Origin of the sequence: Rhizobium sp. GR12 (assembly GCF_036596185.1) — a bacterium.
Taxonomy (GTDB): domain Bacteria; phylum Pseudomonadota; class Alphaproteobacteria; order Rhizobiales; family Rhizobiaceae; genus Agrobacterium; species Agrobacterium nepotum.
Genome location: NZ_JASXTH010000019.1, coordinates 1 through 55,326, shown reverse-complemented (window position 1 = coordinate 55,326; position 55,326 = coordinate 1). Strand labels below are relative to the sequence as shown.

Annotated in this window: 57 protein-coding genes (1 of these 57 only partly in view); 30 read left to right on the top strand and 27 right to left on the bottom strand. The window is 60.3% G+C overall.

The window, feature by feature from the left end:
* Positions 1-97, bottom strand: partial view of a DUF1499 domain-containing protein gene (locus tag QSK43_RS24890; protein ID WP_332305714.1) — the 5' end (the start) only. 824 nt of this gene lie to the left of the window's left edge; the window shows 97 of its 921 coding nt (coding positions 1-97); the start codon lies at positions 95-97; its stop codon lies off the left edge, out of view.
* Between the two features lie 545 nt (positions 98-642).
* On the opposite strand from QSK43_RS24890, the gene QSK43_RS24885 reads away from it, so the two are divergent.
* The 3 genes from QSK43_RS24885 (at position 643) to QSK43_RS24875 (ending at position 3,231) form a co-directional block, all read left to right on the top strand.
* The gene (locus tag QSK43_RS24885) at positions 643-2,007 is read left to right on the top strand and encodes a dicarboxylate/amino acid:cation symporter (RefSeq protein ID WP_332305713.1); all 1,365 of its coding nucleotides are present in this window, start codon (positions 643-645) and stop codon (positions 2,005-2,007) included.
* Positions 2,008-2,257: 250 nt separating this feature from the next.
* On the top strand, positions 2,258-2,842 hold the full coding sequence (locus tag QSK43_RS24880; protein ID WP_045021123.1) for a demethoxyubiquinone hydroxylase family protein: 585 nt from the start codon (positions 2,258-2,260) through the stop codon (positions 2,840-2,842).
* Between the two features lie 116 nt (positions 2,843-2,958).
* Entirely contained in the window at positions 2,959-3,231 is a 273-nt protein-coding gene (locus tag QSK43_RS24875) for a hypothetical protein (RefSeq protein WP_332305712.1), read from the top strand.
* Here the strand turns inward: QSK43_RS24875 and ppdK are convergent.
* Positions 3,209-5,935: a pyruvate, phosphate dikinase gene (gene ppdK, locus QSK43_RS24870; RefSeq protein ID WP_332305711.1), complete on the bottom strand. Its 2,727-nt coding sequence runs from the start codon at positions 5,933-5,935 to the stop codon at positions 3,209-3,211. The two genes, QSK43_RS24875 and ppdK, sit on opposite strands and share 23 nt — an antisense overlap.
* Positions 5,936-6,163: 228 nt before the next feature.
* Here ppdK and QSK43_RS24865 point away from each other — a divergent pair, with 228 nt between their 5' ends.
* Positions 6,164-7,141 carry a VOC family protein gene (locus QSK43_RS24865; protein ID WP_332305710.1) on the top strand — a complete coding sequence of 326 codons (978 nt, stop codon included), beginning with the start codon at positions 6,164-6,166 and terminating at the stop codon, positions 7,139-7,141.
* Between the two features lie 411 nt (positions 7,142-7,552).
* Here the strand turns inward: QSK43_RS24865 and QSK43_RS24860 are convergent, their stop codons facing one another.
* The 3 genes from QSK43_RS24860 to QSK43_RS24850 form a co-directional block, all read right to left on the bottom strand.
* Positions 7,553-11,020 (bottom strand): chromosome segregation SMC family protein, encoded by a 3,468-nt coding sequence (locus tag QSK43_RS24860; RefSeq protein ID WP_332305709.1) that lies wholly within the window; start codon positions 11,018-11,020, stop codon positions 7,553-7,555.
* An 84-nt stretch (positions 11,021-11,104) separates the two neighbouring features.
* Positions 11,105-11,785 (bottom strand): DsbA family protein, encoded by a 681-nt coding sequence (locus QSK43_RS24855; protein WP_045021057.1) that lies wholly within the window; start codon positions 11,783-11,785, stop codon positions 11,105-11,107.
* Between the two features lie 129 nt (positions 11,786-11,914).
* A complete protein-coding gene (locus QSK43_RS24850; protein ID WP_045021055.1) occupies positions 11,915-12,427 on the bottom strand; it encodes a DUF721 domain-containing protein in 513 nt (170 codons plus the stop codon).
* A 97-nt stretch (positions 12,428-12,524) separates the two neighbouring features.
* On the opposite strand from QSK43_RS24850, the gene mutY reads away from it, so the two are divergent.
* The 3 genes from mutY (at position 12,525) to QSK43_RS24835 (ending at position 15,063) form a co-directional block, all read left to right on the top strand.
* The gene (gene mutY, locus QSK43_RS24845; protein ID WP_332305708.1) at positions 12,525-13,607 is read left to right on the top strand and encodes an A/G-specific adenine glycosylase; all 1,083 of its coding nucleotides are present in this window, start codon (positions 12,525-12,527) and stop codon (positions 13,605-13,607) included.
* 17 nt (positions 13,608-13,624) lie between these two features.
* Complete coding sequence (locus QSK43_RS24840; RefSeq protein WP_332305707.1) at positions 13,625-14,236, top strand: HAD family hydrolase; 612 nt, start codon at positions 13,625-13,627, stop codon at positions 14,234-14,236.
* Between the two features lie 71 nt (positions 14,237-14,307).
* The gene (locus QSK43_RS24835) at positions 14,308-15,063 is read left to right on the top strand and encodes an alpha/beta hydrolase family protein (RefSeq protein WP_332305706.1); all 756 of its coding nucleotides are present in this window, start codon (positions 14,308-14,310) and stop codon (positions 15,061-15,063) included.
* Positions 15,064-15,411: 348 nt separating this feature from the next.
* On the opposite strand, the gene QSK43_RS24830 is transcribed toward QSK43_RS24835, so the two are convergent.
* The gene (locus tag QSK43_RS24830; RefSeq protein ID WP_045021046.1) at positions 15,412-16,554 is read right to left on the bottom strand and encodes a site-specific DNA-methyltransferase; all 1,143 of its coding nucleotides are present in this window, start codon (positions 16,552-16,554) and stop codon (positions 15,412-15,414) included.
* Between the two features lie 233 nt (positions 16,555-16,787).
* On the opposite strand from QSK43_RS24830, the gene QSK43_RS24825 reads away from it, so the two are divergent.
* Positions 16,788-17,888, top strand: coding sequence for a hypothetical protein (locus QSK43_RS24825; RefSeq protein ID WP_332305705.1), 1,101 nt, complete (start codon positions 16,788-16,790; stop codon positions 17,886-17,888).
* On the opposite strand, the gene QSK43_RS24820 is transcribed toward QSK43_RS24825, so the two are convergent.
* Positions 17,848-18,309: a DUF1284 domain-containing protein gene (locus QSK43_RS24820; protein ID WP_332305739.1), complete on the bottom strand. Its 462-nt coding sequence runs from the start codon at positions 18,307-18,309 to the stop codon at positions 17,848-17,850. The two genes, QSK43_RS24825 and QSK43_RS24820, sit on opposite strands and share 41 nt — an antisense overlap.
* Positions 18,310-18,545: 236 nt before the next feature.
* Positions 18,546-19,226, bottom strand: a complete 681-nt coding sequence (locus QSK43_RS24815; protein WP_332305704.1) for a GntR family transcriptional regulator — start codon at positions 19,224-19,226, stop codon at positions 18,546-18,548.
* 223 nt (positions 19,227-19,449) lie between these two features.
* Here QSK43_RS24815 and QSK43_RS24810 point away from each other — a divergent pair, with 223 nt between their 5' ends.
* From QSK43_RS24810 to QSK43_RS24800, 3 genes are all read left to right on the top strand, one after another.
* Positions 19,450-20,139: an HAD family hydrolase gene (locus QSK43_RS24810; RefSeq protein WP_332305703.1), complete on the top strand. Its 690-nt coding sequence runs from the start codon at positions 19,450-19,452 to the stop codon at positions 20,137-20,139.
* A gap of 70 nt (positions 20,140-20,209) precedes the next feature.
* A complete protein-coding gene (locus tag QSK43_RS24805) occupies positions 20,210-20,488 on the top strand; it encodes a BrnT family toxin (protein ID WP_332305738.1) in 279 nt (92 codons plus the stop codon).
* Positions 20,467-20,781 carry a BrnA antitoxin family protein gene (locus tag QSK43_RS24800; protein WP_332305702.1) on the top strand — a complete coding sequence of 105 codons (315 nt, stop codon included), beginning with the start codon at positions 20,467-20,469 and terminating at the stop codon, positions 20,779-20,781. The genes QSK43_RS24805 and QSK43_RS24800 overlap by 22 nt, the downstream gene beginning before the upstream one ends.
* A 73-nt stretch (positions 20,782-20,854) precedes the next feature.
* Here the strand turns inward: QSK43_RS24800 and QSK43_RS24795 are convergent, their stop codons facing one another.
* Complete coding sequence (locus QSK43_RS24795) at positions 20,855-21,394, bottom strand: PilZ domain-containing protein (protein WP_332305737.1); 540 nt, start codon at positions 21,392-21,394, stop codon at positions 20,855-20,857.
* Between the two features lie 280 nt (positions 21,395-21,674).
* Here QSK43_RS24795 and thrC point away from each other — a divergent pair, with 280 nt between their 5' ends.
* Genes thrC through QSK43_RS24775 form a run of 4 tightly spaced genes read left to right on the top strand, consistent with a single transcriptional unit; the run spans position 21,675 to position 27,934 of the window.
* Positions 21,675-23,072: a threonine synthase gene (gene thrC, locus QSK43_RS24790; protein WP_045021035.1), complete on the top strand. Its 1,398-nt coding sequence runs from the start codon at positions 21,675-21,677 to the stop codon at positions 23,070-23,072.
* Between the two features lie 19 nt (positions 23,073-23,091).
* Entirely contained in the window at positions 23,092-24,390 is a 1,299-nt protein-coding gene (locus QSK43_RS24785; protein WP_045021034.1) for a M16 family metallopeptidase, read from the top strand.
* A gap of 32 nt (positions 24,391-24,422) precedes the next feature.
* Positions 24,423-25,022, top strand: a complete 600-nt coding sequence (locus tag QSK43_RS24780; protein WP_045021032.1) for a GNAT family N-acetyltransferase — start codon at positions 24,423-24,425, stop codon at positions 25,020-25,022.
* On the top strand, positions 25,019-27,934 hold the full coding sequence (locus QSK43_RS24775; protein ID WP_332305701.1) for an EAL domain-containing protein: 2,916 nt from the start codon (positions 25,019-25,021) through the stop codon (positions 27,932-27,934). The genes QSK43_RS24780 and QSK43_RS24775 overlap by 4 nt, the downstream gene beginning before the upstream one ends.
* Before the next feature lie 179 nt (positions 27,935-28,113).
* Here the strand turns inward: QSK43_RS24775 and QSK43_RS24770 are convergent, their stop codons facing one another.
* From QSK43_RS24770 to QSK43_RS24760, 3 genes are all read right to left on the bottom strand, one after another.
* On the bottom strand, positions 28,114-29,220 hold the full coding sequence (locus QSK43_RS24770) for a zinc-binding metallopeptidase family protein (protein ID WP_332305700.1): 1,107 nt from the start codon (positions 29,218-29,220) through the stop codon (positions 28,114-28,116).
* A 151-nt stretch (positions 29,221-29,371) separates the two neighbouring features.
* Positions 29,372-29,563, bottom strand: coding sequence for a CsbD family protein (locus tag QSK43_RS24765; RefSeq protein ID WP_332305699.1), 192 nt, complete (start codon positions 29,561-29,563; stop codon positions 29,372-29,374).
* 119 nt (positions 29,564-29,682) lie between these two features.
* Entirely contained in the window at positions 29,683-30,288 is a 606-nt protein-coding gene (locus tag QSK43_RS24760) for a YqgE/AlgH family protein (protein WP_332305736.1), read from the bottom strand.
* Between the two features lie 161 nt (positions 30,289-30,449).
* Between QSK43_RS24760 and QSK43_RS24755 the strand changes: the two genes are divergently transcribed.
* Together QSK43_RS24755 and QSK43_RS24750 are read left to right on the top strand one after the other, a co-directional pair.
* Positions 30,450-31,298, top strand: coding sequence for a protein-disulfide reductase DsbD domain-containing protein (locus QSK43_RS24755; protein ID WP_045021024.1), 849 nt, complete (start codon positions 30,450-30,452; stop codon positions 31,296-31,298).
* Between the two features lie 121 nt (positions 31,299-31,419).
* On the top strand, positions 31,420-31,905 hold the full coding sequence (locus tag QSK43_RS24750) for a peroxiredoxin (protein WP_045021023.1): 486 nt from the start codon (positions 31,420-31,422) through the stop codon (positions 31,903-31,905).
* A gap of 70 nt (positions 31,906-31,975) precedes the next feature.
* Here QSK43_RS24750 and QSK43_RS24745 read toward each other — a convergent pair whose 3' ends face one another.
* The 12 genes from QSK43_RS24745 to coxB form a co-directional block, all read right to left on the bottom strand.
* Complete coding sequence (locus QSK43_RS24745) at positions 31,976-32,284, bottom strand: Dabb family protein (protein ID WP_045021020.1); 309 nt, start codon at positions 32,282-32,284, stop codon at positions 31,976-31,978.
* A gap of 160 nt (positions 32,285-32,444) precedes the next feature.
* Positions 32,445-32,885, bottom strand: coding sequence for a ribonuclease HI (rnhA, locus tag QSK43_RS24740; protein ID WP_003511799.1), 441 nt, complete (start codon positions 32,883-32,885; stop codon positions 32,445-32,447).
* A complete protein-coding gene (locus QSK43_RS24735; RefSeq protein ID WP_332305698.1) occupies positions 32,882-33,850 on the bottom strand; it encodes a homoserine kinase in 969 nt (322 codons plus the stop codon). Before QSK43_RS24735 ends, rnhA begins: the two co-directional genes overlap by 4 nt.
* A 92-nt stretch (positions 33,851-33,942) precedes the next feature.
* Positions 33,943-34,989 (bottom strand): 4-hydroxy-3-methylbut-2-enyl diphosphate reductase, encoded by a 1,047-nt coding sequence (ispH, locus tag QSK43_RS24730; RefSeq protein WP_045021016.1) that lies wholly within the window; start codon positions 34,987-34,989, stop codon positions 33,943-33,945.
* Between the two features lie 63 nt (positions 34,990-35,052).
* Complete coding sequence (locus tag QSK43_RS24725; protein ID WP_332305735.1) at positions 35,053-35,787, bottom strand: SURF1 family protein; 735 nt, start codon at positions 35,785-35,787, stop codon at positions 35,053-35,055.
* A gap of 10 nt (positions 35,788-35,797) precedes the next feature.
* Entirely contained in the window at positions 35,798-36,184 is a 387-nt protein-coding gene (locus QSK43_RS24720; protein WP_332305697.1) for a DUF983 domain-containing protein, read from the bottom strand.
* A gap of 439 nt (positions 36,185-36,623) precedes the next feature.
* The gene (locus QSK43_RS24715; protein ID WP_332305696.1) at positions 36,624-37,499 is read right to left on the bottom strand and encodes a cytochrome c oxidase subunit 3; all 876 of its coding nucleotides are present in this window, start codon (positions 37,497-37,499) and stop codon (positions 36,624-36,626) included.
* 63 nt (positions 37,500-37,562) lie between these two features.
* The gene (locus QSK43_RS24710) at positions 37,563-38,180 is read right to left on the bottom strand and encodes a cytochrome c oxidase assembly protein (RefSeq protein WP_045021010.1); all 618 of its coding nucleotides are present in this window, start codon (positions 38,178-38,180) and stop codon (positions 37,563-37,565) included.
* A gap of 42 nt (positions 38,181-38,222) precedes the next feature.
* On the bottom strand, positions 38,223-38,354 hold the full coding sequence (locus tag QSK43_RS24705; RefSeq protein ID WP_045021008.1) for a hypothetical protein: 132 nt from the start codon (positions 38,352-38,354) through the stop codon (positions 38,223-38,225).
* A complete protein-coding gene (locus tag QSK43_RS24700) occupies positions 38,354-39,307 on the bottom strand; it encodes a heme o synthase (RefSeq protein ID WP_332305695.1) in 954 nt (317 codons plus the stop codon). Before QSK43_RS24700 ends, QSK43_RS24705 begins: the two co-directional genes overlap by 1 nt.
* Positions 39,308-39,621: 314 nt before the next feature.
* Positions 39,622-41,337: a cytochrome c oxidase subunit I gene (ctaD, locus tag QSK43_RS24695; protein ID WP_045021005.1), complete on the bottom strand. Its 1,716-nt coding sequence runs from the start codon at positions 41,335-41,337 to the stop codon at positions 39,622-39,624.
* A gap of 17 nt (positions 41,338-41,354) precedes the next feature.
* On the bottom strand, positions 41,355-42,218 hold the full coding sequence (gene coxB / locus QSK43_RS24690; protein ID WP_434785100.1) for a cytochrome c oxidase subunit II: 864 nt from the start codon (positions 42,216-42,218) through the stop codon (positions 41,355-41,357).
* A 454-nt stretch (positions 42,219-42,672) separates the two neighbouring features.
* On the opposite strand from coxB, the gene QSK43_RS24685 reads away from it, so the two are divergent.
* The 5 genes from QSK43_RS24685 to QSK43_RS24665 all read left to right on the top strand — a co-directional run bounded on the left by QSK43_RS24685 (position 42,673) and on the right by QSK43_RS24665 (position 46,662).
* Positions 42,673-43,197, top strand: a complete 525-nt coding sequence (locus QSK43_RS24685; protein WP_003511775.1) for an invasion associated locus B family protein — start codon at positions 42,673-42,675, stop codon at positions 43,195-43,197.
* A gap of 81 nt (positions 43,198-43,278) precedes the next feature.
* Positions 43,279-44,694 (top strand): metalloprotease TldD, encoded by a 1,416-nt coding sequence (gene tldD / locus QSK43_RS24680; RefSeq protein ID WP_332305693.1) that lies wholly within the window; start codon positions 43,279-43,281, stop codon positions 44,692-44,694.
* A gap of 363 nt (positions 44,695-45,057) precedes the next feature.
* A complete protein-coding gene (locus QSK43_RS24675) occupies positions 45,058-45,495 on the top strand; it encodes a bleomycin resistance protein (RefSeq protein WP_332305692.1) in 438 nt (145 codons plus the stop codon).
* A gap of 6 nt (positions 45,496-45,501) precedes the next feature.
* The gene (locus tag QSK43_RS24670; protein WP_332305691.1) at positions 45,502-46,176 is read left to right on the top strand and encodes an HAD family hydrolase; all 675 of its coding nucleotides are present in this window, start codon (positions 45,502-45,504) and stop codon (positions 46,174-46,176) included.
* Between the two features lie 108 nt (positions 46,177-46,284).
* A complete protein-coding gene (locus tag QSK43_RS24665; protein WP_045021170.1) occupies positions 46,285-46,662 on the top strand; it encodes a hypothetical protein in 378 nt (125 codons plus the stop codon).
* Positions 46,663-46,711: 49 nt separating this feature from the next.
* Here the strand turns inward: QSK43_RS24665 and QSK43_RS24660 are convergent, their stop codons facing one another.
* Complete coding sequence (locus tag QSK43_RS24660) at positions 46,712-47,017, bottom strand: MazG nucleotide pyrophosphohydrolase domain-containing protein (RefSeq protein ID WP_332305690.1); 306 nt, start codon at positions 47,015-47,017, stop codon at positions 46,712-46,714.
* A gap of 150 nt (positions 47,018-47,167) precedes the next feature.
* Here QSK43_RS24660 and QSK43_RS24655 point away from each other — a divergent pair, with 150 nt between their 5' ends.
* Positions 47,168-47,947, top strand: coding sequence for a sulfite exporter TauE/SafE family protein (locus tag QSK43_RS24655; protein WP_332305689.1), 780 nt, complete (start codon positions 47,168-47,170; stop codon positions 47,945-47,947).
* Positions 47,948-47,979: 32 nt separating this feature from the next.
* On the opposite strand, the gene pdxH is transcribed toward QSK43_RS24655, so the two are convergent.
* On the bottom strand, positions 47,980-48,600 hold the full coding sequence (gene pdxH / locus QSK43_RS24650) for a pyridoxamine 5'-phosphate oxidase (protein WP_045020989.1): 621 nt from the start codon (positions 48,598-48,600) through the stop codon (positions 47,980-47,982).
* Between the two features lie 131 nt (positions 48,601-48,731).
* Here pdxH and QSK43_RS24645 point away from each other — a divergent pair, with 131 nt between their 5' ends.
* From QSK43_RS24645 to QSK43_RS24630, 4 genes are all read left to right on the top strand, one after another.
* On the top strand, positions 48,732-49,106 hold the full coding sequence (locus tag QSK43_RS24645) for an RT0821/Lpp0805 family surface protein (RefSeq protein WP_267884617.1): 375 nt from the start codon (positions 48,732-48,734) through the stop codon (positions 49,104-49,106).
* A 212-nt stretch (positions 49,107-49,318) separates the two neighbouring features.
* Entirely contained in the window at positions 49,319-50,434 is a 1,116-nt protein-coding gene (locus QSK43_RS24640; protein WP_332305688.1) for a DnaJ C-terminal domain-containing protein, read from the top strand.
* A gap of 131 nt (positions 50,435-50,565) precedes the next feature.
* Positions 50,566-51,384 carry an enoyl-ACP reductase FabI gene (fabI, locus tag QSK43_RS24635; protein WP_045020986.1) on the top strand — a complete coding sequence of 273 codons (819 nt, stop codon included), beginning with the start codon at positions 50,566-50,568 and terminating at the stop codon, positions 51,382-51,384.
* Positions 51,385-51,415: 31 nt separating this feature from the next.
* Positions 51,416-52,009, top strand: a complete 594-nt coding sequence (locus QSK43_RS24630; protein ID WP_332305687.1) for a histidine phosphatase family protein — start codon at positions 51,416-51,418, stop codon at positions 52,007-52,009.
* A gap of 229 nt (positions 52,010-52,238) precedes the next feature.
* On the opposite strand, the gene QSK43_RS24625 is transcribed toward QSK43_RS24630, so the two are convergent.
* Complete coding sequence (locus QSK43_RS24625) at positions 52,239-52,499, bottom strand: DUF1344 domain-containing protein (RefSeq protein WP_045020982.1); 261 nt, start codon at positions 52,497-52,499, stop codon at positions 52,239-52,241.
* Between the two features lie 83 nt (positions 52,500-52,582).
* On the opposite strand from QSK43_RS24625, the gene QSK43_RS24620 reads away from it, so the two are divergent.
* The 3 genes from QSK43_RS24620 to ribB all read left to right on the top strand — a co-directional run bounded on the left by QSK43_RS24620 (position 52,583) and on the right by ribB (position 55,164).
* On the top strand, positions 52,583-52,816 hold the full coding sequence (locus tag QSK43_RS24620) for a hypothetical protein (RefSeq protein ID WP_332305686.1): 234 nt from the start codon (positions 52,583-52,585) through the stop codon (positions 52,814-52,816).
* Between the two features lie 137 nt (positions 52,817-52,953).
* Positions 52,954-54,051, top strand: a complete 1,098-nt coding sequence (gene aroC / locus QSK43_RS24615; RefSeq protein ID WP_332305685.1) for a chorismate synthase — start codon at positions 52,954-52,956, stop codon at positions 54,049-54,051.
* A gap of 12 nt (positions 54,052-54,063) precedes the next feature.
* Complete coding sequence (gene ribB / locus QSK43_RS24610; protein WP_045020978.1) at positions 54,064-55,164, top strand: 3,4-dihydroxy-2-butanone-4-phosphate synthase; 1,101 nt, start codon at positions 54,064-54,066, stop codon at positions 55,162-55,164.
* Positions 55,165-55,326: the final 162 nt, after the last annotated feature.

Below are 55,326 nucleotides of genomic sequence, written 5' to 3'. Positions count from 1 at the left end.
TGCAGGCGGCGATGAGGAAAAGCACCAGCGCCGCCAGACCAAGATAGCGGGAAAGATAGGCTGCAACCGAAAAAGGCCGGACGAAACGCACAGTCATGGAAGCGGATATCCGTAAGATCGCATTGGCGTAAAAGCGTTGCACCCGAAATCTGGCAAGGGAATCACCTGCATATGATGTCATAGACCGGATTTGCGGTGAGGAAAACAAAGGACGGGTCTGATGCGATGCTAAAGTGCGCAAACCTTTCCTCAGTCATGCCCATCCTCGGGTCAGGCCCGAGGATGATCCGGCATCCAGCCACGGCACGTCTGCGCTGTGAAAGAAGCCTCTCGCAATCAAGGACTTGATCGCAATGGACCCCGGATCTAGTCCGGGGTGACGGAGTATGATGTTACGGCACCGCCAAACTATAAGCTCCGAGCCTCGGCATCGTTTCGAGCGCGTGAGAGGTCAAGGCTACGATTGGGCGGAATATTTTTCCGCATTCCCTCCGCTTAAGAGAATAATGCACCGATAGTGCAACAAATACGCAAGTCCATCCCTTAATTCACAATGGATTTCGCATATTCTCGATCCTTCCTTCGAGAATGCGTGTAAAAAGTGCATCATCCTCGTTTTCTTGCATAAAAAAGAGACAAGTCATGTCACAGGCAACGACGCCCGCCCGCTCATCCGGGCCCAAACCCTTTTATCGCAATTTTGGCTTTCAGGTTCTGTTCGCCATGGTCATCGGCCTGCTGCTCGGGCTCATTGCGCGCAATATCGGCGCGGACGCCACTGGCGGCCAGAACTGGCTTTCCGTAACGCTGCAGACAATCGGCAGCATTTTCGTGCAGCTGTTGCGCGCGCTGGTGCCGCCGCTGATTTTCACCGCTATCGTCGCCTCCATCGCCAATCTCAAGAACCTCAACAATGCGGCAAAGCTGGTCTGGCAGACGCTTCTATGGTTCGCCATCACCGCACTCATAGCCGTCGTCATCGGCATCGTGCTCGGCCTCGTCATTCAGCCGGGCGTCAACACGGCGATTGCCAATACGGCAGCGGCGGCACCGTCCTCCACGGGTTCGTGGCTGGACTTCCTCAAGGGTCTCGTCCCGGCCAACGTCTTCGGCCTCGAAGCCTCGACCAAAGTCACCAACGGTTCCGCCAGCACCTCGCTGAACTTCAACGTGTTGCAGCTGCTCGTGGTGTCGATTGCCTTTGGTGTCGCAGCACTTAAAGCGGGCAAGGCGGCAGAGCCGTTCCTCGCTTTCAATCAGTCACTGCTTTCCATCGTGCGCAAAATCCTGTGGTGGGTCATCCGCCTCACCCCCATCGGCACCATCGGCCTGCTCGGCCGCGCGGTCGATCAATATGGCTGGACGACGCTTTCGCAGCTCGGCTGGTATGCGGCGGCCGTTTATATCGGTCTGGCGCTGGTGCTCTTCGTGGTCTATCCGGCCCTGCTTCTCGCTCATGGCCTGAAGCCGTCACGCTTCTTTGCAGGCGCATGGCCGGCCATCCAGCTCGCCTTCGTGTCGCGCTCCTCCATCGGCACCCTTCCCGTCACCGAGACCGTGACGGAAAAGAGCCTCGGCGTGCCGCGCGAATATGCCGCCTTCGCCGTGCCGCTCGGCGCCACCACCAAAATGGACGGCTGCGCCGCCATCTATCCGGCGATCTCGGCGATCTTCATCGCGCAGTTCTTCCAGGTGCCGCTCGGCATCCAAGAATATGTGCTGATCGTCTTCGTCTCGGTGCTCGGCTCGGCCGCAACGGCGGGTCTCACGGGTGCCGTGGTGATGCTGACGCTGACGCTCTCCACGCTCGGCCTGCCGCTCGAAGGTGTGGGTCTGCTGCTCGCCATCGACCCGATCCTCGACATGGGTCGCACGGCGGTCAACGTCGCCGGTCAGGCACTGGTGCCCACCATCGTCGCCAAGCGCGAAGGCATTCTGGATGAGGCCGTTTATAATAACGCCAAGGACATCGACGCGCTCGATGACCGGGAGGCGGTGGCGGCCTGAGTGAAGCAAGTGGCGGCTGCTACCTGTGCACCACTTTCTTGCTGCCACGATCAATGCCAGCGACGATTTCAATCATCTTAGCGATGTCACCATGAGAGCAGCCGCCAGCAATAAAGAGCTGAGCGGCTGCAATCGCGTCTGGCGTCATTATTGGAAGACCGTTGTGCAATTCATTTAGTTTTGTCAGAGACACTGGAAGCCAATCCAACCGGCAGGCCCGAACGGGAAAACACTCAGGTAAACGTTTCATATGTCCGATAGTGGCAAACACGATCCGGCTCTTACCGTTCGCCGCATTCTTAAAGTCAATCATGCAGGCGAGTTTGGCGCTATTCGCATCTACGGAGCACAGATCTGGATGGCCCGTCGATTGTTTCCGGACATCGTGCCCGCTCTTCATGAAATGCGGGAAGACGAAATCGATCATTGCCGCCAGTTCCGTGAAGCCATGCCATCCAGAAAAGCGAGGCCCTGTCGCGTAATGGCGTTCTGGAGCCTTGGAGGTTATCTGCTCGGCTTTTTGACCGCATTGGGCGGACGCAACATGGTCTGGATTTGCACCGAGGCCGTGGAAAGTACTGTTCACCGCCATCTGGAAGACCAATTGGCCTTCTTGCAAACGAGAGATACTGAGCTTCATCAGCTGATTGCCTCTATCCAGGAACAGGAACTGGCTCATCTGCGAGAGGCTGAGGAAAACCAGACGACGCGCGGCATGGGTCACAGGTTGCTGTTGCCGATTATCGGCTTTCTCACCGACCTGATGATCTGGCTCTCGACCTGGGGAGACTCAAGCTGGATGCGCGCCGAAATGGAGCGCCCCAAACAAGTCTGACAGCTCGCCCCGATGCAACTTTCCGCCCAGACGCGGCTTTTCCCGATCATGAAACAGGCGTATCAATCGCGGCGATAAAAGTGCCGTACGACTGTCATGTTCAAGGGAGAAACAAAATGCGCGTTTCCATCGTCCTCGGTTCGCTTGCCGCCCTCATGGCGCTCACTGCCTGCCAGACGTTGACGCCGGAAGAGCGCCGGGCGCGGGACGAGGCGACGTGCCGGGGGTATGGTTTCCGCACCGGCACGGACCCGATGGCCGGATGCCTGCTGGACCTCGATCTCGACCGCCGCGCCGACAACCGCGCCTGGCAGGCGCAGATGAACCGCGACATGTTCTACCGGCCGGTGGTGGTGGAGCGGCGGATCATCGTCCAACCAAACCCCTGACCGGAATGAAGGCAACATTGCTCGCCGGCTCGCCCTGTCTGGCCTTTGCGGCAAGCGTCGCCTGAGCGGCGGCAAGGCGGGCGATTGGCACGCGGAAGGGCGAACACGACACGTAGTCGAGATCCGCATCCTCGCAGAAATGGATCGAGGCCGGGTCACCGCCATGTTCGCCGCAAATGCCCAGCTTCAGTTCCGGCCGCGTCTGGCGGCCGCGCTCGGCGGCAATGCGGATCAGTTCTCCCACGCCATCGAAATCCAGTGAAATGAACGGGTCGCGTTCGATGATGCCCTTGCGCTGATAGGTATTGATGAAACGCGCCGCGTCATCGCGGGAAATGCCGAAGGTCGTCTGCGTCAGGTCGTTGGTGCCGAAGGAGAAGAACTCCGCCGCTTCCGCAATGACATGGGCGCGCAGCGCCGCACGCGGCAGCTCGATCATGGTGCCGGTCAGATATTCGAGCGTCATGCCGGTCTCTTCCGCCACCTCGGCAGCCACCGTGTCGATGACGGCCTTGACGTAGTCGAGTTCGGACCGGAGGCCGACCAGCGGCACCATGATCTCAGGCACGACCGGCGCACCTGTCATGCGCGCTGCCGCAACGGCGGCCTCAAAAATGGCGCGGGCCTGCATTTCGGCGATTTCAGGATAGGAAATGGCCAGCCGGCAACCGCGATGGCCGAGCATGGGGTTGAATTCGTGCAGCGCATCCAGCCGCTGGCGAAACACCGTCTGCGGCATGCCCATGGCGGCGGCCACCTCGACGATTTCGCCATCGGTCTTCGGCAGGAATTCGTGCAGCGGCGGATCGAGCAGGCGGATCGTCACCGGCAGGCCGTGCATGATCTGGAACAGTTCGGTGAAATCCGAGCGCTGCATCGGCAAAAGCTGGTCGAGTGCGGCCCGCCTGCCCTTTTCGCTTTCGGCGAGAATCATCTCGCGCATCACATGAATGCGGTCGCCCTCGAAGAACATATGCTCGGTTCTGCACAGGCCGATACCCTCGGCACCGAAGGCGCGGGCGGCGCGCGCATCGGCAGGCGTATCGGCATTGGTGCGTACCGTCATGCGGCGCAGACCATCGGCCCATTGCATCAGCTTGCCGAAATCGCCTGACAGTTCCGGCTGCGTCATCGGCACCTCACCCTTCAGCACCCGGCCGGAAGAACCGTCGATCGTGATGACGTCGCCGCGCTTCAGCATGCAGCCGACGCCGATCAGGACCTTGTTGCGCATGTCGACGCGCATGGAACCCGCGCCAGTGACGCAAGGGATGCCCATGCCGCGCGCCACAACGGCGGCGTGGCTGGTCATGCCGCCGCGCGTGGTCAGAATGCCTTCGGCGGCATGCATGCCGTGAATATCTTCCGGGCTGGTTTCGATGCGGACCAGAATGACGCGGCGGCCTTCCGCTTCGGCAGCGACCGCCTCCTCCGAGGTAAAGACGATCTCGCCGGTTGCCGCCCCCGGAGAGGCGGGCAGGCCGGAGCCGATGATGGGCCGGGAAACGCCGGGATCGATGGTCGGGTGCAGCAGCTGATCGAGCGACGACGGCTCTATGCGGCAGACGGCCTCCTCCTGCGAAATCAGTCCGGCCTCGACCATATCCACGGCGATCTTCATGGCGGCGCGCGTGGTGCGCTTGCCGGAGCGGGTCTGGAGCATCCAGAGCTTGCCACGCTCTATGGTGAATTCCAGATCCTGCATCTCGCGATAGTGGTTTTCCAGCCGCTTGCAGATCGCCAGGAACTCGGCAAAAGCCTCCGGCATCAGCTTTTCCATGGAGGGCTTGTCGGAACCGGAGATCAGACGCGCCGCCTCGGTTATCGATTGCGGCGTGCGGATGCCCGCCACCACGTCTTCCCCTTGAGCATTGACGAGGAACTCGCCGTAAAGCTCCGGCTCGCCGGTGGAGGGATTGCGGGTGAAGGCGACGCCGGTTGCCGATGACGAACCGAGATTGCCGAAGACCATGGCCTGAACGTTGACCGCCGTACCCCAGTCTCCTGGAATATTATGCAGATGCCGGTAGGTCACGGCGCGATGGTTCGTCCAGCTGGCGAAAACCGCGCCGATCGCGCCCCAGAGCTGGACGTGGCAATCCTGCGGGAAGGCTTCGCCCAGCTCGTCCTCAATCAGCTTTTTGTAAAGCGAGACGACGTGCTGCCATTCGACCGCCGACATATCGGTATCGTATTCATGGCCGAGACGGCCTTTTTCATCTTCGAGAATTTCCTCGAACAGCTCGTGGTCGAGACCCATGACGACATCGGCATACATCTGGATGAAGCGGCGATAGCTGTCCCAGGCGAAACGGGCGTCGCCCGCATCGTGACCCAGCGCCTCGACCGTGCGGTCGTTGAGGCCGAGATTGAGAACCGTGTCCATCATGCCCGGCATGGAGGCGCGCGCGCCTGATCGGACCGACAGCAGCAGCGGCGTCTGGCTGCCGCCAAATGTCTTGCCGGTCACGGTCTCCATGCCGCAGAGGCCAGCCATGACCTGAAGCTTCAGCTCCTCGGGAAGATCATGACCGTTCTTGTGATAAAGGGCGCAGGCATCGGCAATGATGGTGAGGCCGGGGGGCACCGGAAGGCCGAGACTTGCCATTTCGGCAAGGTTCGCGCCCTTGCCTCCCAATATCGCAACGTCACCTGCCCGGCCTTCGGCAGCACCGTTGCCGAAGGTATAAACCCACTTTTTCATTGCACGCTCTCCACCCAGAAGCGTTGTCATTTTTCTATCATCTACAGCATTGCCAGCATGTTGGGAACGCTGCAACGTGCAGTTTACATCGCAGTGCAGCATAATTGCGGCGAATTGCGCGCCAGAATTGCCGCAAAAGCAAAATAACAGCGTTGCTGACGCATTCGTGTAGTGCGGAGAAACGGAGTGTTCCCTAAGCCATTCACATCGCCCAAAAAGAGATTATTCATGCAATTTACTCGCCGCCACACGTTGAAATTTGCCGGAATTTCTTGCGCCGCCACCGCTCTTGCCGGTGCGCTGAAAGCCGAGGGCGCCACAGCCGTCGCAAATGCCGGCGCCGCCCTTCCCTTTGCGCTGACGACGCCGATGCATATTGGTCAGGCGGCGCTTCGGGTGCGCGATCTCGATCCGATGATCGACTATTACCGTTCCGTGCTCGGGCTGAACGAGGTGGAGCGCACATCGCGCGGCGTGACGCTTGGCGTCGGCACCGTGCCGCTGCTCGATCTCGACCACAAGCCGGCGGCGGATTACGAAAGCCCCACCTCCGCCGGCCTGTTCCACATTGCCTATCTGATGCCCACCCGCAAGGATCTGGCGCGATGGCTGGTGCATGCGGCGCTCAGGCAGGTGCCGCTGTCAGGCTTTGCCGACCACAATGTCAGCGAAGCGATCTATCTCAACGATCCCGAAGGCAACGGCATCGAGGTTTACAGCGACCGGCCAAGGGACACATGGGTCTGGAACGGCCGCGTGGTGAAAATGGGCACCGAACAGCTCGACGTCGACAATCTCGTGGCGCTGACCGATACCAAAAGAAGCGACTACACAACGGCCCCGCCGATGATGCGCATCGGACATGTTCACCTGAGGGTCGGCGAGATTGCCGCCGCCCGTGCGTTTTATGAGGAAGCTATCGGCTTGCAGCCGACGCAGGACGACCGCACGGATGCGTCTTTCCTGTCCTCCGGCGGATATCACCACCATCTGGCGGTGAATACATGGAACAGCCGGGGGGCCAAGGAGCGCAACGTCACCGAAACCGGTCTCGACTGGTTTTCGCTTACCGTCCGAAACCCCGCCGACCTCGAAGCGCAAAAGACAAGGCTGCGGGCTGCCGGTTATGTGCTGGTGGAAATGGAAAATAATGTCGTGGAAGCGATCGATCCTTGGGGGACAAGGCTGCGGCTGGTGCCGGAGTGAGTGGGCGACGGTTTGAGGCGGAGTGTCTGCCGTGAGGCGATATTTGCACCACTTCATCTGAGTGCAGCAAAGCGCCACATCCGCACTCCCTCATTCCTGTGCTTGTCACAGGAATCTAGCCAACCCAAGTCTTTGGGTTGAAAGGACTTTCTCGCCACGCAGACGCGTGTCGGCTGGATTCCTGTGACAAGCACAGGAATGAGGGACGCGAGGCACAAGACCAATAAAAAAGCCTTGCGAGGCTGCGGCAGCAGCCTCGCAAGGCATTCCATCCGGTACAGGAAACCGGATGGTGGGGTCTGGAGAGAACCCTTATCCATTCCAGAAAAAACATAGCAAAATCCTGCGCATGATCGTCCACCCGAATGGGTGATGCGGGGAGATAAATTCGCGGCGATCGGAAAACGAAACTCAGACGGCTTCGCGCAATTGCTCGGCGGTCTGCAAATCCACCGATACCAGTTGCGACACGCCCTGTTCGGCCATGGTGACGCCGAAGAGGCGGTTCATGCGCGCCATGGTGATGGGATTGTGGGTGATGATGACGAAACGCGTTTCGGTGGAGGTCACCATCTCGTCCATCAGGTTGCAATAACGCTCGACATTGTGGTCGTCCAGCGGCGCGTCCACCTCGTCCAGCACGCAGATCGGCGCGGGATTGGTGAGGAAGACGGCAAAGATCAGCGCCATGGCGGTCAGCGCCTGCTCGCCGCCCGAAAGCAGCGTCATGGTCTGCGGCTTCTTGCCCGGCGGACGGGCGAGAATTTCGAGCCCGGCTTCCAGCGGATCGTCGGATTCGATCAGCTGCAATTCCGCCGTACCGCCGCCGAACAGATGGGTGAAAAGCCGCTGGAACTGCGAATTGACCACATCGAAGGCGGCGATCAGCCGTTCGCGTCCCTCGCGGTTGAGGCTCTGGATGCCGGCGCGCAGCTTGCGCACGGCGTCGATGATATCGTCGCGCTCCTTGATGAGGGCCGCGAGCTTGGCGGAAAGCTCCGCCTGTTCTTCTTCCGCGCGCAGATTAACGGCGCCCAGCCTCTCGCGCTCGATCTTCAGCCGGTCGAGATCGCGCTCGACATCGCGAATATCGGGTTTCGGCTGGTCGGGGCCAAGGCCGGTCAGGCGCAGCGCCATATGCGGCTCGGTATTCAGCGTTTCGCGGATGCGATGTTCGGTTTCCTGCCGCTTTTCGCGGGCGGAAACCAGCCGTTCCTCGGCGCGTCCGCGCTTTTCGCGGGCTTCGGCCAATTCTGAAAGGGCGGTCACCGCAACCCGGTCGGCGGTGCGTTGCAGGTTTTCCGCCTCTGCCAGCCGGTCGGCGGCCTGACGGCGGGATTCTTCGGTTTTCTGAAGCTCGGTGAGGAGGTTACGGCGTTTCTCGTCGAATTCCTCCGGCGCTATGTCCAGCTCGGCGATTTCCTCACGCGCCTCTTCCTCACGTTCGCGCAGGGTAGCGATATGATCGGCGGCACTGGCCGCCCGCGATGCCCAAGTGGAGCGCTCCTGCGCAATCGCTTGCAGCCTGCGCTGGCGGCTTTCCGCTTCGCGGCTCACCCCCTCGTGGCGGGCGCGTGCTTCCGCCAAGAGGCCACGATCGGTGGCGACTTCGAGCTGGCTTTCACGCAGGCGAAGATCGAGCGCGGAAAGATCGGGCGCATCTTCCATTTCGATGCGGGCGTTTTCCTCCTGACCGACGATCTCGTCGATCTGCGCGCCGATCTGGTTCAGCGCTTCGGAGACGATATCGCGGCGGCGCAGAAGATCGCCCGAGGCGCGTTCGGCTGATGTCAGAGCCTCGCGCGCTTCGGCAAGGTGGCGCGTCGCCAGCCGGCTTCTGTCACGCACCTCCGAAAGCCGCAATTCGGCGCCTCTGATATCATCGGTTCTGACGGAGAGCTGTTCTTCGGCCTCCTCAAGGACAAAACGGGCCTCTTCCAGCTCCGTCTCGATTTCGGCAAGGCGGTTCTTTTGCGCAAGACGAAGGGCGGCGGCTCCCGGCGCATCGGCGCTGGCGATGTGGCCATCCCAGCGGAACAACGCACCCTCCCGCGTCACCAGCCGCTGGCCGGCCTTCAGCGATGGCATCAGGCGCAGGGCTTCCACAGTGTCGGCCGCAACGCCGATCTGGGCGAGACCGCGTCTCAGCGCATCCGGCGCCTGCGCGTAATCCAGCAGCGGTTTCACGCCCTGCGGCAAGGCGGGATCGCCCGAACCATCACCATTACCGGCCCAAAAAGCGGGGGCGGCGGGATCGAGGGCACTTTCGAGATCGTCGCCAAGGGCTGCACCAAGTGCCGCCTCGAAACCACGCTCGACCGTCATTTCTTCCGCAACAGGCGTGAAACTGCCATTGGCGACGGCACTGGAAGCGAGGATTTTGGTGATGGTGCGCGCTTCCGTATCCAGCGCGTTCAACCGGTTTCTTGCGCTCTCCAGCGGCCCGCGCGCCAGCGCTTCGGCGGAGCGCGCCGCGGCAACGGCAGCTTCGGCTTCTTCCGCCACGATCAGCGCGTCCTCGACCGCGATCTCGGCTGCCTCGACAACCTCCCGGCGCTCCGACGGATCGGGAAGGCCGGAGAGTTTTTCATCGACGGCATCGATCTCGGAGGACGCTTCCTGTGATTGGCGTTCCAGCCGGAGTTTGCGGTCGGAAAGCTCGCGGATCGCCCGTTCCAGCTGCTGGCGCCCGGCGGCGGCCTCGGCGCGCTCGGCGGTGATGGCGGTGAAAACGGCTTCGCTTTCGGTGAGCTTTGCGGCGGCAGCCTCGAAGACTTCGCGCATCTCTTCGGCATGGCGGCCTGAATCGGAGAGGATTTCGAGAAGGTCGGCCTCTTCCTCATCGAGCCGGGCGAGGATCTGGGTATTATCAGAGACAAGCCGTTCCTCGCGGACGATATCTTCGCCAAGCTGCGAAAGACGGCGCGCCAGCTCATCGCGGCGGCGCAACAGGCGGTTCGCCTCGTCATCCAGCTGGGTGCGGGCGATTTGCAGGCGTTGCAGGGCGGCGGCGACACGCGCCTCGTCCTCGCGCAGTTCCGGTAGCTTCAGGCTGGCAATGCCCTGCTGTTTTGCCGCTTCCATCTGCGCCTGCGCCTTTTCGGCGACGATGTTCGTGGCCTGATTGAGCGCGGTTTCTCCCTCGCCTTCCGCCTCTTTCGCCTCCACCCAGCGAATGTGCAGCAGGGTCGCCTCGCGGGCGCGGATATCCGCCGACAGCATCTTGAAGCGGCTGGCCTGCCGCGCCTGCCGTTTCAGGCTTTCGATCTGGCTTTCCAGCTGAGCGGTGACGTCCTCCAGCCGCTCCAGATTGGTCTCGGCTGCCCGCAGGCGAAGCTCTGCCTCGTGGCGGCGGGAATGCAGGCCGGAAATGCCGGCGGCCTCTTCCAGAAGCTGGCGGCGGGCCTGCGGCTTGGCATTGATGAGTTCACCGATACGGCCCTGCCCGACCATGGAGGGTGAGCGCGCGCCGGTGGAAGCATCCGCAAACAGAAGCTGCACATCCTTGGCGCGCGCTTCCTTGCCATTGATGCGATAAACTGAGCCGTTTTCGCGCTCGATACGGCGCGTCACCTGAATTTCGTCGGCATCGTTGAAGGCGGCTGGCGCGGTGCGATCGGAATTGTCGAGATAAAGGCCGACTTCGGCAGTGTTTCTGGCCGGACGGTTGCCGGAGCCGGAGAAGATGACGTCATCCATGCCGGATGCGCGCATGTTCTTGTAGGAGTTTTCGCCCATCACCCAGCGAAGCGCTTCCACCAGATTGGACTTGCCGCAACCATTGGGACCGACGACGCCGGTCAGACCCGGCTCGATGATGAATTCGGAGGGTTCGACGAAGGATTTGAAACCGACGACGCGCAACTTGTTGAACTTCATGCCGCCATGCTCCAGCCGGAAAGACGACAATAAAAAACGGGCGTACGGAGGTATCCGCCGCCCGTTCCTTTATGGGTCCGGCGATCAGAGCAGCTTGTCGATGACAGCTGACATGGTTTCAACCGACATGTCTCCCGCGTATTTCTTGCCGTTGATGATGAAAGTCGGCGTGGAGTTGACGCCGAATTCCGTCGCACCGCGTTGCATCGTTGCGTTCACATCATCCAGAAGTTTCTGGTTCGTCAAGCAGGCCTCGAAAGACTCCTGTGAGAAACCCGCCATTTTCGACAATTGCAGCAGGGCGGCGCGGGCATCCTGCGCTGTCGCCCAGCTCTGCTGCTGCTTGAAGAGCATGGAAACGAACGGGAAATACTGCCCTTCCGGAGCGCAACGCGCCAGCATGAAGGCGGCAGCGGCACGCGGATCGAACGGGAATTCGCGGATGACGAAATAGAGCTTGCCGGTATCGATGTATTTCTTCTTGATCTCGTCAAAGGTCTTGTTGTGGAAGTTCGCGCAATGCGGGCAGGTCATCGACATGTATTCGACGATCTTGACGGGGGCGTTCGCATCGCCGAGCGCCGCTTCCGGCAGCGGGCCGGGCTTCAACACCGCAGCCATATCCACCTCGCCGGTGGATTCAGGCAATTCCTGCGCCTGGGCGATGCCCGGCGTGAATGCGAAAGGCAGGGCTGCGGCAACGGCCGCAAGAGCTACGCCGCCAAGCAGGCCGCGACGGGAAATGGTCAGTTCGGGAAAATGCATGAAAGCACCTGTTGGTAATAGACTCTATTGTCCGTTGATTCCGATATAGCGCCAGCCTGTTCATCACAAGCGGCGTTTTGAACTCTTCTTGTCAAAGAATTGTGACCAGTCAAGGACAATGCGCTCACATCAAATCGTCCCGCCCTGCGGCTTCTTCTTCTGCATCACCGCCGTGCCGAGCCTTTCCACCGCCTTGCGCAGCGCCTCGCTCTCGATACCGTCCATCATGTCATCGAGACGTTTTGCCGCATCGCCGCGCAGCGGCGGCGGCTTTCGTTTGCGGGTAACGGGCTGCGATACCGGCTTCTGCACGATCCTGATCTGGCGCACGGCGGGAAAGCCGAAAAAGCCGTTGATGCGGGCGATGAGTTCGCCCTGCGCATGGGTCAGAAACAAAGCACGCGCACCTTCGCAGGCGATCGTCAGCACGCCCGGCTGATAACCGCCGCGATCCGGCCCCTCGTCGCGGCGCGGCCAGGTGATTTTCTCCGGCCGCGTGCAATCGGCAAAATCCTCACCGGCGATCTCGTCCCACGAGCCGAGCAGCGCCGTGTTGATGCCCGCCCGTTTCGACAGGAGGGGATCCATGATGCCATTGGCTATTTCGGCGATCTGGATGACGCCTTTGCGTGGATATCGCATATTTCACTCGGGTTTCAGGACCGCACAGGCGCGGAGCTTCTTGATAGGTCGGTATGAATGGCCAACTATAGGCCGAATCGAAGAGAAACGGCAAACCATGCTTCAAAAAACCGCCCCGGCGCCTCAGGCGCACATGCTGCTCGCATGGTACGACCGCCACCATCGCGAGTTGCCGTGGCGCACCTCTCCGGCCATGGCGAAACAAGGAAAACGTGCCGATCCCTATCATGTCTGGCTGTCCGAAGTCATGCTGCAGCAGACGACGGTGCAGGCGGTAAAGCCTTATTTCCTGAAGTTCCTCGCCGCCTGGCCAACCGTTGGCGATCTGGCGGCGGCACCGGTCGAGGATGTCATGGCCGCATGGGCGGGACTGGGCTATTACGCCCGCGCCCGCAACCTGAAAAAATGCGCGGAAGCCGTGGCTAAAGAGCATGGCGGCGTCTTTCCGGACACCGAAGAGGGCCTCAAAAAACTGCCCGGCATCGGCGATTATACGTCCGCAGCGGTTGCCGCCATCGCCTTCAACCGGCAGTCGGCGGTGATGGATGGCAATGTGGAGCGGGTCATCTCCCGCCTCTTTACCATCGACGCCCCCCTGCCCGGCTCGAAACCCGCAATGAAAGCCAAGGTGGCTGAACTCACGCCGGCAGACCGGCCCGGCGATTTTGCGCAGGCGATGATGGATCTCGGTGCGACGATCTGCACGCCGAAGCGGCCGGCCTGCGCGCTCTGTCCGTTCAACGGTTACTGTCTTGCGCTTGCCCATGACGAACCGGAGCGTTTTCCGGTCAAGGCTGCGAAAAAGACAAAGCCGGTGCGGCTTGGGGCCGCCTTCGTGGCGGTGAATGCCAGCGGCGAAATTCTGCTCCGGCGGCGCATCGAAAGCGGCCTTCTCGGCGGCATGACGGAGGTGCCGACAACGGCATGGACCGCCCGTATGGATGGCGGCACGGACACGACCCATGCGCCCTTTGCCGCCCCCTGGCAGGCGGCGGGCGTCATCGTGCATGTCTTCACCCATTTCGAGCTGCGGCTCACCGTCTATCGCGCGCAGGTGCCGGACGGTCTTCCAACCGGCCCGAATGACGGATGGTGGGAGCCGGTTACAAATCTTGACGCGCAAGCCTTGCCGACAGTGATGAAAAAAGTCATCGCACAGGCTATTCCATCTGCATTTTGACAAGAGCAGGAAGTTCGATGACCAAGATTGACCATATCGTATTCGACATCGGCAAGGTGCTGATCCACTACGATCCGCATATTCCCTATAGCCGTCTCATCCCCGATGCCGACGAGCGCAAATGGTTCTTCGACAATATCTGCACCCATGACTGGAACCTCGAACAGGATCGCGGACGTCGCTGGGAAGATGCCGAGGCGCTGCTGGTGGAACGGTTTCCCGAGCGGGAAGAACATATTCGTTCCTTCCGCAAGTTCTGGCACGAAATGGTCTCGCATTCCTATGACGACAGCGTCGCGATCATGGTTGCCCTGATCGACAGCGGTCACGACGTGACGATGCTGACCAACTTCGCCTCCGACACCTTTCGCGAGGCACAGGAGATGTTTCCGTTCTTGAAGCTGCCGCGCGGCGTGACTGTCTCTGGCGATGTGAAGCTGTTGAAGCCGGGCGTGGCGATCTACGATCTGCATGCCAAGGAATTCGGCCTCGACCCTGCCGCGAGCATCTTCATCGACGATACGCTTGCGAATGTCGAAGGCGCCAAGGCCGCGGGCTGGGAGGCGGTGCACTTCACTAGCGCCGAGAAGCTGAAGCAGGATTTGCGGGCCTATGGGGTGGAGGTGTAGAAGACGAAGGGGGCTGCGGATATCGTGTCTTCGTATGCCCCTCACCCACCGGTTCCAACTTGGAAATGGCAATGTCGGCGTTAACGCAACATATCATTGATCGAGGCGACGGCGCCGCCGTTGAACTTTTCCAAGCTCAAACCTCAGCGGCCCCAAGGGGAGCGATACTGTTTGTGCATGGCAATCAGGGCGGGCTTCTTCTGGGTGCGAAAGAGGCTGTCGACAACGGTATGTTGGTTCGATTTTCCTCTCTCCTGAACGTGACGGCGGCGGCGGTTTCACAGCCCGGATTTGGCGCATCCGAAGGCCCAACAGATTTCTGTGGTCCACATACTCAGCAAGCGATTGTGGCTGCTCTGGATTTTCTCAAAGAGCAACCTTCGATCGATCCTGAACGCATCATTCTTTACGGCAACAGTCGCGGGGCAGTCGCTTCGGCGATGGTTGCCACCCGCATGCCCAACCTACGGGCTATCATTCTATCGGGCGGCGTCTACGATCTCAAAGGAGCCTACCAAAGCAGCTCACGAGGTCTACAATTGGCCATTGAGAAAGAGGCGGGCCTTTCAAACACAGCTTTCCTGGATCGCTCCGCCCTGTATCATTCACACGAAATCCGTGCGGAAACATTGCTTTTGCACGGCAAATACGATGACCGTGCACCGGTGGATCAAGCCGAGAGATTTGCAGATGCGCTTTCGGAGGCTGGAGTATCCGTAGCCCTTCACACTTTTGAGTGTGGGCATCGCATCCCAAGCAAACAGACAGCGCCGGTTCTTCGAAGTTTTCTTACGAGAATATTTGCCCCTGCCGCCACTTTTCACTGATCCTGTGACCGGATTGAGCCAAAGATCGGGAAAGAAAATTGGCGCAGGCGGAAATGGCGGTCTCCGGCCTGCGCCAGTCCTGCCGCAAGCGGCATGGGACAGCAATGTTTTCGTGAACTGTCCGAACCGGACTTACACAACCATTGCTTTGCGTCAGACCTTATGGCCGTTCTCTTGCGCGAAACTTGTCTGGCTAAATTTATATATTCGAAAATACCAACGCCCGACACCGAGGTGCCGGGCGTTGGTTATTCTCCATCCGGGACTGAAGGTACTAAACCGGACGGAGACGTATGCTGACAATGGCGGGCGGTGGATCGTTGCCTTCAGCCTTTCGGCTTTCGACTGTCAGGCCTTTGCCAGTTCACTGCGGATGATCGTTCTCAGATCGTCGATAGGCTTCAACTGGTCGCCATCCTCGAAGTGCCAGAACGTCCATCCGTTGCATGCGTCGAGACCCTGCACCTTTGCACCGAGACGGTGAATGGAGCCGGCGGTCCCGCCGGATGCAACCGTACCATCGGCACGAATAATGGCACTATAACGGCGCTTCGCATCCATCAGCACCTGGCCGGGGCGGACGAGGCCGCTTTCCACCAGGGTGTTGAAGGCAACGCGCGGTTCGGCCTTCTTGCCGGTCATGACAGTCAGTTCCGCCTTGCCGAGCGGCTCGACGGCGGCGATGCGGGCAGACGCCGCATCGATATAATCCTGTTCGCGCTCGATGCCGACGAAGTGGCGGCCAAGACGTTTGGCAACAGCACCTGTCGTGCCGGAACCGAAGAACGGGTCGAGCACGATATCGCCCGGCTTGGTGGAGGCCATGATGATGCGCGCCAGCAATGCTTCCGGCTTCTGGGTCGGATGCGCCTTCTTGCCGTCGTCACCCTTCAGCCGCTCGTTGCCGCTGCAGATCGGGAACAGCCAGTCGGAGCGCATCTGCACATCGTCGTTGGAGGCCTTCAGCGCGTCGTAGTTGAAGGTGTAGCCTTTGGCTTTCGGATCGCGGCTTGCCCAGATCATGGTCTCGTGGGCGTTCTGGAAACGGCGGCCCTTGAAATTGGGCATGGGGTTGGTCTTGCGCCAGACGATATCGTTGAGGATCCAGAAATCGAGGTTCTGGAGCATGGAGCCGACGCGGAAGATATTGTGATAGGAGCCGATGACCCAGATGGTGCCGTTCGGTTTCAGGACGCGGCGGCAGGCGAGCAGCCAGGCGCGGGTGAAGGCGTCATAGGCCTCAAAGGATGCGAACTGGTCCCATTCGTCATCGACAGCATCGACCAGCGACTGGTCGGGCCGGTGCAGCGTGCCGCCAAGCTGAAGATTATACGGCGGATCGGCGAATATCGCATCCACCGACTGGCTCGGGAGGGCATCCAAGGCAGCGACACAATCACCTTTGATGATGCTGTCTTTCCAGGCGTCACTCTCGCCCGCACGATCAAAACCGGCACGCCGAAAATCGGCCAGCGGAAAAACTGCTGCCATTGGTACTCGCTCCATACGCTTACTCTCTACTGATGCTTATGGTTACCGAAGATGGTTATCAAAGCCTGAACAAGTCACGGAAAATGCGAAATAAATGGCTGTTGCGGCCTCTTTCCCGGATTTGCAGCGGCAGTCGGGAACCCGAAGTCCCGCAAAAACGTTGTGCACAACGGGTTGTCCTGTTCCACATATCGGTGCGGCGGGAAAACCGGCAATTCAGGGGGTAGTCCGCAATGGGGTCCGTGACGAGAATGGCTTCTTTTTCAGTGCATGTCGCTTCAGCCGCTCTTCTCGTGGCGGCGCTGCCATCACTATTGCCGGCGCAGGAACCGGCACCGCAATATAACGTCGTCACCGACGCGGTGCTGTTCGACGGCGGTCCCTCGCTTGGCAACAGCGACAGGGTGCGGTGGGATTTCTACAAGGCCGACCGTGCCGGTATGCGCAGCGACGTCAATGCTGGCGGCTCCTATGACGCCACCTTCGAGGCGAAGCTGCCCCCGGGCAAATATGTCGGCGTGGCGGTGCTGGGCAATGTTACCCGCGAAATAGCCTTCGAGGTGAAAGGCGGAAGCATCGCGAGGCCGAAGGTGAATTTCGACGCGGCAGAACTGACGGTGGTGCCAAAACGCAGCCCCGGCGGCGATGTGGAAAGTCAGGCGAAAACCGAAATCACCAAGGACGATTTCAAGGACAGCGTCTACGGCCAGAACACGGCCTTCGTGCCGGCGGGCGAAGTCGTTCTGACGGGCAGCATCGGCCCGGCGCGCGCGCAGGAAACGCTTGCCATCAAGGCGGGCGAGAAGATCAGCCACCAGCTTGTCATCCCGAGCGGCGTAGTCGTCACCAGGGCGGTCTATGCGCAGGGTAACAAGGCGGTGGAGACGGACGATATCCGTTTCGAGGCGCTCTCGGCCAAGGAGACGCTTGATGGCACCCGCCAGACCATCAACGGCATTTACGGCACCGGCAAGATGATGGAAATGCCCGCCGGCGATTTCGTGATGCGTGCGCGTCTCGGCAAGGTCACGGTGGATCAGCCATTCACCGTGACCGCCGGAAACCGCTCCGAGATCAGCATCGACCTCGATGCGGGCGTTCTCGCGATCACGGCGCCGGGAGCGGAGCGGATCGACATCGTCGAAACGACCAAAGACCTTCAGGGCACGCAAAAGGAGATTTCCGGCCGTTACGGCACCCGGCATCAGGAAACCCTGCATCCCGGCGATTATTCGGTGAAGGTGAGCTACGACAAGAAGTCCGGCCGCGAGCCGAAGGAAATCAAGGCAACGGTCAAGGCCGCCGAGAGAACCGAGACGAATGTGCCGGAATAGGTGCAAATCGCTGCCCGGCCGGGCGCGCTGGCGGCTCGCCAACTTTCACGCCGGCGAACCCTGACGCCGCGATACGGTCGCACAGCCTTATCCACTGGCAACCGCGACAGGCCTGCCGGATGTCTCCAGCGGCGAAGGCCAGACGCATCTTCGTCAAAAAGTCCGGCGTTGCCCGCAGGCGTTTTCCGGGCTCAAGCGTCTCGCCCAAAAGCGTCGAAACCGAAAGCCGGGCAACCTCATCCCTCTGCACCACACCCTCGTTGAAACAATGGGCATGGCTTTCGCACAACAGGCCGACACAGATATCGTCGGGACCGTCGACCAGCTCGATATCTTCCTCGCCCGTATTCAGCCGGGCGGCGACACGGTCGTAATTCTCGACGAAGCCGGAAGTATATCCCTTCCCAACATAGGTCAGCATGCAGAGAAGGTGATGGGGGCGAAGGCGAACCGTCACGGGCCGCGTTTCCTAAGCTGGAAACAGGTCTGCGGACAGAGTGGTCGCAAGCCGGGACGGCCGAAAAATCCGGTTCGTGAATTCGCCGTCTCAATCGCCATCCATATTCCCTTGCAAACTGCTGATCGCCATCGCGGGCTGGATATCGATAAACGACTTTTCCGACAGAGTCCAAAAGACCACAGCCAATTGCCTCCGGTCTATCCAACAATCGCAAAGGCGTCGTGCACCGAGCCGGAAGAGGTGCGGATCGCCTTGCGGCCGATCCATTGCACATGGCCGTCGAGGATGCGCACCGCCTCCTCGGCACGGCCGCCGCGCAATGCGTCGAGGATCGCGCGGTGGTCGGTGTCGGTGCGCCGCTCCCACCCTGCCCGCCAGGCGGAAAACAGAAACCGGGCGCTTGCCGCATGCAGGCCGTCGATAGCCTCCATCAGGCGTGGCATGTTGCAGGGCGCGGTGATGAAGCGGTGGAAGCGGCGATTGGCCTCTTCCCACTGCTGCACATCGACCGCACTGTCACCCTCAAGCGTGGCGGCCTCAGCCTGATCGAGAATGGCGGCAGTCATGTTCGGAATGGCGTGACGTAGCGCCAGAACCTCGAGCGCTGCGCGCATTTCCGCGACCTCGCGCACATCGGCAAGACCGAAATCCGCGACCCGCACGCCACGGCGTGGAATGCTGGCGGCCAGCCCCTGCGCTTCCAGCCTGCGGAATGCCTCGCGCACCGGCACATGCGAAGCGCCGAATTCGGCAGCGATGTGATCCTGCCGCAGACGTTCACCCGGCGACAGCTCGCCGCGCACGATGCGATCGGCCAGGGTGCGGCTGATGCGTGCGGCGATCGTGTCTTCGGGTCTGGTTTTCACTGTCTTGGGCATGACATTCCATAACGCATCCGGCACGAATGTGTGTAGCGGTTTTTGCATCAGGGAAATGCGCAAAAGCAAATATTCAACGCCGGACAGTCGCTTGCCCAGGCTCGCCCGAGCTATGAGCCTGACGGGACCGACCCTTGCGGACCAGCCGGTTGAGCTTGACGCGGACATGGTCTAAAAGCCCGGCATCACTTTCTTCCAAGCAAATTCGATATAGGGAGCGCCCATGAGCGGCTTCGACCTCATTATTTTCGACTGTGACGGCGTTCTGGTCGATTCCGAAATCATCGCGGCGCAGGTGGAGTCCCGTCTCCTGACCGAGGCGGGTTATCCCATCTCCGTCGAGGAAATGGGCGAGCGTTTTGCCGGCATGACCTGGAAGAACATCCTCCTGCAGGTGGAGCGCGAAGCCAGCATCCCGTTGTCCGCATCCCTGCTCGACAAGTCGGAAAAGCTGCTCGATGCGCGGCTGGAACGCGACGTGAAGATCATCGAGGGCGTCAAGTTTGCGCTGTCGCGACTGACGACCCCACGCTGCATCTGCTCGAATTCCTCCAGCCACCGCCTCGACATGATGCTGACGAAAGTCGGCCTGAAGCCCTATTTCGCGCCGCATATCTATTCCGCCAAGGACTTAGGCGCCGACCGCGTCAAGCCGAAGCCCGATATCTTCCTGCATGGCGCGGCACAGTTCGGCGTCTCCCCCGACCGCGTGGTCGTGATCGAGGATTCCGTGCATGGCATCCATGGTGCGAGAGCCGCCGGCATGCGCGTCATCGGCTTCACCGGTGCATCCCACACCTATCCGAGCCATGCCGACCGGCTGACGGATGCGGGCGCGGAAACCGTGATTTCGCGTATGCAGGACCTGCCCGCCGTCATTGCGGCGATGGCGGAATGGGAAGGCGCTTTTTGAATTGTGAAGGGACGTCTTTCATGATTTGAGTAGCTGCATTGATATCTTAATAAATGTAGCTACATTAATTATGAAAATAATATGGGACGAGCCCAAGAGGCTGGCCAACATCAAGAAGCACGGCTTCGACTTTGCAGATATCGATGGGTTTGATTGGGAAAACGCCATCATCGAGAAAAGCCTGACCGAACCGGGAAGCTCGCGCTTCAAAGCGATCGGATATTTTCAGGACGGGACGACGGCCGTTGTTTTTGCGACTGTCGGAACAGAAGCGATATCCGTCATCAGCTTCCGTCGGGCAAGTTTCAAGGAAAGAAGGAAGTTGCCATGGCCAAAGTTACGAAACTAAAAGAATTCGAACCCGGACACGGCTATACCGAAGCGGACTGGAATGCGGTGGACTTCCCGGAAATGACGGATGAGGAACTCGCAAATACGCGTCCGGCCCGGGACGTTTTGCCTCCCGCTTTTTTCGAAGCAATTGATGAATACCGAAAGACACGCGGCCGCCCGCCGGTGGACAAACCGAAGAAACAGGTGACGCTGCGCCTCGATGAGGACGTGGTCGAACGTTTTCGCGAGGGCGGCAAAGGATGGCAAAGCCGCATCAATGACGCCCTGCGCAAGGCAGCCGGCATTTAAATTCGTTGCCGTTCAATAGAAAACCGGAGCCTGCAAAAGCAGCCTCCGGTTTTTTAATGATCCGTCCGTCAAATCACCGGCGCTTGGTCTTGCCCTTTGCGCCCTGCTCGGCAAAACCGATATAGACGCTGACCGACTTCGGTGCGCCACCCGGTGCATTGGGAATAGCGACGTGGTCATTGTTGAAGATGAACTGCGTGCCGCTCTGGCCAGCCGGAACGTCGATGGCGAAATTGGTCGTTTCGCCGTAAATCTCGCCGTCGCCGTCCTTCACCGTGACACGGATGGGCACGGTCACGCGGCCGGGCTTCGACATGGGGCCGGGAACGAGGCGGCCCTGGGCCAGCACGTTCACCGTCAGCGTCGTTTCGTTCGCGGTGCACGAGCGCGTCGTGTCGGAGAGCGAGACCTGATAGGCCAGCTTCTGCGGATCGTCCTTCGCCCCACCGGAATAGACGCGGTGGACGGCGTTGGCGTCGAGAACCGTCACGGCCGGGCAATTTGCCTGCACCACTGCGGCAACAGGGTTGGCCTGCGCCGCCGGGGGATTGACGGCAAGCGAGTCCGCCGGATTGGAGGAATTGCATCCTGCAACGGCGGCCAGAAGCGACATCGCGGCGGACAAACGCAAGAAATTCCCTGACACTCTTCTAATTCCCTCTCCATTGTCCCGGAACCGAACCGGAGACGCTGTTTATTGACCTTTCACGCAGGTTGGCGATGGTCTATAGCAGCGACGCCGGAAAAAATCGATTGGCATGTTCGGTTTTGCTTGAATTTTCAAAAAAGCCCTTCATTACCTCACCAATCGCCTCATTTTGGCAAGAGCCTGCTGACGAAGACGCCGGTAACATCGGCAACGGACAGACCGATAAAGGACAGGGAACTATCTCGTGAAATATGTATCGACCAGGGGTGCGGCCCCTTCGCTTGGTTTCTGCGACGCGCTTCTGGCGGGCCTTGGCCGTGACGGCGGGCTTTACGTGCCGCGCGAATGGCCCTCCATGTCGAAGAAGGAAATCCGCAACCTGCGCGGAAAATCCTATCAGGACATCGCGTTTGAGGTTCTCTACCGTTTCACCGGCGGCGAAATTCCGGCCGACAAGTTCAGGGCGATGATCGACGACGCCTATGCGACGTTCCGCCATCCGGCCGTGGCACCCCTGACGCAGACCGGCCCCAATACCTTCGTACTTGAGCTTTTCCACGGCACCACGCTCGCCTTCAAGGACGTGGCGATGCAGCTTCTCGCCCGCCTGATGGACTATACGCTGGCTGAGCGCGGCGAGCGCGCCACCATTGTCGGCGCCACATCCGGCGATACCGGCGGCGCGGCAATCGACGCCTTTGCCGGTCGCGAGCGCACCGACATCTTCATCCTTTTCCCCAATGGCAAGGTCTCTCCGGTGCAGCAGCGCCAGATGACGACCTCGACCGCCTCCAACGTGCATGCGATGGCGATCAACGGCAATTTCGACGATTGCCAGAACCTCGTCAAAGAAATGTTCAACGACGCGAAATTCCGCGACGGCGTGAAGCTTTCCGGCGTGAACTCCATCAACTGGGCGCGCATCATGGCGCAGGTGGTCTATTATTTCACCGCGTCGCTATCGCTCGGCGGCCCGGACCGGAAGATTTCCTTCACTGTTCCAACGGGTAATTTCGGCGATATCTTCGCCGGTTATGTCGCCAAGAAGATGGGCCTGCCGATCGACAGACTTGTCATCGCCACCAATGACAACGACATTCTGGCGCGCGCGCTGAAGACCGGCCGTTACGAGATGCGGGGCGTCAAATCCACCACTTCACCCTCCATGGATATTCAGATCTCGTCGAATTTCGAGCGACTGCTGTTCGAGGCCTATGGCCGCGATTCCGCTGCGGTAAAGGCATCGATGGACGGCCTGAAGCAGTCCGGCGCGTTTGAAATTCCGCCGCACGCCCTCAAATTCATCAAGCGCGATTTCCGCGCCGGCCGCGCCACCGAAAAGCAGGTGGCGGCGACAATCCGCGATACGCTTGAAAAAACCGGATACCTGATTGACCCGCATACGGCCACCGGCGTTTTCGTGGCGGAAAAGCACGAAAAGGCGTCGAGCCCGATGGTGGTGCTGTCTACCGCCCACCCGGCTAAATTCCCGGCCGCCGTAAAATCCGCTTGCGCAATCGACCCGGCGCTTCCAGTATGGCTAGCTGACATTATGAACCGGGAGGAGCGTTTCGACATTCTGGATGCAGAGCTGAAAGCGGTGGAAACATTCATCGGCAGCCACGCACGCGCCGGCAAATAGAGACGCGGAAAGACTTGATATGAAAGTTAATGTGACCCGGCTTTCGTCCGGGTTGACCGTTGTGACGGAAAAAATGCCACATCTCGAAAGCGTTGCTCTTGGGGTGTGGATCAAATCCGGATCCCGCAACGAGACGACTGCCGAACATGGCATCGCCCATCTTCTCGAACATATGGCCTTCAAGGGCACGGCGCGCCGCACCGCCCGGCAGATCGCCGAAGAGATCGAAAATGTCGGCGGCGAAGTCAACGCCGCGACATCGACGGAAACAACCTCCTATTATGCCCGGGTCCTCAAAGACCACGTACCGCTGGCCGTCGATATCCTTGCCGACATTCTGACGGAATCGCTCTTCGACGAAGACGAGCTGGAGCGGGAGAAAAACGTCATTCTCCAGGAAATCGGCGCCGCCACCGATACGCCCGATGACGTGATCTTCGACAATTTTTCCGGTGTCGCCTATCGTGACCAGACCATCGGCCGCCCGATCCTCGGCACGCCGGAAACCGTGCAATCCTTTACCAGCGCCCAGATAAGGCATTATCTCGCCCGCAACTATACGACGGACCGCATCTTCGTCGTTGCGGCGGGTGCCGTCGATCACCAAAGCTTCGTGAAGCAGGTGGAAGAGCGTTTCGCCACGCTGCCGCAGCTGCCGATCGCCACGCCGGTTCTCGAAAAGGCGATCTATACCGGCGGGGAAATCCGCGAGACCCGCGACCTGATGGACGCGCAGGTGCTTCTCGGCTTCGAGGGCAAGGCTTACCACGCCCGCGATTTCTACTGTTCGCAGATTCTCGCCAATATTCTCGGCGGCGGCATGTCGTCGCGCCTCTTCCAGGAAGTGCGTGAAGCGCGCGGCCTTTGTTATTCCGTCTATGCCTTCCATTGGGGTTTTTCCGATACCGGCATCTTCGGCGTGCATGCGGCGACCGGCGGCAACGACCTGCCGGAACTGATACCCGTCATCCTCGACGAGTTGCGCAAGTCTTCGCAGACAATCCATCAGGAAGAAATCGACCGCGCCCGGGCACAAATCCGCGCGCAATTGCTGATGGGACAGGAAAGCCCGGCCGCGCGCGCCGGCCAGATCGCCCGGCAGATGATGCTTTACGGCCGCCCCATCCCCAATGAGGAGATGATGGAGCGTCTGAACGACATCACGCGGGAACGCCTGACCGATCTTGCAGGACGGCTGTTTTTCGATACAGTTCCGACGTTGTCCGCAATTGGCCCGCTCGAAAAGCTGCCGCCTCTTTCAGACATCACTGCCGCGCTTTCCGCGCAGCAGCCCGCAAGGATAAAGGCGAACGGCTGAGGGTGGCGGTTTCTTCCGCACAGGGATGGTGAATGCTGCGTTTTCTTTCCCGACATAACGACACGCCCGAATTGCGCAGCGCCGACCATCTTCTCAGACTGCCGCGCTATGGCGATTTCAGGCAATGGCACGTCCTGCGCTCCGAAAGCCGGCAGTTTCTCCAGCCCTGGGAGCCCGCCTGGCGGCCGGACGAACTGACGGAAGGCTCCTTCCGCACGCGCGTGGTGCGCAACGGCCAGGAGTTTTCCTCCGGCACCGCCGTGTCGTTTCTGCTGTTCGAGAAGGAGACGCTGCTCGTCGGCGGCATCACCATCGGATACATCCGCCGGGGTGCTGCGCAAAGCTGCATGATCGGTTATTGGGTGGGCGAACGTTACGCCGCGCAAGGCCATATGTCCGCCGCATTAAAATTGGTAATACCCTATATCTTCAGCGGACTTCAGTTGCACCGTATCGAGGCAGCCTGTATTCCGGAAAACTTCAAAAGCATCCGGCTCCTCGAAAATGCCGGGTTCCAGCGGGAAGGTCTCTTGCGGGAATATCTGAAAATCAATGGCCAATGGCGGGATCATATGATGTTTTCCCTTCTTGCCGACAAGCAAAGCTCCGGCGGAACGAAGTACGATACATGACCTACAATCACTCTGCGCCGTGCCTGTCGAAACGGTTGGCGGCAATTGCATTGGCTGTGCCGTTTTTCCTGCTTTTCCTGCTTTTTGCCTCTCATTCCTACGCTTTCGAACCGGTGAAGATTTCCCGTGACGACACGGCGCTCGATCTTACCGCAACGACCGATATCTACGCCAACCAGGGCGAGGCCTTTCAGGTCTCGACCGCACCCGGACCCGATGGCATCCGCCGCCGCATCGAGGTGCGCGCCAGTTCCACCGACCACCAGGGTGACTGGGCGGTCTTTGCGCTTGCCAACGTCTCCGAAGAACAGCTGGAGCGCGTCATCGTCGCCCCGCATTTCCGTCTGGTGAATTCCAAGCTGTTCTGGCCCGATCTCGGCTCGCAGCGCATCATGGCGATTACCCCGAGCGAGGGCTTCGCGCTCGACCGGCAGCCAAGCCCGGATGCCGACGTGTTCCGCATCACGCTCAACCCCGGCTCCGTCATCACCTTCGTCGCGGAACTTTCGACCCCGCAATTGCCGCAGATCTATCTGTGGGAACCGGAAGCCTACAAGGACACGATCAACGCGTTTACGCTTTATCGTGGCATCGTGCTCGGTATCGCCGGCCTTCTGGCCGTGCTTCTGACCATTCTGTTCGTGGTCAAGGGAACCTCCGTTCTGCCGGCCTCGGCCGCACTTGCCTGGGCGGTGCTGGCCTATATCTGCGTCGACTTCGGCTTTCTCGAAAAGCTCATCACCGTCACGTCCAGCGATCAGCGAATATGGAGGGCGGGCGCCGAAGTGGCTCTCGCCTCCAGCTTTGTGGTCTTCCTGTTCACCTATCTCAATCTCAATCGCTGGCACGCACATCTGGGTTACGCGACATTCGCCTGGGTGGTGGGGCTGGTGCTGCTTTTCGGCGTCGCCATCTACGATCCTTCGGTCGCGTCCGGTATCGCCCGCGTATCCTTCGCTCTGACAGCGACCGCCGGCATCGCGCTCATCGTCTATCTCGGCTTCAACCGCTACGACCGGGCGATCCTGCTCGTTCCCTCCTGGGCGCTCATCCTCGTCTGGCTGTTCGGCGGTTGGCTTACGGTGACGGGACAGTTGGACAACGACATCGTACAGCCGGCGCTCGGCGGCGGGCTGGTGCTGATCGTGCTGCTGATCGGCTTCACCGTCATCCAGCACGCCTTTGCCGGCAGCGCCTATCAGCAGGGCCTATTTTCCGATCTCGAGCGGCAATCGCTGGCCCTGACCGGCAGCGGCGATACCGTGTGGGATTGGGATGTGACGCGCGACCGCATCGTCACCACGCCCGATATTTCCAACCGGCTGGGGCTGGAGCCCGGCACCATGCATGGTGCTGCGCGCAACTGGCTGCCACGCCTGCACCCAGATGACCGCGACAGGTTCAAGGCGACGCTCGACGTGCTGCTCGACCATCGTAAGGGCCGGCTCAACCACGAATTCCGCATTCGCGCCGAAGACGGGCATTTCCACTGGCTGCAAATCCGCGCCCGTCCGGTTCTCGGCTCCAACGGCGAAATCATCCGCTGCGTCGGCACCATTACCGATATCACCGAGCAGAAGAATTCGGTCGAGCGGTTGTTGCAGGATGCAATGAACGACAATCTGACCGGGCTTCCGAACCGGCAGGTGTTTCTCGACCGCCTGCAATCGATCCTCAACCTCTCTCCCGACAGCGAGAGCGTGCGCCCGACCGTCATGGCGATCGATATCGACCGCTACAAGCTGGTCAACGATACTCTGGGTATCGCTGCGGGCGACAATATCCTCATCGCGCTGACGCGGCGTCTGCGCCGTCTCCTGAAACCGCAGGATACGCTGGCGCGTCTCGGCGGCGATGAATTCGGCCTGATCCTGACCTCGGAGCGCGATCCGCAGCGGGTTGCCGATTTCGCCGATGCGGTGAACAAGGCGATCATGGTGCCGATCAATTTCGCCAATCGCGAAATCATCCTCACCGCCTCCATCGGCCTCGTCTCATGGATCGACCAGCAGGAAAGCGCCGCCGGACTTCTGAGCGATGCGGAACTCGCCATGTACCGCGCCAAGCGGGCTGGCGGAAACCGCGTCGAGCCTTTCCGCCCCGCCTTCCGCACGTCCGGCACCGACCGCCTGCAAATGGAAAGCGACCTTCGCCGCGCCATCGAGCGCAAGGAGCTGTCGCTTGCCTACCAGCCGATCGTCAAGTTGGACGACGGCGAAATTGCCGGTTTCGAGGCCCTCATGCGGTGGGAGCATCCCAAGCGGGGCAATATCGCGCCCAGCGAATTCATTCCCATCGCCGAAGCTTCGGGCCTCATCGAACCGCTCGGCATGTTCGCACTGGAACGGGCGGCGACCGATCTGATGGATTGGCAACATGCCATCGAGAAGATGCCGATCTTCATTTCCGTCAATATTTCCAGCGCGCAATTGCTGAACAACGAATTGTATACCGATGTGCGCAGCATGCTGACGCGCACGCGCTGCAATCCGCAGCAGCTGAAACTGGAATTGACGGAATCGGTGGTGATGGAGAACCCCGAACAGGCGCGGCTGGTTCTTTCCAAGCTCAAGGAAACCGGCATCAGCCTCGCCATGGACGATTTCGGCACCGGCTATTCGTCGCTTGCCTATCTCACTCGTTTCCCCTTCGACACGATCAAGCTCGACAAGGCGCTGGTGGCCAATACCAGCGACAAGCGCAACGTGCTGCTGCGCTCCGTCATCGCCATGGCGCGTGCGCTCGACATGCAGGTGGTGGCCGAAGGCATCGAAACGCCCGAGGACGCGGCGGAACTTTCACGGATGAACTGCCATTTCGGCCAAAGCTTCCTGTTCGGCACCCCGGTTTCCGGCGATGCGGCGCTGAAGCTTCTGCGGGAGCGGTTCCAGCCGACGAAGCGGGCTTCGTAAGTGGTCGGGGTGCGGTGGTGCACCCCTTCCCCCCAAACACGACGTCATCCTCGGGCTCGACCCGAGGATCCATTGTCGCGGGTGATTGTGGGTCCTCGGGTCAAGCCCGAGGATGACCACCGAAGAAAAGTATTCGGTCGCCGCTGCGACGCGGATTTTTCAGCCCGCGTATCGTGTATTCACTGAACCATCACAAACTGCTGCACCGGTGACGGCCAGTCTGCGGCGACCCTGCCGTGCAGCAGGTCGTGAATGAATTCCATCTTGGTCACCACTGGCGGCGCCAGCACGAAGGGGTAGAGGTCCGCCTCCCCCATGCTGCGCTGGATCGAGTTGATGGCGACGCTCAGCGGAATCCAGGCCCTGACCAGTTGCGCGGCACTACGGGCATTGTAGGGATCGAACGTGACCTCCGCCGCCATTTCCTCGTGTCCGTTCGGATCGATCGCCACCCCGAAGGCGCGCGCGGTCTCCAGCGTGTCGACGATGTGGAGATAATGCGCGAAACATTCGGCAAAATCCTCCCAGGGGTGGACGGAGGCGTAGGCGCTTATGAAGGTTTCCTGCCAGTTGGAGCGCGGCCCCTGCTGGTAACTGCGTTGCAGGGCCGCTGCGTAATCCTCGCGCTCGTCGCCGAATATTGCGCGGCAGGCCTCTAACCGGTTCTGGTCACGAACGAGCTTGTTCCAGATGAAATGTCCGACCTCATGGCGGAAATGGCCGAGCATCGTGCGATAGGGTTCGTTCATGTTGGCACGCACCTGCTCGCGCGTCGCATCGTCCACTTCCGCCGCGCGAATGGCGATAAGGCCCTCGTCGTGACCGGTCATGGCGGGAATGACCGAACCGTCTGGCGCGACCGCATCAACCAGAAAGTCGAAGACCAGCCCTCCGACCGGATCGGCATCCCGGTTCGGATGCGGCAGGCCGAGCCGCAGTATCGAATAGAACAAATGCCGCTGCGCCTGGCTGATGCCCCGCCATTGTTCGATGCCCTCATCCGTCGTGATATCCGGCACCAGACGGTTGTGGCTGCAGGCCGGGCAAAAGGCGTCGAAGCTTTCCGCCGGCACCGACCAGTTGCAGATGTCGTTCGCTTCATTGGCGCAAAAACGCACCTGTTTTTCCGGCTGGGCGACCAGTTGCCAGTTCGGCTCGCCCGCAGGCGCCAGCGCTTCCATGGAGAAGCGCTCCGGCACGAAAGCCAGACGATGGCCGCAGGAGACGCAGAAACGATTATCGAAATGGACCGGCTGGCCACAGGAGGCGCAGGAAAAAAGCTTCATTCATGAAACCCTTGCGATGGATCGGCTGGCTGGCGGCAAGCATACGATATCAATGTGAACACTGTGACCGCCCTTCCGGCATCCCATACGACTGGAGCGCATGTGCAACACACATGCGCTCCATGGCGTCCCTCAGGCGGACTTGGCGACATTACATGCGATCGACCGCGCCCTTGACGGCGTCTTTCGCCTTGCCGACGGTGCTCTGGACCTTACCCTTGGTTTCCTGGGCCGCACCCTTGGCGCGCAACTGGTTATTGCCGGTCGCTTCACCGACGCTCTTCTTGACCTTGCCGGCAACTTCGTTGGCTTTACCGGCAATTCTGTCTGATGTGCTACCCATGTCGTTACTCCCTGGTTGAACCGAACTGTTTGTCGGCTTTCCGGGTGACTAACGTGAGGGACAAGGTTTGGTTCCCGCCGGCAGGCGCCTGGCGGCGGCAGGAATTCGGGCGTGCAAATTCAGGCGTGTCCGGCATCCGCAGAAAGCATGCGGGGGTCGATACCCATCAGCGCGAGCGCCCGTTCATATTTATTGTCCAGTCCACGGTCGAAAATCAGCTCTTCCGCAGCCGGGCAATTCAGCCAGCCATTGTTGGCGATCTCGTTTTCCAGCTGGCCCGGACCCCAGCCCGCATAGCCGAGCATCATGGTTGCCCTTTGCGGGCCGCGGCCGTTGGAAATGGCGCGGACGATATCCAGCGTCGCCGTCAGCGAAATGTCGTCGCTGACCGGAATGCTGGATTCGCTCAGATAATCATCCGAATGCAGCACGAAACCCCGGCCGGATTCGACCGGGCCGCCGCACTGGATCGGAAATTCGCGAGTGCGGTTGGGCAGCATGATGGCGTCGTTGCTATCCACCAGTTTCAAATGCAGCAGAATATCCGTAAAGGTGATCTGCTGCGGCCGGTTGATGATGAAGCCCATGGCGCCGGCGTCCGAATGGGCGCAGATATAAATCACCGAACGGGCAAAATTGCCGTCGTCCAGTCCCGGCATCGCGATGAGGAACTGGCTGTCGAGAAAGCCACGTTCGCGTTTGTCCATCAGCGTTGAAAAGCTCACCGTCGCCTCCAGCAGACCGAATTCCGTCATTGAACGGAAAACGTCGTTCGCACTTCGACGAGATACAGGATGCGGCATAGCGCCCGATCAATCAACCGAAAATGATGAACCGCACGAATTCGTAACTGGTTCACCGGGCGATGTTGGGTTAGACGGGAAGAATGAGCGTCAGGACATTCTTTCGATTTTCACATCTTCGCCTCGCGGCCGCATTTGCCGTCCTCCTCGGTGGCGGACATGCCGCGCAGGCGGAAATTACCGACTGGGCCAGAAGCGAGGGCGGCCAGATGCGCGTGGCAAGCCTTGCCATGGATGGCGACGGCGTGGTGCGCGGCGTGCTGCAAATCGAGCCGAAAGACGGCTGGATAACCTATTGGCGCGAACCGGGCGAAGCTGGCATACCGCCGAAGATCACGCTTGATCCGGCAAGCGGCGTGAGCCTGATCTCCATGGCCTATCCCGTTCCGAAGCTCATCGAAAACGGCGAGCTTACCGATATCGGCTACGATCACGCCGTCAGCCTTCCCTTTCAGCTGAAAGCCGCCGACACATCGGCGAGCGGCAAAATCGACCTCACCGCCTTCATCGGTGTCTGCCAGAATATCTGCATCCCCTTCGAGGCGACGTTTTCGATCGACCGGGGCAATGCCGGCGGTGACGACCACGAGGAACGGCGATTGCTGGAAGAGGCGCGCGAGACGCTGCCCGAAGCCGCATCCGACGATTTCAAGGTCGTCGATTTCCACATCACGCCCGACAAGACCATGCTCGGCGTGCAGCTGCAACTGCCGGAAAACGCGCCTAAGGAAACCGAGATATTCATCGCCGGTCCCTCGGGTTTTGCCTATTACGAACCGCAGAACATGGTGCGCGACAGGCGCAAGCTATCCTTCTACATGAACATCAAGGGCCTGCCGAAAACCTATCAGGTGCAGGGCAACAGCTGGCCGATTCTCGTCAAATCCGGCGACCGGGCCATGGAGACGATGCTGAACTTTCCAAAGCCGTGAGCGGTCGGCGACCGTGTCCGCACGGCCGTTTCAGGCATGGAATTTCCCGAGAAAACGGGATGACACGTTTCGTTTCGTTGCTCTATAGTCGCGCGAACCGAACGGCCACAGGAGCATGGACATGACCATCAAGATCGGCGAAAAACTGCCTTCCGCAACCTTCAAGGAAAAGACGGCTGACGGCCCGGTTGAAACCACCACCGATCAGCTTTTCGGCGGCAAGACGGTGGTTCTTTTCGCCGTACCCGGCGCTTTCACCCCCACCTGCTCGCTGAACCACCTGCCGGGCTATCTCGAAAACCGCGACGCCATTCTTGCAAAAGGCGTGGATGACATCGCCGTCGTCTCCGTCAACGACTGGCACGTCATGGGCGCATGGGCGCAATCGTCCGGCGGCCAGGGCAAAATCCACTTCCTTGCCGACTGGGACGCCGCCTTCACCAAGGCGCTCGGTCTCGACGCCGATCTCTCCGGCGGCGGCCTCGGTGTGCGCTCCAAGCGCTATTCGATGCTGGTGAAAGACGGCGTAGTAACATCGCTCAACGTGGAAGAAAATCCCGGTCAGGCGACGGTCTCGGCCGCAGCGGCGATGATCGAGCAGCTTTAAGCCACCTCTACGTCTCCATCCTCGGGCATGGAGCAAAGGACAGATTAAAGGGCGGTCGAACCGCCCTTTTTCATACGTTCATATCGAACACCAGAAGCCCGGCCAGGCCGCCATCGGTCAGCGAGACCAGACGTTGCCCGACTTCCATGTGCTGCGGGTGCGCGAGATATTCGTCGCGGGCTTCCGGGCTTTCCAGCGTCACGATGAAGCCATCGACGAAGCCGCCATTCAGGCCTTCGGGTGAAACATTCTGGCCGTATTTCACGTCGATTATGCCGGGTATCACGTCCTTCAGGGCCGCAATCGCCTCGAATACCGCCTGTTTTTCAGAGGATGCCGTCGCGGCCTTGAACCGTAGAAATACACAATGCAGGATCATCCGAATGTCTCTCCTCCGTTGGAACGCCGTCCAACTGTTTGACGACAAGATAGATCGGGTTTCAGTTTTCACAATCCCCGATCAGGGCCTGTCCTGATTAAAACATGCCCCGGTCAGACTGGCTCTGGTCAAGACTGGCCCGAAATAGAGCAGGCTTCCGTTACCGGCGTTTGAAAGGCTCCATGCCCTTGCGCGCCAATTCATCGGCGCGCTCGTTTTCCGGATGGCCGGCATGGCCCTTGACCCAGTGCAGGGTGACCTTGTGGCGCTCCTGCGCCGCTTCCAGCGCCTGCCACAGCTCGACATTCTTGACCGGCTTATTGTCGGCGGTTTTCCAACCCTTCTTTTTCCAGCCGAAAATCCACTTGGTGATGCCGTCCTTGACATAGGCGCTGTCGGTATAAAGATCGACCTCGCAAGGGCTTTTCAGCGCATTGAGCGCCGAGATAGCCGCCAGCAATTCCATGCGGTTGTTGGTGGTGTCGGCTTCGCCGCCGGACAATTCCTTTTCGGTCTCGCCATAACGCAACACCGCGCCCCAACCACCCGGACCGGGATTGCCGGAGCAGGCGCCATCCGTAAAAATATCGACGTGTTTCATTCGCCGACCAGCCCGTATTCGGCGACATGGCCGATGGAGCGGTGGAACCGCAGCTTGCGCAGATATTCCAGCGGGTCTTTTTTCACCACCAGCGCGCCTGCCGGCGTCGTCAGCCAGTCATAAAGTCTGGTCAGGAAAAAGCGCAGCGCCGAACCGCGCGCCAGAAGCGGCAGCGCATCCAGTTCCTCGGCGCTCAGCGGCCGCACCGACTGGTAGCCTTCCAGCAGCGCCTTGCCCTTGGTGACGTTGTAGGCGCCATCCTTCTCAAAGCACCAGGCATTGAGGCAGATCGACACGTCGTAAGCGAGCAGGTCGTTGCAGGCGAAGTAAAAATCGATCAGGCCGGAAAGCTCGTCGCCGAGGAAGAACACGTTATCCTGAAACAGATCCGCATGGATGACGCCGGCGGGCAAATCCTTCGGCCAATGGGCGGCGAGATAGTCGAGTTCGGGACGAATTTCATCCCTCAGGCCCTTCTCCACCTCGTCGGCGCGGGCCTCCGATTTGTCCCAAAGCACCTTCCAGCCCTCGATGGAGAGCGCATTGGGGCGCGTGATCTCAAAACCCTCGCCGGCGAGATGCATGGCGGCCAGCGCCCTGCCGACCTCCCGGCAATGTTTCGCTTCCGGCTTTCGGAGCCACATGCCTTCAAGGAAGGAGATCAACGCCGCCGGGCGGCCCGACAATTCGCCCAGCAATTCCCCGTCCTTGCGCGGCAGGGGCAAGGGGCAGGACAGGCCCCTGGCGGCCAGATGCTGCATGAGGCCGAGGAAAAACGGCAGATCGGATTTTTCCACGCGCTTTTCGTAAAGCGTCAGGATCAGCGGGTCCCTGGTGGTATGCAGCAGGAAATTGGAGTTTTCGACGCCTTCGGCAATGCCCTTGTAGGAGGTGAGCGTGCCGACGTCGTATTGCGTGAGGAAACTCCTCAGATCATCTTCGGTGATGTCCGTATAAACTGCCAATTTCAAATCTCTTGATGAAGGATGGAGTGGAAATCCGGGGTGAGAATGACGGATGCGGGGCGGAAACCGCCCACATTTATCGCCATCCCGTTTCAGGCACCGGCGGCGGTTTTCGGCGGGAGCGCGTTGCTGGCATTGCCGTTCACGAAGGCCATGTCGTCCGTCGTCAGTTCAATACTGCGCAGTTCGCGGTTGACGAGGAAATGTTCCGTTTCCTCAACCGTGACAGCCAGATCGAGCGTCGTGTCGAAACGCGCCTTGAAGGCTTCGATGATCTCATCGACGATGACCTCAGGCGCGGAAGCACCAGCCGAAAGACCGACGGTGCTGACATCGCCGATCGCATCCCAGTCGATTTCCGCTGCCCGCTGCACCAGCACGGAGTGTTTTGCGCCAGCGCGCAGCGCCACTTCCACCAGCCGCTTCGAATTGGAGGAATTGGGTGCACCGACCACGATGAACAGATCGCAGCCAGGGGCCGCCTGCTTCACCGCATCCTGGCGGTTGGTGGTTGCGTAACAGATGCTGTCGGCGGCGGGCGCCTGAATGGCGGGGAACCGTTCCTGCAACCTCGCGATAACACCGGCGGTATCATCCACCGACAAAGTCGTCTGGGTGACGAAACCGAGGTTTTCGCGGTCCACCGGCTCATAACGGCCGGCATCTTCCACCGTTTCGACCAGCGAGACAGTGCCTTCGGGAAGCTGGCCCATGGTGCCGATGACTTCCGGATGCCCCGCATGGCCGATCAACACGACATGGCGGCCGAGACGCTGGTGGCGCATGGCCTGCTTGTGAACCTTGGAGACCAGCGGACATGTCGCATCGAGATAAAACAGGTTACGCGCCTGCGCATCCTCCGGCACGGATTTCGGCACGCCATGGGCGGAAAAGACCACCGGCTGCTCGCGATGTTCGGTGGGGATTTCATGCAGTTCTTCAACAAAAACTGCGCCCTTGGCTTCCAGCCCCTCAACCACATAGCGGTTATGTACGATTTCGTGGCGGACATAGACCGGCGCGCCATAGGCCTTGAGCGCCAGCACCACGATCTGGATCGCCCGGTCCACGCCCGCGCAAAAGCCGCGCGGTCCGCACAGCCTTATCGTCAAAGGGGGTTTGGAAACGGCGATGTTCATTCGTGCTCCTTGGCCTGCTCCTCGCCCTTGCCCGATAACCAGCGTTACCGGACGGGGCGCGGTTTAGTCACCTTGCGCCTTAACATTCCGGAAATAGGCAAAACCGGCGACGATGACAAGGGCCGCCGCCAAACCATACCACGTTATCGCATATTGCAGGTGATTGTTGGGCAAATCTATCAGCGTCACCCCGCCCTGCGGCCAGCCGCCGGGGTTCGGCGCATCATCGGCATCCACGAACAGATTGACCAGCCGGCCGGGCGGGATATCGACGCTCGAGGCCATCGCCGCCAGATCCTTCCAGTAGAAGATGTTCTTGGCGATATCATTGTCCGGCAGCATGGAAGACGGTTTTGCGACAAGCGGCGCACGCGCCAGCCCGTTGATCTGCACGTCGCCCGCCACCTGCCCGTCAGGCCGCTTGGCCGGTTCCTTCATCTCGAAGGGCACGAAGCCGCGATTGACGAAAAGGATGCGCCCATCGGCAAGCGACAGCGGCGTATAGATGTAATAACCGGTTCTGCCCTGATGGGTGGCGAAGAAATGCCGCTCGCGGGTATGGTCGAAAATGCCTGACAGCCTGACCCTGCGATATTCGATATCGCCACCGCTTTTGGCCATGGCCTCGATATCGGAGAGCGGCACCGGGCTCGCACTCAACCGTTCCTCGATATCGGCAATCAGGGCCTCTTTCCAGTGGAGCCGCTTCACCTGCCATGTGCCGAGCCCGAGGAGGATGGCGAGTGCGAGCAGGACGAGCGGCGCGGCAAACCAGATGTGTCTTTCCGCCGTCTTCATGTGGGAAACATCATTCACGATCAAGCCTGCCTTCGCTTGCATTGTTGCGGTATTGCAGGGCAATCATGATCCCCTTCAGCTTGCGCAGCAGCACGAGCGAGACAATCACCGTGAACGGCAACCAGAGCATGACATGCACCCAGACGGGCGGCGCAAAACGCTGATCGAACCAGAGCGCCAGCCCGACGACCAGAAAACCCATGATCAGCATGACGAAGACGGCCGGGCCATCGCCCGCATCGGCAAAATCGTAATCCAACCCGCAGGCGCTGCATGCGGGTTTAAGGGTCAGGAAGCCATCGAACAACCGGCCGTTGCCGCAACGCGGGCAGCAGCCTTTTAAGCCCACTTTGATGGGGTCGACGGGCGCGAAGTTGCCGTCTCCGGGTTCTGACATGGTGAGATCTCCCGCTTCAGCTTGCAAACCCTCTGCTGGAAAGAGGCTCAAGCACGAGGGCGGCATAGCCGCCCGTGAAGTGTTGACGAAGGACTAACCTCCCTCCTCCGTCATCCTCGGGCTTGACCCGAGGATCCAGATCGGCGGCGCAGTGGGTCCTCGGGTCAAGCCCGAGGATGACGCCGAGCGTGCGGGAAGCTCGCTCCCAAACAGAAGCAATCGCATGTTGCTCGGCGTTGCACCTTAGTTTCTTCTCCCCACAGGGGAGAAGGTGGCCCGAAGGGTCGGATGAGGGGGCAAGCTTTCGGGATTTCGTGAGCCTGGCCCCCTCATCCCGCTGCCGCGACCTTCTCCCCACCGGGGAGAAGAAGACTGGCCGCGCCCTCTCATTTCATAGGTGATACCCCTGCCCGAAACCTCGGCGCGCTATCTGGAGCAATTACCCGTGCACCGGCGCGCCCCAGCCACCCCAGATATAGATGGCGAAGAACAGGAACAGCCAGACGACGTCGACGAAGTGCCAGTACCAGGCGGCGGCCTCGAAGCCGAAATGCTGCGTTGGCGTGAAACCGCCGGCAATGGCCCGGAACAGACAGACCAGCAGGAAGACCGTGCCGACGAAGACGTGGAAACCGTGGAAACCGGTCGCCATGAAGAAGGTCGCGCCATAGATCGAGTTCTTGAAGTCGAACGGGGCGTGCATGTATTCGTAGACCTGCACGGTCGAGAACAGGACGCCGAGCGCGACGGTCAGCGCGAGGCCGCTGATCAGGCCCTTGCGGTCATTGTGCAGCAGGGCATGGTGCGCCCAGGTGACGCAGGTGCCCGAAAGCAGCAGGATGACGGTGTTGTAGAGCGGCAGATGCCAGGGATCGATGACCTCGATGCCCTTCGGCGGCCATTGCCCGCCGGTATATTCGAGGCGGGACGCCTGAATGGCCTCATGCGGAAACAGGCTGGCATCGAAATAGGCCCAGAACCACGCAACGAAGAACATCACCTCCGAGGCGATAAACATGATCATGCCGTAACGCAGGTGAAGCGCGACGACGCGGGTATGGCTGCCCTCATTGGCTTCCTTGATCGTGTCCGCCCACCATGCGTACATGACATAAAGCACGATGACGAGACCGATGTAGAAAAGCCAGGGATTGGCCATTTCCATACCGAACAGCTTGAAGGAGCCGGCCGACAGGTAACGCATGTAGCAGACGCCGCCGAAGGTCAGAATAAAGGCGCCGATCGAGGCCAAAAGCGGCCAGGGGCTTGGATCTATGATGTGGTAGTCGTGGTTCTTTTGATGCGTATCTGCCATGTGCGACAATCCCCGAATGTCTTTTCCCTGACCCGGCCTTCCTGAAAAGGCCCGAGTCTCCTCTCACAATTTGCTTTCGCCAGATTCAGTCTTTACCGGCAAGGACGCAACCGGTTTTTCGGTTTTGGCCGGATAAAACGTATAGGACAGCGTCAAAGTATGAATGCTTTTCGTTTCGCGCGCCGTGGCGATATCCGGATCGATGAAGAACACCACCGGCATTTCGAGCGTTTCGCCCGGCTGCAGCGTCGTTTCGGTGAAGCAGAAACACTCCACCTTGTTGAAATAGGCGCCCGCTTCCATGGGCGTGACGTTGAAGACCGCCGTGCCCGTGGTCGCCACGGGTGAGCGGTTTGTCGCCTTGAAGTTGATCTGCACCGTTTCGCCGATCTTCGGCGTGACCTGCCTGTCGACCGGGCGGAAATCCCAGTTGAGACCGTTCGACGTATTGGCGTCGAAAGTGACGTTGATGGTCTTGTCGAGGATGACGTCGGAATATTGCTCGACGCGCTGCGTCGTGCCGTTATAGCCGGTGACGCGGCAGAACAGGCTGTAGAGCGGAACGGCGGCATAGGCCATGCCGATCATGCCGCAGAAAAAAACGACACAGAGCACGAGGATGGAGCGATTGCTCACCCGCTGCGTGCCGGCCGTTGCCTTATCTGCTCCAATATTCGCCATGTCCTCCCCCTCTCCTCCGGTCATGCACTTGACGTCAGGCCGTCAATGCGAGCCGATCTTTATGATGGTGATGACGTAAAACAGTACCACCAGACCGGCGAGCAGGACGCCGAGCGCGATATTGCGCCCACGTCTCGATCTTTTCTGCGCCGCGCTCAGTTCCACCGTTTCCATTAAAGAACTCCCGAAATCACGGCCTTAAGGGCCGGAGCGAAATGATCGGCCAACAGGCCGGAAAAGATGGCGAAGAGGTAAAGCACCGAATAGGCGAACATCTTCTTGGCGGGCAACATCTTCTCGTCACCATCAGGCATGCGCCGGACATCGAGCGAACAGTAGACGAAGATCACGCTCAGCACGGCGGCGAAAATGCCGTAACCCACGCTCGCCAGACCGGTGAAATATGGCGCGACCGCCGCTGCGGCAGTCAGAACGGCATAAACGATCATCTGGTTCTTGGTGGAGCGTTCGCCCGCCACGTTCGGCATCATCGGAATGCCGACGGAGCCGTAATCGCGCATCTTGAACAGCGCCAGCGCCCAGAAATGCGCAGGTGTCCACAAGAAGATGATGAGGAACAGGATGACGCTGTCGAGCGAAACGCCGCCGGTGACGCAGGCCCAGCCGAGCATGGGCGGGAAAGCGCCGGCCGCACCACCGATGACGATGTTCTGCGGCGTCGAGCGTTTCAGCCACATCGTATAAACAACGGCGTAAAAGAAGATGGTGAAGGCGAGCAGGCCGGCGGAGAACCAGTTGACCGCAAGGCCGAGGATGACCACCGAAAAGGCCGAGAGCGTGAGGCCGAAGGCGAGCGCCTCGCCCGGTGCGACGCGGCCCGATGGGATCGGCCGCTTGGCGGTGCGGCTCATCACGGCGTCGATATCGGCATCGTACCACATGTTGAGCGCGCCGGACGCACCCGCGCCAACGGCGATACAGAGAATGGCGATGACACCGAGGATCGGGTTGATATGGCCCGGCGCCAGCACGAGGCCGGCAAACGCCGTGAAGACGACGAGCGACATGACGCGCGGTTTCAGCAATTCGAAATAATCGCGCGCGCCGGCTTCCGAAAGTTCGGAGCTTTCCACGCCAAGCATCTCGCGATTGTCGATAACGGTCATGTCCTGTCCTGTTTTCCTTCGGACGCCGCTTGTCGCGGCATCCCTTGCACCGGCCCGAAAACCTGATGTCGTTTTCGGCATGCACGGTGCCTTGATTTGTTCTTTGCGGCAGTCACCGGAATAAAAGCGACCAATGCCATCCTAGCCCAGCACCTGGCATTTATCACGTCGAGCGTCCGGGTTCGCTTGGACAAAATGCCTCACGCCACCGGATACGCCTTCAGATGCGGGAAACGACATGAAACGAGGCCATGCCAATCCCTTTTTCAGCCATCGGAATGCGCGAGCCCTGCCCGCGCCTTCCGGTCCGGCATTCAGCGAATGCGCGGAAGCTGTTCCCACTGGTGGTAAGGCGGCGGCGAGGACAGCTGCCATTCGAGCGTCGTCGCACCCTCACCCCAGGGATTGTCGCCGGCGACCCGCTTCTTGGCGAAGGCTTCCCAAACGCCGAAGAGGAAGATCAACACGGCAACAGCCGAGATATAGGAACCATAGGAAGACACCAGGTTCCAGCCGGCATAGGCGTCGGGATAATCGATGTAACGACGCGGCATGCCGGCAAGGCCGAGGAAGTGCTGCGGGAAGAAGATCAGGTTCACGCCCACGAACATCACCCAGAAATGCAGCTTGCCGATGAACTCGTTGTACATGTAGCCGGTGATCTTCGGGAACCAGTAGTACCAGCCGGCGAAGATCGCGAAGACGGCGCCGAGCGACAGCACGTAGTGGAAGTGCGCCACCACGTAATAGGTGTCATGCAGCGAACGGTCGAGACCGGCATTGGCGAGCTGGACGCCGGTAACACCGCCGACCGTGAACAGGAAGATGAAGCCGATCGCCCAGATCATCGGGGTCGAGAAGGTCAGCGAACCGCCCCACATCGTCGCGATCCACGAGAAGATCTTGATACCCGTCGGCACCGCGATGACCATGGTTGCGAAGACGAAATAACGCTGCGCTTCAAGCGAAAGACCGACCGTGTACATGTGGTGCGCCCACACGATGAAGCCGACCGCGCCGATGGCGACCATGGCATAGGCCATGCCGAGATAACCGAAGACCGGCTTCTTGGAGAAAGTGGACACGATGTGGCTGATGATGCCGAAGCCGGGCAGGATCAGGATGTACACTTCGGGGTGGCCGAAGAACCAGAACAGGTGCTGATAGAGGATCGGATCGCCGCCGCCTTCCGGCGAGAAGAATGCCGTGCCGAAGTTGCGGTCGGTCAGAAGCATGGTGATGCCACCCGCCAGAACCGGCAGAGACAGCAGCAGCAGGAATGCGGTGACCAGAACCGACCAGGCGAAAAGCGGCATCTTGTGCAGCGTCATGCCCGGAGCGCGCATGTTGAGGATGGTGGTGATGAAGTTGATCGCGCCGAGGATCGAGGACGCGCCGGCGATGTGCAGCGAGAAGATCGCAAGATCCACTGCCGGTCCCGGCATGCCGTTGGTCGAAAGCGGCGGATACATGGTCCAGCCGCCACCCACGCCGTAACCGCCCGCCGGACCTTCGACGAAGAGCGACATGAGCAGCAAAATGAAGGCCGGAACGATCAGCCAGAAGGAAATATTGTTGAGGCGCGGGAAAGCCATATCCGGCGCACCGATCATGATCGGGATCATCCAGTTGGCAAAGCCGCCGATCATCGCCGGCATGACCATGAAGAAGATCATGATGAGCGCGTGCGCTGTCGTGAACACGTTGAACATGTGCTTGCCGCCGTCGATGGCGGCATCGCCCTCGAAGCCGTAAACCATGGAGGCCAGACCGTGGAAGATCTGGATGCCAGGCTCCTGCAGTTCCATGCGCATGACAACCGAAAGCGCGCCGCCGATGATGCCCGCCATGATGGCGAAGATCAGATAGAGCGTGCCGATGTCCTTATGGTTGGTGGACAGGAACCAGCGGGCGAAAAAGCCCGGCTTATGGGAATGATGCGCGTCATGCGAATGATCGTCATGAGCGTGCGCATCTTGAGCGGAATGACCATGCGAGTGATGATCGTCGTGTGCGGAAGGTCCAGCCATTGTCGTCACTCCAGGTGTCAGTTGGTTTCGTTGGCGGCAACGTCGACCGTGCGCGGAGCGCCGTCAACGGAGGCCATCAGCGCCCGGTTCGCGCCGTTCAGATCAGAAGCGGCGGCGGCGTGCCAGGCGTTGTACTGCTGTTCGGAAACCACCCGAATGGCGATCGGCATGAAGGCGTGGTCCTTGCCGCAAAGCTCGGAACATTGACCGTAATAGAGGCCTTCCTTCTCCGGCTTGAACCATGTTTCGTTGAGGCGGCCCGGAACGGCGTCGATCTTGACGCCAAAGGCGGGCATGGCGAAGGCATGGATCACGTCGGTCGGCGCCGCCGTCACCAGAAGGCGAACGGTCTTGCCGACAGGAACCACCATTTCATTGTCTACGGCAAGAAGACGCGGATAGCGGGCCTTGTCCTCCTTGCCCGCAGCCGCGCGGTCCTGCTCCTTCAGCAGGTAGCTGTCGAAGGAGAGCGGCTCGGCGCCCTCAGCGGCCTTGTATTCGTAGCTCCAGAGCCACTGCGTCGCCGTCGCCTTCAGCGTCAGGTCCGGGTTTTCCGGCTGCGTCAGCTGCGCGTTCAGAAGATTGAACGAGGGGAAAGCGAGGAACATGAGAATGAGAACCGGCGCAAGCGTCCACACCACCTCGATCGCCGTATTATGGCTGGTCTTGGAGGGCACCGGATTTTTCGCCGCGCGGAATTTCAAGGCGACGATGACGAGCAGCGCAAGAACGAAAAGCGTAACCGGAACAATGAACCAGAGCGTATATTGTTCGAACCAGCGTATTTCGTGCATGATCGGCGTGGCGGCCTCCTGCATGCCCATTTGCCAATGCACCGGCTGATCGGCGTGGGCGCCGACAGCCGTGAGCAGACAGGTCATCCCCGCCAGTGCTGCGTAAATCCTATTCGTCACGGTACCCTCTCCCTCACACGTCTGATCTTGATCAATCACAAACGCAGAATCCATGCTTATGTTACCAACTTCAAACCACAGTTTGTCCTCTGCCGCAATATGCGTAAGGACACGGACGACAGGCAAATTTGCCATTGTTCGTCCTTGACCGAGTTTCCCACGTCCCGCACCCGGCTGGATGTGCCGGACGCGCTTTCCACCAGTCAAAAACCGGCGCGGCCCTTTGTTTCACCCGGTTTTCAGCGGGTTCCGCGACCGGCTTTAGCCGCCGGACACCGGCTGCCGGGAGGGCAAATCACGCGCTCGTGCAGGTGGATGCGTCCTATTTCCGCCCAACTCGGCTGGAATTGAGGTACCAAGGCTTTTTTTTCCGGATTATGGCGTCAAAATAGCCGCACTGATTCGAATCCCAGAGGTATCCATGCGTCTTTCCCCGCTCGCGCGCACTTTTCTTGCTGCCGCCGGTCTTGCCATCATCGCTCCTGCCGCTGCGGCGCTGGCGCAACAGCAGCCGCCCGGAACGCCGAAGTCGACGCATGGCGCATGGTCGGTGATCTGCGACAAGCCGGCCGGCGCGTCCGAAGATCAGTGCGCCCTGATGCAGAACGTGATCGCCGACGACCGCCCGGAAGTGGGGCTTTCGGTGGTGGTGTTGAAGACGGCCGACCGCAAGTCGCGCATCCTGCGTATCCTGGCGCCGCTCGGCGTGCTCCTGAAGGACGGCATGGAGCTTTATATCGACAATAATAATATCGGCCGCGCCTATTTCACCCGCTGCTTCTCCGAAGGCTGCTATGTCGAGGTCGATATCGACGACGAGCTGCTGAAGGTTCTGCGCGCCGGCAAGAACGCTGTTTTCGCCCTGCGTGAATCCGTCGATCAGGATCGTGTCGGCATTCCGATCGAGCTGACCGGCTTTGCCGAAGGCTACGACGCGCTTCCCTGAAGCCTTGTCATAGAGAGACAGCCTTGCGTCTGACGGCTCCAGTGCCTAAATCGTCAGGAACGATAAAGACTGGAGCCTTCGATGACCAACGACCTTGTAAATCTCTTCGATTGCGACGAGACGCAATTGCGCAAGCTGGTCGCGGAAGCGCTCATCGGCGCGGATGATGGCGAGCTGTTCATCGAACATGCGCAGGCGGAGTCGCTCACCTTCGACAATGGCCGTCTCAAGGGTGGCTCTTTTAACACCGACCAGGGTTTTGGCCTTCGCGCCGTCGCAGGCGAGACGGTCGGTTATGCCCATGCGGGTGAGCTATCGCAAAGCGCACTGAAGCGGGCTTCCGATGCGGTGGGTGCGGTTACCAAGGGCTATTCCGGGTCCTATGCCGCAGCTCCCCAGCGCACCAACAAGAAACTTTACGGCGACGAAAACCCGATCGGCAGCCCAAGCTTCGAGGAGAAGGTGAAGCTTCTCACCGAAATCGACGCCTATCTGCGCGACAAGGATGCAAATGTCCGGCAGGTCACGGCGACGATTTCCGCAAGCTGGCAGGTGGTGGATATTCTGCGTGCCGACGGACATCGCGTCAGCGATATCAGGCCCATGACCCGCATCAATATTTCCGTTGTCGCGGGCGAAGGCGACCGGCAGGAGAGCGGCTCCTACGGCATTGGCGGACGCGTCGGCTTCGGTGATTTCATCACCACTGAAAGCTGGCAGCACGGCGCCGATGAGGCGCTGCGCCAGGCGCTCGTCAACCTGACCGCCATCGATGCGCCGGCCGGCACCATGGATGTGGTGCTCGGCTCCGGCTGGCCCGGCGTCATGCTGCACGAGGCGGTCGGCCACGGTCTCGAAGGCGATTTCAACCGCAAGAAGACCTCGGCCTTCGCCGGCCTGATGGGCGAGATGGTCGCCGCTCCCGGCGTGACGGTCGTGGATGACGGCACCATCGACAGCCGTCGCGGCTCGCTCACCGTCGATGACGAGGGAACACCGTCCGCCTATAATGTGCTGATCGAGAACGGCAGGTTGGTAGGTTATATGCAGGACCGCCAGAACGCCCGGCTGATGGGCGCGAAAGCCACCGGCAACGGCCGCCGCCAGGGTTATGCCTATGTGCCGATGCCGCGCATGACCAACACCTACATGCTATCGGGCGACAAGACGCCCGCAGAGATCATTTCCTCGGTCAAAAAAGGTATCTATGCCGTTTCCTTCGGCGGCGGACAGGTGGACATCACGTCAGGCAAATTCGTGTTCGGCTGCACCGAGGCCTATCTGATCGAAAACGGCAAGATCGGCGCGCCGGTCAAGGGTGCGATGCTGATCGGCAACGGACCGGACGCGATGAAGCGCGTCTCGATGATCGGCAACGATTCCAAGCTCGATACGGGCATCGGCAATTGCGGCAAGGCCGGGCAATGGGTGCCGGTCGGCGTCGGCCAGCCGCATCTGCGCATGGACCAGATCACCGTTGGCGGCACGAAGGCGTAGTTTCGGGGTGCGGGAGTTGCGCTTCACGATGTTTGCAGCTCTGGAGAACGTACCACACGCGCGCATCGTTCTCCGTCATTCCGGCCTCGAGCCGGAATCCAGCCGACACGCGTCCGCGTGTCGAGATAAGTCTTTTCAGCCCAAGGACTTGGGCTGGCTGGATACCGGCTCAAGGCCGGCATGACGGCAGGGAGAGAGTTGCGGCCGGCGAAACGTTGAACCTGCCGCGACAAGCTCAGCCCATAACACCGCACATGGCTGCCATGATGAGGATTCCTCTGGCACGCCGCCGAGAAGACGATAAGATCGCCCATCACGACAGGCCTCTTCTCCCATCGCCCGGCCTGCGCGGCAAAGGAGACCATGACCATCATACGAAATGCCCTCGTCCCGGAACTAGCCGTCAGCGACTGGCAGAAAAGCCGCGCTTTTTATTGCGACCTGATCGGTTTTCATGTGGCCTATGAGCGCGCCGAAGAGGGCTTCACCTACCTTGCGCTGGGTGATGCGCAGCTGATGATCGACCAGATCGGCGCGACCCGGACCTTCGTGGCGGAAAATGCAGCGCTTGAATTTCCGCTGGGTCGCGGCATGAACCTACAGCTCGCCGTCCCTTCCCTGCTGCCGATCCTGGCGCGGCTGGAGCGAGCCTCGATCGATCTTCTCCTGCCGCCGGAGGAAAAATGGTACAGGCGCGGCACCGTCGAAGTCGGCAACCGGCAATTCGTGGTCGCCGATCCGGACGGTTACCTGATCCGCCCGTTCGAAAGCCTCGGCGAACGCCCCTTCCGGTTCGGTTGAGCCGGCATGCTGCCTTTTCTCCCGCATGCTGTCATTTTCGACATGGACGGATTGCTGATCGAAAGTGAGGCGCTTTATCGCGACTCCTTTCTGGCGGCGTCAGATGAAGGCGGCCACGGAATGCGGGTCGAGACCTACCAGAAAGTCTGCGGCAGCCCGTGGGATGTCATCACCGGAACCATTTTCGCCGATTATGGCGCGGATTTTCCGATCGATAGCTTCCGCGATGCATGGCTCCGGCATCTTGCCGTGATGATGGCGGAAGGCGTGGCGCTGAAACCCGGCGTCATCGAAATCCTCGATCTTCTCGACCGGCTCGACATCCGCCGCGCCATCGCCACGTCCTCGCGGCACGATTCGGTCACGCGACACCTCGGCCCTTACGATCTTCTCAGACGTTTCGACACCATCGTCGCGCGCGGCGAGTATACCGACCCGAAGCCCTCGCCCATGCCCTATCTGACCGCCGCAAAGCGTCTCGACATCGATCCGGGCCTTTGCCTGGCGCTTGAGGATTCCTGGCACGGCGTCCGCTCCGCCTCCTCGGCGGGCATGATGACGATCATGGTGCCGGATGTCGCGCCGCCGACCGACGAAATGCGGGAGAAATGCATCGCCGTTTCAAGCGACCTTCATGCGGTGGCAAGCCTTTTGCGGTATGCACAGCCGTCAGCGGTGTGAAAGCGCGTCACATGCCTTTAGTCATTGGTCTTTATGGTGACGCGCATATCGGCTGACAGGCCGATGCTGTTCGAATTCATTGTCGGCGCATCCATAAACGGAGTGGTCATGCTGCTTGTCGCCGTGTCGCTCGCGACGCTTATACTGCTCGCCCTTTCCGCATTTCAGATTGTCCTTGTGGCGGGTGCGCCCCTCGGTCGCTTCGCCTGGGGCGGCGAGCACAGGGTCCTGCCCGCCACGCAACGCATTGCCAGCGTGGGATCTGTCGCGATCTATGCCCTTGCCGCATCTTTTCCGCTGCAAAAGGCGGGTTTCATCAGTCTCTGGCCGGCAGACTGGATCGAGCCCAGCATCTGGATCATCGCCTGCTATTTCGCGGTGAGCATCGGATTGAACGCAATGTCGCGAAGCCGTGCGGAGCGGCGGTACATGACGCCGGTAGCCGCCATTCTCGCAATTCTGTTCTTTATCGTCTCGTTCTCATAATCGCGGCAGTGGCAGGCAGCGCCAAGGTCGAATCTCATTCCACAAACTGTCATACCGACGGCGTAAAACGCCACTTGCGCTCTATCGATCCTTCGATATCCAGCCCCTTGTGGTGGGCCAGCAGCAGCACATGGCCTAGAAGATCGGCGGTTTCGTCGGCGAGATCGCGTTTCATCTCGTCTTCGCTTTTGCCTTTGCTGCGCCCCCGCCCCGTCAGGCGGTTCCAGGCCTGCGTGACCTCGCCGATCTCTTCCTGAAGCTTCAGCATGTACCAGTCGGGATCGCGGACGATCCCGTTTTCCTCGGCGTATTTTTGCGAGGCCTCTTCGAACTGGCGCATCATGACAGCAAGCATTTGTTCATCCTTTGTTCATGAGATACAACTCTAATCACGATTCTCCGGCGACGTCGACCCGAAAGGGCGCATACGACCGTGAACGGAAATTTCCGCGACAGGCGCCTGCATGCGGGATAGGAAAAGGCATTCGAAACCGTGCAGTCATCCATGTCTCAACTCGATTTTTTCTCGGCCCTCATCACCGCGCATAGCCCGTCGCTGCTTGCGATGTTTGCGGGCGCTGCCTTTCTCGCCGGCCTTGCCCGCGGCTTTTCCGGTTTCGGTGCAGCGCTCATCTTCATTCCGCTTGCCAGCGCCATCGTCGGGCCACGCGTTGCTTCGGCGGTTCTGCTGGTGGTGGACGGCGTCCTGACGCTCGGCATGATACCGCCCGCATGGCGCATGGCGGACCGGCGGGAAGTTTTCATCATGGCGGCTGGCGCGCTTGTCGGCGTGCCGATCGGCACCATCCTGCTTTCCAGCGGAGATCCCCTGACCCTGCGCTGGATCATCTCCGCCGTGGTGGTCGTGCTGCTGCTGTTTCTGGTTTCCGGCTGGCGTTACAGCGGTCGGCCGAAAACGCCGCTGACCCTGTTCACCGGGCTTATTGCCGGGCTTTTTTCAGGCGCTGCGCAACTGGGTGGTCCGCCCATCGTCGCCTATTGGCTTGGCGGCGCCCTCAAAGGGGCTTTCGTGCGCGCCAACGTCATTCTCTATTTCGCGATTTCGACGGTAATTTCCGCTGCCAGCTATTTTCTCGGTGGCCTTTTCACCGCCGATGTGCTGGTTTTTTTCCTGCTGGCCCTGCCGTTTTACGGGGCTGGTCTTTATGCCGGCGCGCGGCTGCACGGGCTCGCCGACGAAGCCGCATTCCGGCGCATCTGCTATGGCCTGATCGCCATTTCCGCCATCATCGGCCTGCCGCTGTTCGATGCGCTGCTGAAATAGGCGGGCCGAGAACGACCCGCCCTCCGCCGCCTTCACGGATACATGCGAACCTTGGACCAGGGCTCATCCGGCGTCTCGCGACGGAATTCGACGCGGTCGTGCAGGCGGAACTTGCGGTCGTGCCAGAACTCGATGCTGACGGGGCGAATGCGGAAACCGGACCAGTAGGACGGGCGGGGAATTTCACCGATCGCATATCTGGCGGTATATTCGGCAACGGCCTTTTCCAGCGCGAAACGGCCTTCCAGCGGCCGCGACTGCTTCGACGCCCAGGCGCCGATGCGGCTGCCGCGCGGGCGTGAGGCGTAATAGGCGTCCGCCTCCGCATCGCTGACGATCTCCACCTCGCCGCGCAGACGCACCTGCCGTCGCAGGCTTTTCCAGTGGAAACACATGGCCGCCTTTTTCTGGCCCAGAATCTCGCGTCCCTTCTGGCTTTCGAAATTCGTGTAGAAAACGAAGCCGCGATCATCCACGTCTTTCAGCAGCACCATGCGCACATTCGGCAGACCGTTTTCATCGACGGTTGCCAGCGCAACCGCGTTCGGATCGTTGATTTCGGAAGCCGTCGCATCCTTCAGCCACTCGGCAAAAAGTGTGAACGGTTCATTTTCTTCCGTGAAGTCACTGGATGTTAACCCCGTTTCCGACATATTGACTAAAATACTCCCGAGCTGATTTGGACCCCAGAGATGATCTCTGGTGAAAGATGGTGACCGTCATAGCAAAGTCGAACAGTCGAACAAAGGGCCTCCTTTCGTCGATAGCGGAAGTTTCCGCCATCGTGTCATTGCTCGTTGTGCTGAGCGGTTGCGTCAGCCTCGATCTGTTCGGCGGCGATAAAATCGACCGCACGCTTTCCACCGCTTCCGTTCCCAACCAGCCGAACAATGGCCAGCAGACGGACGACGCGACGATCCGCAACGCGGTAACATCGGCCGATCTTACCAAGCTTGCCGACCAGCCGCTGCCCTGGGCCAATGCCGCAACCGGCAGCGCCGGCGTCGTCACCACCATTCACGAAGACAGATCCAGCGGTTTCGTCTGCCGCGATTTCAGGACGACGCGCCACTCCTTCGAGGGCATTGCGAGCTATGCGGGACAGGCCTGCCTGTCGGAAACCGGCGAATGGTTACTCACCCGCTTCGAGCAGAAATAAACTGTTTACCCTGGTACAGGGAATAAAGCCTGCCGCACGGCAGCGCGCAGTCCCCGTAAAGAACTGATTAGCAACTTATTGCAACAGTCGACGTTGAGTAAACCGAGGGCGTGCTGGCGAATGATCGCGGGCATCCCTTTTCGGAGGGGTTTGTTTCAGGATTGCGCCATGAGCGGCAGCACACGCCTGAGCCAACGTAACTGGTGTTTCGCATGCGCGATCCGTATTCCATCCTCGGCGTGAAACGTGACGCCCGCCACGAGGACATCAAAGCCGCCTGGCGCACGAAGGCGAAAACCGTCCATCCGGACGCCAATCGCGACGATCCCGACGCATCGGCGCGATTCGCCGAGGTGGGGCAGGCTTATGATCTTCTGAAAGACCCGAAAAAACGCGATCTTTACGATCAGGCCCGCAAGGCGGCCGAGAAAAAGCAGCGCGGCGAAACCATCATGCAGCAGCGGGAGGCGGCACGCGAGGCCGCCGAACGCGCCAAGGTCGCTGAAAGACTGATGGAGGAACTGGCCCGCGCGGATGCCCGCAACAGGGCGCAGACCGGCCAGAAAACCGACGGCCGGCCGGAAACGGCCGAGGATATCGTCGAGCGGATTTTTGGCGCCGAGGCGCAGAACGACCCCAAGGTGCAGCAGGCGGCGGAAGCGGCGAAAGCTGCGGCCAGCGGCGCAAGAGGCTATATGCCGGGCGCCGGCGAAACCGGACAGCCCGGTGCCGCCGACGACAAATCCGCCCCCGCCTCGCTTGCCACCAATCTCTTCAGCGCGCTCGTGCGCCGCTTCCGTCCTGCCCAGCCGGCGCCGGAAAAGGCGCCTGATATCACGGCGGAAGCCACCGTCACGGTCGCCGACCTTCTGGAACGCAAATGGGTGACCGTAGCACTTGGTGAAGAACGCGACGCCCGTTTCCAGCTCGAGCCCGGAATGACCGAGGGCCATGTGGTGCGGCTGAAGGGACAGGGGCTGAAACTTCCCGGCATGGCGCGCGGCGATCTTTCCGTGACATTGCTGGCGGCGCGCGACGACGCCTTTTCCCTTCGCGGTTTCGATATTCATACGACGTTGCCGATCTCGCTCAGTGATGCGGTTCTGGGTTGCGAAACGAAGGTTGGGACGCCGCTTGGCGAGGAAACCGTTACCATTCCGGCCTGGTCCGGCTCTGATCGGGTGCTCAGACTTGCCGGCAAGGGCCTTGCCGACGGCAAGGGCGAATATGGCGATCTCGTCATCGAACTGCGCATCATCCTGCTCGAAAAGCCGGACGAGAAGGTGACCGACCTGATGCGGCATATGCGCGAAGGCCTGTATTTGTGAAAGTTTCGCGAATAGGCGGGACAACGCACCCTTTGTTACGCTCCCTAACAGTAGATGATCCCCGGCAATCTTGAACAGGATTGCAGCCTATGCCATAGGCAGGATCAATCGAAAGTATCAGGGAGCACAAAATGGCTCAGGCATCCGGCCTTATGGCTGGCAAACGCGGCATCATCTTGGGTGTCGCCAATAATCGTTCAATCGCTTGGGGCATTGCCAAGGCCTGTGCCGACGCGGGCGCTGAAATCGCGCTCACCTGGCAGGGCGACGCGCTGAAGAAGCGTGTCGAACCGCTGGCGCAGGAACTGGGTGCCTTCATGGCCGGCCATTGTGACGTGACCGACCTCGAGACGATCGATGCGGTTTTTGCCGGGCTGGAAAAGCACTGGGGCAAGATTGATTTCGTCGTGCATGCGATCGCCTTTTCCGACAAGGACGAGCTGACCGGCCGCTATCTCGACACCAGCCGCGACAACTTCAACCGCACCATGGACATCTCCGTCTTTTCGCTGGCCGCCATTGCCAAGCGGGCAGAGCCGATCATGAATGACGGCGGCTCGATCATCACGCTGACCTATTACGGCGCCGAGAAGGTCATGCCGAACTACAACGTCATGGGCGTGGCCAAGGCCGCACTTGAGGCCAGCGTGCGTTATCTCGCCGTCGATCTCGGCAATCGCGGTATCCGCGTCAACGCCGTTTCCGCCGGCCCGATCAAGACGCTTGCGGCCTCCGGCATCGGCGATTTCCGTTACATTCTGAAATGGAATGAATATAATGCGCCGCTGAAGCGCACCGTTTCCATCGAGGAAGTCGGCAAGTCGGCGCTTTACCTGCTGTCCGACCTTTCGACCGCCGTGACCGGCGAAATCCACCATGTGGATTCCGGTTACCACACCATCGGCATGAAGGCTGTGGACGCGCCCGATATTTCGGTGGTCAAGGACTGAGCCTACCGAACTTTGAAACAGGGGTATCGCCTTGCTCGTCTATGTGATCCGGCACGGACAAACGGACTGGAATGCGATACGCCGGCTTCAGGGTCAGAAAGACATTCCGCTCAATGATTTCGGCCGCGAGCAAGCGGTCGGCAACGGCAAGGTTCTGGCGCAAATTCTAGGCGCTTCGGCGAATGATTTCGATTACGTGGCAAGCCCGCTCGGGCGCACGCGCGAAACCATGGAACTGATGCGCGGGGCGATGGGGCTCGATCCCCTCGCCTACCGCACCGACGATCGTCTGGTCGAGGTTTCCTTCGGCGACTGGGAAGGCCAGACCCTGCCGGAGTTGAAAAAAGAATTTCCCGACCGGGTGAAGGCCCGCAAGGCCAACAAGTGGGATTTCATTCCCCCCGGACAGGACGCCGAAAGCTACGAAATCCTCTCCTGGCGCATCGGCGCATGGCTTTCCTCCGTCGAGGTCCCCACCGTCTGCGTCTGCCATGGCGGCGTGATCCGCTCGATCTTCAGGCTGGTATCCGGCATGGACAAGGACGAGGCCTCCCGAACACCAATCCCGCAGGACCGGATCTTGAAAGTCGAGATCGACAGGAATGTTGCAGACTGGGCTTCTTGAGCGAAGCACTGTCCTCGCATGTGGCACGGCGATGCGGCCTGCTTCTTCTCCCCGGCGGGGAGAAGGTGGCCCGAAGGGTTGGATGAGGGGGAACCCCCACCGAATATCGCTACCCTCGCCCCCTCATCCCGCTGCCGCGACCTTCTCCCTGGCGGGGAGAAGAAACGGATGCAAATGCTCGTTCACAATAGCGTTTTGCCTTAGCGACCAAGCCATCAACGGAAGGGCCTTACTGCACGACCTCGAGATCGTCGACCACGCGTTTTCCGTCGACTTCCGTGTAGAAGACAACGACTTTCACGCCCGCCTTCAGGCCTTCGAAATTGAATTCTTCCGGCACACGGTAATTCTTGCCGTCGTTGAGCGTGATGCTCAGCGCATTCACGTCGATCTTGCTGATCGTCCCCTCGACATCGACGCTCTGGGCGTAGCCGTTGATGGGCATCAGCAGGTTGGTGGCGGCCAGAAGGGCGGCAATCATCATACGCATCGATCTAGCTTTCGTGGATTTGTGTGAAAACCTTACATGCATGAAGAATTGCCTTTCGAATGTGGCGGAAATTGCCCGCAACCATGACATTTTCGGCCCAATTGATGAACGGATTTTGGACCGCGTTCAAGTCGTTAGTGATTTTTACACCGCATTTCACAGCAATATTGGAAAACTGCGAAATAGCGTGGAAAACGCCCGCGCTTTTACACTTTCGTCATCTCGAAAAACTTGCACGCCTGCTCGAATCATTTCCCCCCTGCCCGGTCGGCTGCCACGACGAAGCCTGTCGTTTTCCGGCCGGCCCGACGTCGTGAACGGTGCGTCACCTTCTTATCGGACTTGCGATGAAAGAAAGGCTTTTGCCTTGGTCCGATTTTCTACTATGACAAATCCGCTTGTTTTAAACGGCCCCTGTCCGCAGGCGCGCCCTCGTTTTCCGGTCTAGAGAAATATGTCGCATAACAGCTTCGGTCATCTTTTTCGCGTTACCACCTGGGGAGAAAGCCATGGCCCCGCTTTGGGCTGCGTGGTGGATGGTTGCCCGCCCGGCATTCGCTTCACGCTGGCCGAGGTGCAGCACTGGATGGACAAGCGCAAGCCCGGCCAGAGCCGCTTCGTTACCCAGCGTCGCGAGGATGACATCGTCAAGGTCCTGTCCGGCGTAATGCTGGACGAGGACGGCGAGACGATGATAACCACCGGCACGCCGATCTCCATGCTGATCGAGAATACCGACCAGCGCTCCAAAGATTACGGCGAGATCGCCCGCAGCTTCCGCCCCGGCCATGCCGACTTCACCTATGACCTGAAATACGGCATTCGCGACTATCGCGGCGGCGGACGCTCCTCCGCACGCGAGACGGCGGCCCGTGTCGCCGCAGGTGCAATCGCCCGTAAGGTGGTGCCGAGCCTCACCGTGCGCGGCGCGCTGGTGCAGATCGGCAAACACAAGATCAACCGTGACAATTGGGATTGGGATCAGGTCGACCAGAACCCGTTCTTCTGCCCGGACCCGGCCATGGTGCCGGTGTGGGAAGAGTATCTGGATGGCATCCGCAAGTCGGGATCGTCGATCGGCGCTGTCGTCGAAGTCGTGGCGGAAGGGGTTCCGGCCGGTATCGGCGCGCCGATCTACGCCAAGCTCGATCAGGACATCGCTTCCAGCCTGATGTCGATCAACGCCGTCAAGGGCGTGGAGATCGGCGAGGGTTTTGCCTCGGCCGAGCTTTCCGGCGAGGAAAACGCCGACGAGATGCGCATGGGCAATGACGGCAAACGGATTTTCCTGTCCAACCATGCGGGCGGCATTCTGGGCGGCATCGCGACCGGCGAGCCTGTTATCGCCCGCTTCGCCATCAAGCCCACCTCCTCCATCCTGACGGAGCAGCAGTCCATCGACGCCGACGGCCGCAATGTGGATGTGCGCACCAAGGGTCGTCACGACCCCTGCGTCGGCATCCGCGCCGTGCCGATCGGCGAGGCGATGGTGGCCTGCACCGTTGCCGACCATTATTTGAGAGATCGCGGCCAGACCGGCCGGTTAAAGTAAGGTAGACCCGAAATGGCATATGATCAGAAACGTGTCGTCGACGCCATCCGTGCTTTCGAAGCCGGCGAAATCGTCGTCGTGACAGATGACGACGACCGCGAGAACGAAGGCGACCTGATCATTTCAGCGGTTCATTGCACGCCCGAAAAAATGGCGCTCATCGTGCGCCACACTTCCGGCATCGTCTGCGCGCCCATGCCGCGCGAGGAAGCCAAGCGGCTGAACCTCAACGCCATGGTGGCGGAAAACGACAGTGCGCACACGACAGCCTTTACCGTCAGCGTCGATTTCAAGCACGGCACCACGACAGGCATTTCCGCCGATGACCGCACGCTGACGGTGCGCAACCTCGCCAACCCGAATGTCGGCGCGTCCGACTTTACCCGGCCGGGTCATATCTTCCCGCTGATTTCCCGCGAAGGCGGCGTGTTGATGCGCTCCGGCCACACCGAAGCAGCCGTCGATCTCTGCCGGCTCGCCGGCCTGCCGCCCATCGGCGTCATCAGCGAGCTGGTGAACGATGACGGCACCGTGATGCGCGGTCCGCAGGTTCTGGATTTCGCCGACAAACACGGCATGAAGCATGTTTCGGTCGCCGATCTGATCGCTTATCGCCAGCGTAAGGAAACGCTGGTCGAGATGGAGTCCTCCTTCACTATCGAAACGCCCTTCGGCCCCGCAAAGGCGCAGACCTATTCCCTGCCCTGGGATCCAATGCAGCATATGGCGGTGATTTTCGGCGATATCCGCGATGGCGTCGATATTCCCGTTCGCCTGCACCCCGAAAACGTTGCCGACGACGTGTTCGGCGACCGCCAGCCGGTGCGGCATTATATGCAGAAGATCGCCGAGGAAGGCCGCGGCGTCATCGTCTACCTGCGCGAAGGTTCGGTCGGCGTCGGCCAGGTGTCAGGACGGCGCAAGGCGCGTGACCCCGACGAGGCGCACGCCCAGGCTCGTTCGCGCGAAAACGAATGGCTGGAAATCGGCCTCGGCGCGCAGATCCTCAAAGACCTCGGCATCAGCTCGATCAAGCTGATGACGACACGCGAACGTCACTATGTCGGGCTTGAAGGTTTCGGGATCAAGATTTCGGCAACGGATATCGGGTGATTTAGGGACGTCGGCAAGGTCCGAACGTCAATCCGTGGATCGTTGAACATGGAGCGAGCGCGTGCCGCTTGTTTCTTCTCCCCGCCGGGGGCTGTTGCAAAACCGTTGAACTATGATTCACTGTCTTTATCGACGGAGGATTGTTTGATGGTTGAGAAGAGC

What these genes read in the sequence shown, in the direction of transcription:
- QSK43_RS24885 (WP_332305713.1), top strand. Translation starts at nt 643, where the DNA reads ATGTCACAGGCAACGACGCCCGCCCGCTCATCCGGGCCCAAACCCTTT.
- QSK43_RS24880 (WP_045021123.1), top strand. Translation starts at nt 2,258, where the DNA reads ATGTCCGATAGTGGCAAACACGATCCGGCTCTTACCGTTCGCCGCATT.
- QSK43_RS24875 (WP_332305712.1), top strand. Translation starts at nt 2,959, where the DNA reads ATGCGCGTTTCCATCGTCCTCGGTTCGCTTGCCGCCCTCATGGCGCTC.
- ppdK (WP_332305711.1), bottom strand. Translation starts at nt 5,935, where the DNA reads ATGAAAAAGTGGGTTTATACCTTCGGCAACGGTGCTGCCGAAGGCCGG.
- QSK43_RS24865 (WP_332305710.1), top strand. Translation starts at nt 6,164, where the DNA reads ATGCAATTTACTCGCCGCCACACGTTGAAATTTGCCGGAATTTCTTGC.
- QSK43_RS24860 (WP_332305709.1), bottom strand. Translation starts at nt 11,020, where the DNA reads ATGAAGTTCAACAAGTTGCGCGTCGTCGGTTTCAAATCCTTCGTCGAA.
- QSK43_RS24855 (WP_045021057.1), bottom strand. Translation starts at nt 11,785, where the DNA reads ATGCATTTTCCCGAACTGACCATTTCCCGTCGCGGCCTGCTTGGCGGC.
- QSK43_RS24850 (WP_045021055.1), bottom strand. Translation starts at nt 12,427, where the DNA reads ATGCGATATCCACGCAAAGGCGTCATCCAGATCGCCGAAATAGCCAAT.
- mutY (WP_332305708.1), top strand. Translation starts at nt 12,525, where the DNA reads ATGCTTCAAAAAACCGCCCCGGCGCCTCAGGCGCACATGCTGCTCGCA.
- QSK43_RS24840 (WP_332305707.1), top strand. Translation starts at nt 13,625, where the DNA reads ATGACCAAGATTGACCATATCGTATTCGACATCGGCAAGGTGCTGATC.
- QSK43_RS24835 (WP_332305706.1), top strand. Translation starts at nt 14,308, where the DNA reads ATGTCGGCGTTAACGCAACATATCATTGATCGAGGCGACGGCGCCGCC.
- QSK43_RS24830 (WP_045021046.1), bottom strand. Translation starts at nt 16,554, where the DNA reads ATGGCAGCAGTTTTTCCGCTGGCCGATTTTCGGCGTGCCGGTTTTGAT.
- QSK43_RS24825 (WP_332305705.1), top strand. Translation starts at nt 16,788, where the DNA reads ATGGGGTCCGTGACGAGAATGGCTTCTTTTTCAGTGCATGTCGCTTCA.
- QSK43_RS24820 (WP_332305739.1), bottom strand. Translation starts at nt 18,309, where the DNA reads ATGCTGACCTATGTTGGGAAGGGATATACTTCCGGCTTCGTCGAGAAT.
- QSK43_RS24815 (WP_332305704.1), bottom strand. Translation starts at nt 19,226, where the DNA reads ATGCCCAAGACAGTGAAAACCAGACCCGAAGACACGATCGCCGCACGC.
- QSK43_RS24810 (WP_332305703.1), top strand. Translation starts at nt 19,450, where the DNA reads ATGAGCGGCTTCGACCTCATTATTTTCGACTGTGACGGCGTTCTGGTC.
- QSK43_RS24805 (WP_332305738.1), top strand. Translation starts at nt 20,210, where the DNA reads ATGAAAATAATATGGGACGAGCCCAAGAGGCTGGCCAACATCAAGAAG.
- QSK43_RS24800 (WP_332305702.1), top strand. Translation starts at nt 20,467, where the DNA reads ATGGCCAAAGTTACGAAACTAAAAGAATTCGAACCCGGACACGGCTAT.
- QSK43_RS24795 (WP_332305737.1), bottom strand. Translation starts at nt 21,394, where the DNA reads ATGTCGCTTCTGGCCGCCGTTGCAGGATGCAATTCCTCCAATCCGGCG.
- QSK43_RS24785 (WP_045021034.1), top strand. Translation starts at nt 23,092, where the DNA reads ATGAAAGTTAATGTGACCCGGCTTTCGTCCGGGTTGACCGTTGTGACG.
- QSK43_RS24780 (WP_045021032.1), top strand. Translation starts at nt 24,423, where the DNA reads ATGCTGCGTTTTCTTTCCCGACATAACGACACGCCCGAATTGCGCAGC.
- QSK43_RS24775 (WP_332305701.1), top strand. Translation starts at nt 25,019, where the DNA reads ATGACCTACAATCACTCTGCGCCGTGCCTGTCGAAACGGTTGGCGGCA.
- QSK43_RS24770 (WP_332305700.1), bottom strand. Translation starts at nt 29,220, where the DNA reads ATGAAGCTTTTTTCCTGCGCCTCCTGTGGCCAGCCGGTCCATTTCGAT.
- QSK43_RS24765 (WP_332305699.1), bottom strand. Translation starts at nt 29,563, where the DNA reads ATGGGTAGCACATCAGACAGAATTGCCGGTAAAGCCAACGAAGTTGCC.
- QSK43_RS24755 (WP_045021024.1), top strand. Translation starts at nt 30,450, where the DNA reads ATGAGCGTCAGGACATTCTTTCGATTTTCACATCTTCGCCTCGCGGCC.
- QSK43_RS24750 (WP_045021023.1), top strand. Translation starts at nt 31,420, where the DNA reads ATGACCATCAAGATCGGCGAAAAACTGCCTTCCGCAACCTTCAAGGAA.
- QSK43_RS24745 (WP_045021020.1), bottom strand. Translation starts at nt 32,284, where the DNA reads ATGATCCTGCATTGTGTATTTCTACGGTTCAAGGCCGCGACGGCATCC.
- rnhA (WP_003511799.1), bottom strand. Translation starts at nt 32,885, where the DNA reads ATGAAACACGTCGATATTTTTACGGATGGCGCCTGCTCCGGCAATCCC.
- ispH (WP_045021016.1), bottom strand. Translation starts at nt 34,989, where the DNA reads ATGAACATCGCCGTTTCCAAACCCCCTTTGACGATAAGGCTGTGCGGA.
- QSK43_RS24725 (WP_332305735.1), bottom strand. Translation starts at nt 35,787, where the DNA reads ATGAAGACGGCGGAAAGACACATCTGGTTTGCCGCGCCGCTCGTCCTG.
- QSK43_RS24720 (WP_332305697.1), bottom strand. Translation starts at nt 36,184, where the DNA reads ATGTCAGAACCCGGAGACGGCAACTTCGCGCCCGTCGACCCCATCAAA.
- QSK43_RS24715 (WP_332305696.1), bottom strand. Translation starts at nt 37,499, where the DNA reads ATGGCAGATACGCATCAAAAGAACCACGACTACCACATCATAGATCCA.
- QSK43_RS24710 (WP_045021010.1), bottom strand. Translation starts at nt 38,180, where the DNA reads ATGGCGAATATTGGAGCAGATAAGGCAACGGCCGGCACGCAGCGGGTG.
- QSK43_RS24705 (WP_045021008.1), bottom strand. Translation starts at nt 38,354, where the DNA reads ATGGAAACGGTGGAACTGAGCGCGGCGCAGAAAAGATCGAGACGTGGG.
- QSK43_RS24700 (WP_332305695.1), bottom strand. Translation starts at nt 39,307, where the DNA reads ATGACCGTTATCGACAATCGCGAGATGCTTGGCGTGGAAAGCTCCGAA.
- ctaD (WP_045021005.1), bottom strand. Translation starts at nt 41,337, where the DNA reads ATGGCTGGACCTTCCGCACACGACGATCATCACTCGCATGGTCATTCC.
- coxB (WP_434785100.1), bottom strand. Translation starts at nt 42,218, where the DNA reads ATGACCTGTCTGCTCACGGCTGTCGGCGCCCACGCCGATCAGCCGGTG.
- QSK43_RS24685 (WP_003511775.1), top strand. Translation starts at nt 42,673, where the DNA reads ATGCGTCTTTCCCCGCTCGCGCGCACTTTTCTTGCTGCCGCCGGTCTT.
- tldD (WP_332305693.1), top strand. Translation starts at nt 43,279, where the DNA reads ATGACCAACGACCTTGTAAATCTCTTCGATTGCGACGAGACGCAATTG.
- QSK43_RS24675 (WP_332305692.1), top strand. Translation starts at nt 45,058, where the DNA reads ATGACCATCATACGAAATGCCCTCGTCCCGGAACTAGCCGTCAGCGAC.
- QSK43_RS24670 (WP_332305691.1), top strand. Translation starts at nt 45,502, where the DNA reads ATGCTGCCTTTTCTCCCGCATGCTGTCATTTTCGACATGGACGGATTG.
- QSK43_RS24665 (WP_045021170.1), top strand. Translation starts at nt 46,285, where the DNA reads ATGCTGCTTGTCGCCGTGTCGCTCGCGACGCTTATACTGCTCGCCCTT.
- QSK43_RS24660 (WP_332305690.1), bottom strand. Translation starts at nt 47,017, where the DNA reads ATGCTTGCTGTCATGATGCGCCAGTTCGAAGAGGCCTCGCAAAAATAC.
- QSK43_RS24655 (WP_332305689.1), top strand. Translation starts at nt 47,168, where the DNA reads ATGTCTCAACTCGATTTTTTCTCGGCCCTCATCACCGCGCATAGCCCG.
- pdxH (WP_045020989.1), bottom strand. Translation starts at nt 48,600, where the DNA reads ATGTCGGAAACGGGGTTAACATCCAGTGACTTCACGGAAGAAAATGAA.
- QSK43_RS24640 (WP_332305688.1), top strand. Translation starts at nt 49,319, where the DNA reads ATGCGCGATCCGTATTCCATCCTCGGCGTGAAACGTGACGCCCGCCAC.
- fabI (WP_045020986.1), top strand. Translation starts at nt 50,566, where the DNA reads ATGGCTCAGGCATCCGGCCTTATGGCTGGCAAACGCGGCATCATCTTG.
- QSK43_RS24625 (WP_045020982.1), bottom strand. Translation starts at nt 52,499, where the DNA reads ATGCGTATGATGATTGCCGCCCTTCTGGCCGCCACCAACCTGCTGATG.
- QSK43_RS24620 (WP_332305686.1), top strand. Translation starts at nt 52,583, where the DNA reads ATGACATTTTCGGCCCAATTGATGAACGGATTTTGGACCGCGTTCAAG.
- aroC (WP_332305685.1), top strand. Translation starts at nt 52,954, where the DNA reads ATGTCGCATAACAGCTTCGGTCATCTTTTTCGCGTTACCACCTGGGGA.
- ribB (WP_045020978.1), top strand. Translation starts at nt 54,064, where the DNA reads ATGGCATATGATCAGAAACGTGTCGTCGACGCCATCCGTGCTTTCGAA.